This is a genomic window from Micromonospora sp. NPDC003241, from assembly GCF_053589795.1.
Genome location: NZ_JBSFSO010000052.1, coordinates 1 through 44,800, shown reverse-complemented (window position 1 = coordinate 44,800; position 44,800 = coordinate 1). Strand labels below are relative to the sequence as shown.

Annotated in this window: 37 protein-coding genes; 18 read left to right on the top strand and 19 right to left on the bottom strand. The window is 73.4% G+C overall.

From position 1 onward, the window contains the following. Positions 1-64: 64 nt before the first annotated feature. The 5 genes from ACWDVW_RS28455 to ACWDVW_RS28435 form a co-directional block, all read right to left on the bottom strand. Positions 65-997 carry an aromatase/cyclase gene (locus ACWDVW_RS28455; RefSeq protein ID WP_449954861.1) on the bottom strand — a complete coding sequence of 311 codons (933 nt, stop codon included), beginning with the start codon at positions 995-997 and terminating at the stop codon, positions 65-67. An 84-nt stretch (positions 998-1,081) separates the two neighbouring features. Beyond that, positions 1,082-2,245, bottom strand: coding sequence for an amidohydrolase family protein (locus ACWDVW_RS28450; protein WP_449954858.1), 1,164 nt, complete (start codon positions 2,243-2,245; stop codon positions 1,082-1,084). 42 nt (positions 2,246-2,287) lie between these two features. Then, on the bottom strand, positions 2,288-5,380 hold the full coding sequence (locus tag ACWDVW_RS28445) for an AfsR/SARP family transcriptional regulator (protein ID WP_449954856.1): 3,093 nt from the start codon (positions 5,378-5,380) through the stop codon (positions 2,288-2,290). A gap of 77 nt (positions 5,381-5,457) precedes the next feature. Next, the gene (locus tag ACWDVW_RS28440; protein WP_449954853.1) at positions 5,458-6,489 is read right to left on the bottom strand and encodes an LLM class flavin-dependent oxidoreductase; all 1,032 of its coding nucleotides are present in this window, start codon (positions 6,487-6,489) and stop codon (positions 5,458-5,460) included. A 16-nt stretch (positions 6,490-6,505) separates the two neighbouring features. Then, positions 6,506-6,964 (bottom strand): MarR family winged helix-turn-helix transcriptional regulator, encoded by a 459-nt coding sequence (locus ACWDVW_RS28435; RefSeq protein WP_396750823.1) that lies wholly within the window; start codon positions 6,962-6,964, stop codon positions 6,506-6,508. Between the two features lie 198 nt (positions 6,965-7,162). On the opposite strand from ACWDVW_RS28435, the gene ACWDVW_RS28430 reads away from it, so the two are divergent. From ACWDVW_RS28430 to ACWDVW_RS28420, 3 genes are all read left to right on the top strand, one after another. Further along, complete coding sequence (locus ACWDVW_RS28430) at positions 7,163-8,653, top strand: DHA2 family efflux MFS transporter permease subunit (RefSeq protein ID WP_449954849.1); 1,491 nt, start codon at positions 7,163-7,165, stop codon at positions 8,651-8,653. A gap of 94 nt (positions 8,654-8,747) precedes the next feature. Then, the gene (locus tag ACWDVW_RS28425) at positions 8,748-9,725 is read left to right on the top strand and encodes a quinone oxidoreductase family protein (RefSeq protein WP_449954846.1); all 978 of its coding nucleotides are present in this window, start codon (positions 8,748-8,750) and stop codon (positions 9,723-9,725) included. Further along, positions 9,722-11,335, top strand: coding sequence for an FAD-dependent oxidoreductase (locus ACWDVW_RS28420; RefSeq protein WP_449954843.1), 1,614 nt, complete (start codon positions 9,722-9,724; stop codon positions 11,333-11,335). The genes ACWDVW_RS28425 and ACWDVW_RS28420 overlap by 4 nt, the downstream gene beginning before the upstream one ends. Here ACWDVW_RS28420 and ACWDVW_RS28415 read toward each other — a convergent pair. Next, entirely contained in the window at positions 11,312-12,694 is a 1,383-nt protein-coding gene (locus ACWDVW_RS28415; RefSeq protein ID WP_449954841.1) for an AfsR/SARP family transcriptional regulator, read from the bottom strand. The two genes, ACWDVW_RS28420 and ACWDVW_RS28415, sit on opposite strands and share 24 nt — an antisense overlap. A 198-nt stretch (positions 12,695-12,892) precedes the next feature. Here ACWDVW_RS28415 and ACWDVW_RS28410 point away from each other — a divergent pair, with 198 nt between their 5' ends. Both ACWDVW_RS28410 and ACWDVW_RS28405 read left to right on the top strand, forming a co-directional pair. Beyond that, positions 12,893-13,813, top strand: a complete 921-nt coding sequence (locus ACWDVW_RS28410; protein WP_449954838.1) for a zinc-binding dehydrogenase — start codon at positions 12,893-12,895, stop codon at positions 13,811-13,813. Positions 13,814-13,838: 25 nt separating this feature from the next. Further along, complete coding sequence (locus tag ACWDVW_RS28405) at positions 13,839-14,627, top strand: SDR family NAD(P)-dependent oxidoreductase (RefSeq protein WP_449954835.1); 789 nt, start codon at positions 13,839-13,841, stop codon at positions 14,625-14,627. Positions 14,628-14,678: 51 nt separating this feature from the next. On the opposite strand, the gene ACWDVW_RS28400 is transcribed toward ACWDVW_RS28405, so the two are convergent. Then, positions 14,679-14,984: an antibiotic biosynthesis monooxygenase family protein gene (locus tag ACWDVW_RS28400; protein ID WP_131054866.1), complete on the bottom strand. Its 306-nt coding sequence runs from the start codon at positions 14,982-14,984 to the stop codon at positions 14,679-14,681. Next, a complete protein-coding gene (locus ACWDVW_RS28395; RefSeq protein ID WP_449954832.1) occupies positions 14,954-16,069 on the bottom strand; it encodes an alkene reductase in 1,116 nt (371 codons plus the stop codon). The genes ACWDVW_RS28400 and ACWDVW_RS28395 overlap by 31 nt, the downstream gene beginning before the upstream one ends. A 312-nt stretch (positions 16,070-16,381) precedes the next feature. On the opposite strand from ACWDVW_RS28395, the gene ACWDVW_RS28390 reads away from it, so the two are divergent. From ACWDVW_RS28390 to ACWDVW_RS28330, 13 genes are read left to right on the top strand one after another with little or no spacing between them, the layout of a single operon-like run. Beyond that, positions 16,382-18,037, top strand: a complete 1,656-nt coding sequence (locus ACWDVW_RS28390) for an ABC transporter substrate-binding protein (RefSeq protein WP_449954829.1) — start codon at positions 16,382-16,384, stop codon at positions 18,035-18,037. A gap of 18 nt (positions 18,038-18,055) precedes the next feature. Further along, positions 18,056-19,066, top strand: coding sequence for an ABC transporter permease (locus tag ACWDVW_RS28385; RefSeq protein ID WP_396696686.1), 1,011 nt, complete (start codon positions 18,056-18,058; stop codon positions 19,064-19,066). Then, positions 19,066-19,950: an ABC transporter permease gene (locus tag ACWDVW_RS28380; RefSeq protein ID WP_131054862.1), complete on the top strand. Its 885-nt coding sequence runs from the start codon at positions 19,066-19,068 to the stop codon at positions 19,948-19,950. Before ACWDVW_RS28385 ends, ACWDVW_RS28380 begins: the two co-directional genes overlap by 1 nt. A 2-nt stretch (positions 19,951-19,952) precedes the next feature. Beyond that, entirely contained in the window at positions 19,953-22,013 is a 2,061-nt protein-coding gene (locus tag ACWDVW_RS28375) for a dipeptide ABC transporter ATP-binding protein (protein ID WP_449954825.1), read from the top strand. Further along, on the top strand, positions 22,010-24,061 hold the full coding sequence (locus ACWDVW_RS28370; protein ID WP_449954822.1) for a hydantoinase/oxoprolinase family protein: 2,052 nt from the start codon (positions 22,010-22,012) through the stop codon (positions 24,059-24,061). The genes ACWDVW_RS28375 and ACWDVW_RS28370 overlap by 4 nt, the downstream gene beginning before the upstream one ends. Continuing rightward, complete coding sequence (locus ACWDVW_RS28365; RefSeq protein WP_449954819.1) at positions 24,058-25,746, top strand: hydantoinase B/oxoprolinase family protein; 1,689 nt, start codon at positions 24,058-24,060, stop codon at positions 25,744-25,746. Before ACWDVW_RS28370 ends, ACWDVW_RS28365 begins: the two co-directional genes overlap by 4 nt. Beyond that, a complete protein-coding gene (locus tag ACWDVW_RS28360; RefSeq protein ID WP_449954816.1) occupies positions 25,739-27,424 on the top strand; it encodes a hydantoinase B/oxoprolinase family protein in 1,686 nt (561 codons plus the stop codon). Before ACWDVW_RS28365 ends, ACWDVW_RS28360 begins: the two co-directional genes overlap by 8 nt. After that, complete coding sequence (locus tag ACWDVW_RS28355) at positions 27,421-28,668, top strand: amidohydrolase family protein (protein ID WP_449954813.1); 1,248 nt, start codon at positions 27,421-27,423, stop codon at positions 28,666-28,668. Before ACWDVW_RS28360 ends, ACWDVW_RS28355 begins: the two co-directional genes overlap by 4 nt. Next, a complete protein-coding gene (locus ACWDVW_RS28350; RefSeq protein ID WP_449954810.1) occupies positions 28,665-29,078 on the top strand; it encodes a nuclear transport factor 2 family protein in 414 nt (137 codons plus the stop codon). The genes ACWDVW_RS28355 and ACWDVW_RS28350 overlap by 4 nt, the downstream gene beginning before the upstream one ends. Continuing rightward, positions 29,075-30,079: a zinc-binding dehydrogenase gene (locus ACWDVW_RS28345; RefSeq protein WP_449954808.1), complete on the top strand. Its 1,005-nt coding sequence runs from the start codon at positions 29,075-29,077 to the stop codon at positions 30,077-30,079. Before ACWDVW_RS28350 ends, ACWDVW_RS28345 begins: the two co-directional genes overlap by 4 nt. Beyond that, positions 30,076-30,405, top strand: coding sequence for a TIGR04076 family protein (locus ACWDVW_RS28340; protein ID WP_449954805.1), 330 nt, complete (start codon positions 30,076-30,078; stop codon positions 30,403-30,405). Before ACWDVW_RS28345 ends, ACWDVW_RS28340 begins: the two co-directional genes overlap by 4 nt. Continuing rightward, positions 30,405-31,403: an LLM class flavin-dependent oxidoreductase gene (locus ACWDVW_RS28335; protein ID WP_449954802.1), complete on the top strand. Its 999-nt coding sequence runs from the start codon at positions 30,405-30,407 to the stop codon at positions 31,401-31,403. The genes ACWDVW_RS28340 and ACWDVW_RS28335 overlap by 1 nt, the downstream gene beginning before the upstream one ends. Before the next feature lie 11 nt (positions 31,404-31,414). Continuing rightward, positions 31,415-32,509, top strand: a complete 1,095-nt coding sequence (locus tag ACWDVW_RS28330) for an alpha/beta hydrolase family protein (protein ID WP_449954798.1) — start codon at positions 31,415-31,417, stop codon at positions 32,507-32,509. A 66-nt stretch (positions 32,510-32,575) separates the two neighbouring features. Here the strand turns inward: ACWDVW_RS28330 and ACWDVW_RS28325 are convergent, their stop codons facing one another. From ACWDVW_RS28325 to ACWDVW_RS28275, 11 genes are read right to left on the bottom strand one after another with little or no spacing between them, the layout of a single operon-like run. Further along, on the bottom strand, positions 32,576-33,220 hold the full coding sequence (locus ACWDVW_RS28325) for a helix-turn-helix domain-containing protein (RefSeq protein WP_131054526.1): 645 nt from the start codon (positions 33,218-33,220) through the stop codon (positions 32,576-32,578). A 50-nt stretch (positions 33,221-33,270) separates the two neighbouring features. After that, positions 33,271-33,894 carry a GNAT family N-acetyltransferase gene (locus ACWDVW_RS28320; protein WP_449954794.1) on the bottom strand — a complete coding sequence of 208 codons (624 nt, stop codon included), beginning with the start codon at positions 33,892-33,894 and terminating at the stop codon, positions 33,271-33,273. Then, entirely contained in the window at positions 33,891-35,432 is a 1,542-nt protein-coding gene (locus ACWDVW_RS28315; RefSeq protein ID WP_449954791.1) for an ABC transporter ATP-binding protein, read from the bottom strand. The genes ACWDVW_RS28320 and ACWDVW_RS28315 overlap by 4 nt, the downstream gene beginning before the upstream one ends. Further along, the gene (locus ACWDVW_RS28310) at positions 35,429-36,262 is read right to left on the bottom strand and encodes an ABC transporter permease (RefSeq protein WP_449954789.1); all 834 of its coding nucleotides are present in this window, start codon (positions 36,260-36,262) and stop codon (positions 35,429-35,431) included. The genes ACWDVW_RS28315 and ACWDVW_RS28310 overlap by 4 nt, the downstream gene beginning before the upstream one ends. Next, the gene (locus ACWDVW_RS28305) at positions 36,259-37,203 is read right to left on the bottom strand and encodes an ABC transporter permease (RefSeq protein WP_449954787.1); all 945 of its coding nucleotides are present in this window, start codon (positions 37,201-37,203) and stop codon (positions 36,259-36,261) included. The genes ACWDVW_RS28310 and ACWDVW_RS28305 overlap by 4 nt, the downstream gene beginning before the upstream one ends. Continuing rightward, the gene (locus tag ACWDVW_RS28300; RefSeq protein ID WP_449954785.1) at positions 37,200-38,747 is read right to left on the bottom strand and encodes an ABC transporter substrate-binding protein; all 1,548 of its coding nucleotides are present in this window, start codon (positions 38,745-38,747) and stop codon (positions 37,200-37,202) included. Before ACWDVW_RS28300 ends, ACWDVW_RS28305 begins: the two co-directional genes overlap by 4 nt. A gap of 29 nt (positions 38,748-38,776) precedes the next feature. Continuing rightward, a complete protein-coding gene (locus tag ACWDVW_RS28295; RefSeq protein WP_449954783.1) occupies positions 38,777-40,069 on the bottom strand; it encodes an MFS transporter in 1,293 nt (430 codons plus the stop codon). After that, positions 40,066-41,094 carry a dipeptide epimerase gene (locus ACWDVW_RS28290; RefSeq protein WP_449954780.1) on the bottom strand — a complete coding sequence of 343 codons (1,029 nt, stop codon included), beginning with the start codon at positions 41,092-41,094 and terminating at the stop codon, positions 40,066-40,068. Before ACWDVW_RS28290 ends, ACWDVW_RS28295 begins: the two co-directional genes overlap by 4 nt. Further along, the gene (locus ACWDVW_RS28285) at positions 41,091-42,146 is read right to left on the bottom strand and encodes a PLP-dependent cysteine synthase family protein (protein ID WP_449954777.1); all 1,056 of its coding nucleotides are present in this window, start codon (positions 42,144-42,146) and stop codon (positions 41,091-41,093) included. The genes ACWDVW_RS28290 and ACWDVW_RS28285 overlap by 4 nt, the downstream gene beginning before the upstream one ends. Next, entirely contained in the window at positions 42,143-42,970 is an 828-nt protein-coding gene (locus ACWDVW_RS28280) for a Rossmann-like domain-containing protein (RefSeq protein WP_449954775.1), read from the bottom strand. Before ACWDVW_RS28280 ends, ACWDVW_RS28285 begins: the two co-directional genes overlap by 4 nt. Continuing rightward, positions 42,967-44,265 (bottom strand): ATP-grasp domain-containing protein, encoded by a 1,299-nt coding sequence (locus ACWDVW_RS28275; RefSeq protein ID WP_449954772.1) that lies wholly within the window; start codon positions 44,263-44,265, stop codon positions 42,967-42,969. The genes ACWDVW_RS28280 and ACWDVW_RS28275 overlap by 4 nt, the downstream gene beginning before the upstream one ends. Between the last annotated feature and the right edge of the window lie 535 nt (positions 44,266-44,800).

Genomic DNA, 44,800 nt, shown 5'->3' with positions numbered 1-44,800 from the left:
GGGAGGCTTGCTCACGGCCCGCAAGACCCGGGGCGGCCCGCACAATCCCGATCGGCTCGCACGATCACGGGAGCCGCGCCTGCTCCAGCGTGCGACGGCTGTTGGTGCCCAGCGAGCGGCGGACCAGGTCCCGGGCGTCGGCGAGGGTCGCCGAGTCGCCGAGCAACGCGGTCACCCGGTCCGGGCGCAGCACCACCGTGTGGTGCGACGTGGCGACCACACCGTCGCGCTCGGGGCGCAGCGTCCAGGTGCCGGTGTGCGCCGCGAGCAGCGGCGGCAGCACGGTCTGCTTGTACACGATCCGGTCGGCGGGGAAGCAGACCCGGACCGACCTGGTGGTGTGCACGCTGTCGTCCGGCGCGACGGTGTCCATCTCCAGGATCTGTACGCCGGGCTCGTCCTCGGTCAGCTCCACCCGGGCCACGTGCGGCAGCCGTTCCCGCCACCGGTCGGCGTGGTAGAGGAAGTCGTACACGTCCTGCGCCGGGGCGGCCACGTACACCTCGTCGGCGAAGGAGAGCAGGGTGCCGTCCTCGGCGGACTCCGCCGCCGCGCGCAGCGCCGCCAGCTCGGCGGTGCTGTTGTGCTCGACGGCCCGCGCCACCCACTCGGCGGCCTCGGGGTCGTCGTCCACCACGGAGTAGTCGTGCAGCAGGACGACCCGGGTGCCGCCGTCGATCGGTTCGAGCCGCCATTCGCCGCCCATCGAGGCCACCGGCGCCGCCGACACCTCCTGCCGGAACGTGATCCGGCCCTGCGCCGGTGTCAGCGCGCGCCGGGAGACCCAGGAGCGCACCACGCCGTTGGCGGTGGCCCACAACCGTAGGCGTTCGCGGTGCTGCGGCCCGTCGGCCTCCCGCTCGATCAGGTCCACGTGGACGGTGGGGGCGAACGTGTACGGCCAGCGGGTGACGTCGGCGATGATCGGGTACACCGCGTCGACGGATGCGCTCACGTCGACGGTGTGGCGTGTGGTGTGGACGGTGGGTTCGGGCACGGGGGACCTCCTGCCGGCTCGGTCGGGATACCCGCCGAGCCTCCCGCGCGCCGATCGACGTCCGATCCAGCACCGTTGGAGGAGTCACCGCACCCGCTGTCCGGCGCGCAGGACGGCGGCGACGCGCCGCAGCGCACCGGGCTCGACGGTCGGGTCCCCGTGCACCGCGAGCAGGTCGGCGTCGTACCCCGGTGCGATCCGGCCGATCCGGTCGCCGAGTCCGCAGACCTGCGCGGCCCCGGAGGTCACCGCCCGCAGCGCGGCCGTGGGCGGGACGCCGAGACCCACCATCGCCTCGACCCCGTACGCGAGCGACCCGTGCGGCTTGCCCGGCCCGCAGCCGGCGTCGCTGGCGCACGCGACGGGGACACCGGAATCGGCCACCCGGCGCAGGGCCGAGTGCACCGCCGCCCGGCGCGGGTCACCGCCGCCATCGCCGCCACCGTGTCCGGCGGTGCCGAGGGTGAGCGTGATCCGGGTCCCGGCCGCCGCCATCCGGGCCAGCAGCGGCGGGTCCGCGCGTACGCCGTCGGCGGTGACGAAGGTGCAGTGTTCGATGCCGTCGAAGCCGGCCGTGACTGCGGCGGCGATGCCGTCGGCGGCGTGGCAGTGGCCGGTGACCGGCAGTCCGTACCGGTGTGCCTCCCGCACGACCGCGTCCAGCTCCACCGGCCCGAACTGCATCTCGTGCGGCAGCGAACCCGGGGTGAGCTGACCGCCGGTCACCACGACCTTCACCACGTCGACCCCGCGTTCGGCCCGCTGCCGCACCGCAGCGCGGATCGCGTCGACGCCGTCGACCTCGCCGCCGAGGAACCAGCAGTGTCCGCCGTACGACGTGATCGGTGGTCCGGCGACGAGCAGCCGGGGCCCACGGTGTGGCGTGTCGGCGGTCTCGGCCCGGACCCGGAGCCCCAGGTAACCCCGGTCGCCGAGGTCACGGGCGGTGGTGACACCGGCGTCGAGTGTCGCCGTGGCGGCGGTCCGCATCCGGGTCAGCAGGGTGTCGTCGTCGGCGACGGCGAGACTGCCCATGGTGTCCGGTGTCGCGTCGAAGGCCAGGTGGACGTGGGCGTCGACGAGCCCGGGCAGCAGCGTCGTGTCGCCCAGGTCGACCAGCTCGGCGTCGCGCGGCGGCGGACCGTCCAGGACCGCCTCGATCACGCCGCCGGAGAGGAGCACGGTGGGCCGCGCCATCGGCACCGGGCGGACCCCGTCGAACAGTCGCCGTGTCCGTAGCGCGAGCATGTGCCCCCTCCGCGTGCCGCCGGTCGTTGCCGGGGCAGCGTGTCAGCTCGCGCTAGAGGTTCGCCGGAGCCCGGCACCGATCTGCCGGACGTGCGCCTGGAGACGCACCGAGGCGGCGGCCCGGGCCGCACCGGCCGCCGCCCGGACGTGGTCGCGTGCCTCCCGGTGGTGGCCGCGTCGCTGCGCCAGCACGGCCAGCCCGATCAGCGCCTCGCATCGCGCCTGCGGGTGGCCGATACGCTCGGCATCGCGCAACGCCCGCCGGTACTCCGGCTCCGCCAGATCCGCCCGGCCCTCGTCCTGGTGCAACGCGGCCAGCAGGTTGCGGGCGTTGACCAGCAGCGCGACGTAGCCGCCCTCCTCGGCGAAGGCCATCGCCCGACCGACGTGCCGGTGCGCGCGGTCCCGGTGCCCGGTGGCCCGACCGACCCGGGCCAGGCCGTAGGAGGCGAGCGCCACGGAGTGCGCCGACCGGGCGCACCGCCCGAGCCGCAACGCCTCCCGCAGCCACCGGACCGCCTCCCGGTGCGCGCCCAGGTCGCCGCAGACCGTGCCGAGCCGGGCCAGGATCTCCGGCTGGGCCGAGCAGGAACCGAGGCGCTCGCCGATGCGCGCCGCCGTCATCAGGTGTCGGCGGGCCAGCCGCAGGTCGCCGCGCCCGTGGTGGGCCATCCCGAGGTGCAGCAGGCAGCGCGCCTGCGCCTGGCGCAGGCCGAGTCGCCGGCACAGCCGCAGGCCACGGTGCAGCAGGCGGATGGCCTCGTCGAACCGTTTCCGGGGGCGCTGGAGGCGGTGCATGGCCAGCGCGGTGACCGCGACCATCTCCAGCGGTGCCGGACCGTGCCGGTGCAACCGGTCGCGGGCGTGCCGCAGGTGCGGCTCGGCGGCGTCCAGGTCGTGCAGGCCCTGCAACGCCAGGCCGAGGTTGAGCCGGGCGATCGCGGCGTGCACCGGCTCGCGGGCCGGGTCGGTCGCGTCGACCGCCGCCTCGGCGGCCAGCCGCCAGTCGGCGTGGTGCCGGTCGGCTCCGCACGGACCGCGCAGCGCGTCGGTCAGCCGGACCGCCAGCGGCACCAGACCCGTGGACGCGGCGTGCACCGCGACCGCGACCAGGTTGCGCCGTTCCCGTGCCAGCCAACCACGGGCCGCCCGGCGCCCGCCGAACGTCGACGTCCGGTGGGTGGCGGGCACCCGCACCACGTCCGGGTGGCACAGCCGCACCGCCTCGTCGGCCGTGCGCAGATACCACTCGCCCAACCGGCGCAGCGCCGCCCGGCGGTACGCGGGTGTGTCCTCGGCGCGTCCCCGCTCGGCGGCGTAGCGCGCCATCAGGCTGTGCAGCCGTACCGCTCCGTCGCGGCCCTGCTCGACGAGTTGGGCGCGGACCAGCTCGTCCAGCCCCTGCGCCGCGGTGGCGACCGGCAGACCGGCCAGCTCCGCGACGGTCTCGGCGCGATGCGACACTCCCGGCACGAGCGCCAGCAGCCGGAAGATCCGCCGGGTACGCGCCGGCAGCGCGGTGTACGCGAGGTGGAACGCGGTCCGTACCGCCGCGCGCCGGCTGCCGGGCAGGCTCAGCGCGTCGAGCGGGTTGGCCCCGAGCAGCTCGACGAACTCGCCGATGCCCTGGGTCGGATGGGTGGCGAGGTGGGCACCGGCGATCCGCAGCGCCAGCGGCAGCCGGTCGCAGTGGGCGACGAGCGCGTCCAGCGCCGCGCGTTCCCGCTCGACCCGGTCCGGGCCGATCATGACGGTCAGCAGTGTCGCCGCCTCGGCGGGGGAGAGCACGTCGAGGGCGACGACCCGGACGCCGGGACACGCGACGAGCGCCTCCGGCCGGCCGCGATGCGTGACGAGGACCGCGCAGTCGGCGGCGAGCGGGAACAGGCCGCGCAGCGCCGAGGCGTCGTGCAGGTCGTCGATGACGATGAGGACCCGGCGGCCGGCGAGGCGGCGCTGCAACGCGCGGGCACCGGCGGCGGTGGTGGCCGGTGGACGGTCCTCCCCGGCGGCGGTCAGCAGTTCGGCGAGGAGCTGCGACCAGTCACGGCCGGCGCCGTCGGCCTCGCTGGCGTGCACGTACCACTGGCCGTCGGGGAACCGGTCCCGCAGGCGGTGTGCGGTGCGGACCGCCAGCGCCGACTTGCCGACGCCGGGTGCCCCGGTCAGGCAGACCACCGGTGGGCCGTCCGGCGTCGACCGCAGGGCCGCGTGCAGCTCCGCCAGGAGGTCGGCCCGACCGGTGAAGTCGGCGACGTCCGGCGGCAGTTGGCACTGTGCCCGCCAGCCGGTGCGGGCGGCCACCACGGGCGGGTCCGCCCGACCGTGCGGCGTGCGAGGTCGCGCGGTGTCGCCGGTCTCGGCGAGCAGCCGGCGGTACCGCTGCCGCAGCTCCAGGCCGGGCGTCGCGCCGAACTCCTCGCGCAGCCGGTCCCGGGCCCGGTGGTACGCGGCGAGCGCGGCGGCCCGGTCACCGCTGCCGGCGAGCGCCTCCATGAGTTGGGCCCACAGGCGTTCCCGCTGCGGGTGGGCGACGACGGCGGTGCGGAGTTCCCCGACGACCTCGGCGTGCCGGCCCAGGGCCAGTTCGAGTTCGAAGCGCCGTTCCGTCAGGTGCAGCAGGTCCGCCACCAGGCCGGTGACCACCTCCTGCCGGATGCGTACCGACGGCACCAGGGCGAGCGGTTCCCCGCGCCACTCGGCCAGCGCCTGCCGTACCCAGTGCACTTCGGCGTCCGGCCGTCCGGCCCGTCGTGCCTCCCGGGCCCGGGTCGCCGCCTCGCGGTAGCGGTGCAGGTCCAGTGATCCGGGCGGCACGACGATGCGGTACGCGCCGGGCCGGGTCTCGATCGGCGCGGGCACCTCGGGGCGGATCCCGGCGAACAGCGACCGCAGCCGGGAGAGGTGCACGTGGAGGGCGGCCCGGGGGTTCTCCGGCGGCCGGTCGTGCCACGCCGCGCCGACCAGTTCCGGTGCGCCGACCCAGGTGTTCGCCCGCAGCAGCAGCGCCGCGAGGAAGACGCGTTGCTTCGGAGCGGTGACCGGCACCGGGTGGCCGGAGAGCGTGGCGACCAGGGGTCCCAGGACCCGGTACTCGTCGTCGGCGGTCTGCCCGCTTCCGGCTGTCGCGCTCACGCGGCCTCCTGGACGGTGGGCCTCTTATCGTCGCGCCTCGATGTTTCCGGACGGGAAATGCGTGCCGGTCACATCCGTCATGTGGGTAGCAGGGTGGCGAGCGCCGACCGTTGCGGGACGTCGCGCGGGCGCAGGCCGCACGCCTCGGCCAGCAGCGCGTACGAGCGCACCCGCGCCTGGTGGTCGTGGATCGTGGAGAGGACGACGAACTCGTCCACGCCCACCGCCTCGCTCATCGCGGCGAGCTGCCGGGCCACCTCGCCGGGGGAGTCGACCAGGTAGCGCGGCCACTCGGTGCGCTCGGTCAGCAGGTCCTCGCCGAGACCGGGCAACTGGGCGAGCGCCACCTCGGCGGGCGGCACCGGCCGCAGGTCGCCACGGGACATCCGGTGCCGGAACAGGCGCTGGCTGGCGAAGACGTGCTCCGCCTCCTCGCGCGTCGGCGCACAGTAGACGCCGATGCCGACCATCACCCGAGGGGTGCCGCCGGTGCGCGGGTCGAAATGCCGCCGGTAGGTCTGCACCGCCTCGGTGACCAGCTCCGGGCGGCCGAAGTGCGCGAACGAGTACGGCAGTCCGAGTCGACCGGCCAGGGCTGCGCTCGGTGGACTGGCGCCGAGCAGCCACACCTGGGGTGTGCCGTCCACCGACGGCATGATGCCGCCCTGGTCGCCGGGGGCGCCGAGGAACGCGCGCACCGCGTCGACCTGCTCGCCGAACGCGTCGTCGGAGGAGGTGTAGAGGTGCGGGTTGAGCAGCCGGGCGTCGCGGGAACTGGCCCCGGCGCCACGACCGATGCCGAGGTCGACCCGGCCCGGCGCGAGAGCCTGGAGCACCCGGAAGGTCTCGGCGACCTTGAAGGGGCTGTAGTACGGCAGCAGCACGCCGCCGCTGCCGATGCGGATCCCGCTCGTCTCGCCGCTGAGCCGGGCCACCATGACCTCGGGGGAGGGGCTCGCGAACGACGGCGTGGCGTGGTGCTCGGCGAGCCAGTAGCGGTGATAGCCGAGCGCGTCGGCCGCGCGGGCCAGGTCGAGAGTGTGGTGCAGGGCCTGGGTCGGGGTGGACCCCTCGGGGATCATCGACTGGTCGAGGATCGACAGCTGCACGGGTGCTCCCTGCGGGTCAGGCGTCGGCGGGCAGGCCGACGGGGCGGGTGAGCCGCGCGACGACGGAGGCCAGGCGCTCGTCGAAGGCGGCGGCGTCCAGTGCGGTGGCCAGCTCCGCCCGGCATGCCTGTGCGGCCAGGGCGTGCCGTTCCACGCCGGGCTCGGTGATCTGGCAGTAGACCCCACGGCGGTCGTGTGCGCAGCTCACCCGGGCCGCGAGCTGCTTGGCGGTCAGGCGGGTGACCAGGCGGCTCATCGAGGACTGGTCGAGGGCGACCGCGTCGCTGAGGTCCTGGATGCGCATGCCACGGGGGTTGCCCCGGGTCAGTTCGTCGAGCACGAGCAGCTCGGTGAGGGTCAGGTCGAAGTCGCGGGTGAGTCGCCGGTCCAGCGTCTGCCCGAGTCGGCCGGTGAGGACGGTCAGCTGCCGCCACAGGGCGAGCAGGTCGGGCTGTCCGTCGCGTCGCTCCGCCATCGCGCCCCCTTCGTCTGCTGACGCCCTACCCTACATGTCGCTGCTCATTCAATGTAACAGCATCTTTTATTCGCGTCTGACCACAAGTTCGAGCAGGGAAACCCGCGCGCCGGACGCTCGTGTGCGACAAAATGTGTGTGCACATGCATGTAGTATCCCTGCGTCAATCCCCGATCACCCGGCTCGGAGGTCCACATCATGTCCAGCGACACGCCGTCCCTGGCGGCAACCGACGGGGCCGCATCGCGGCGGGCACCCGACGACGTGCCAGATCCCACCGGCCCGGCGGTCGACGACCGCCTCGATCCGGCGTTCCTCAAGATGGCCGGCGTCCTGCTGCTGGCCCTGCTCATGGCGCTCCTCGACGAGACGATCGTCAACGTCGCGGTGCCCCGCCTGACCGCCGTCTTCGACGCGCCCCTGTCGACCATCCAGTGGGTCACCGCCGTCTACCTGCTCGCCGTCGCGATGGCCACCCCGGTCGCCGGGTGGGGAGTGGACCGGTTCGGCGGCCGTCGAGTGTGGATCTTCGCCGTCGTGCTGTTCACTCTCGGCTCCCTGCTGTCCGGTCTGGCCTGGTCGGCCGAGAGCCTGATCGCGTTCCGCGTGGTCCAGGGGATCGGCGGAGGCATGATCTTCCCGGTCGTGCAGGCGCTGATCGCCCGAGCCGCCGGCCCCGCCCGGGTCACCAAGGCGATGGGCCTCATCTCGATCCCGCTCACCGTCGGCCCGGTGCTCGGCCCGATCCTCGGCGGCTTCTTCGTCGACGACATCAGCTGGCGGTGGATGTTCTTCATCAACCTGCCGGTCGGCGTGGTCGCGCTGGTGCTCGCCCTGCGCGTGCTGCCCGCCGACGGCCCCACCGGGGACGCCGCCGCACCGAAGCTGGACCTGCTCGGTCTGGCCCTGCTCTCGCCCGGGTTCGCCGCGCTGATCTACGGCCTCGTCACCGCCGCGCACCGTGGCGACTTCGGCGACGGGCGCGCCGTCACCGCGTTCGTGGTCGGCGCGGCCCTGCTCGTGGCGTACGTGCTGCACTCCCTGCGCACCGCCGCGCCGCTGATCGACATACGGCTGTTCTCGAAGCGCGGGTTCACCATGTCGGTGGTCACCATGCTGCTCGTCGGCGCGGTCGCCAACGCGCTGCTGTTCCTGACGCCGCTCTACTACCAGCAGGCACGCGGGTTCGGGGCACTGCACGCCGGCCTGCTGATGGTCCCCTCCGGCATCCTCGGCGCCGCTGGTGCCATCGCCGTCGGCAAGGCCGGTGCCCGCCTGACCGCGCGGGCCACCGCACCGATCGGCATGCTGCTCGCCGCCCTCGCCGCGGTGGTGCTCTCCGGCGTCGGCCCCGACACGTCGCAGACGGTGACCGCCGTCGCGTTCGGCGTCGGCGGGTTCGGCATCGGGTTCACGGTGCCGGGCGTGATGGCGTTCATGTACCTCGCCGTCGGTGACGCCGACGCACCCCGGGCCACCAGCGCGCTGTTCATCCTCAACCAGATCGGCGGTGCGCTGGGCATCGCCGTGGTGGCGGTGGCCCTCCAGGACCGTCTCGCGGCGGCCGGCACCTTCGCACCCGACGCGTACGGCCGGACGTACTGGTTCGTGGTCGGGTTCGCGCTCGTGGCCGGTCTGGCCGCCGCGTTCGTGCCCGGACCGCTGCGCGCGCCACGACAACCCGCGTGACGCTGGGGGCGTCCTCGACCCGGCCGCGAGTGCCTGCGGCTAGAACCGGCGGTGGCGGCACCGCGCCGCCGGTCGACGGAAGGGGAGCCCCCGCATGCGCGTCATCCGTTACTCCGAGCACGGCGGTCCCGAGGTGCTGACCGTCGACAAGGTGCCGGTGCCGGAGCCCGGCGAGGGTCAGGTGCGCGTCCGGGTCGAGGCCGTGGGCGTCAACTTCATCGAGACCCAGCTACGCTCCGGCACCGCGCCGTTCCCGTCGCCGGTGCCCAGTGCCCCGCGCGGGGACGTGGTGGGCCGGGTGGAGGCGGTCGGACCGGGCGACCACCGCTTCGCGGTCGGTGACCGGCTGGCCGCCTGGGGCGTGGCCGACGCGTACGCCGATCACGTCCTGGTCACCGACGGGCAGGCCGTCGCCGTACCCGACGACGTGTCGGCGCCGGTCGCCACCGCGCTCGCCTCGACCGCCCAGGTCGCCGCGAACGTGCTCAGCGTCGGTCGGCTCGCCCCCGGCGAGTCGGTGCTCGTGCACGCCGCCGCCGGGGCGATCGGGCACCTGGTGACCCAGTTGGCGAAGCTGCGTGGCGCCGGGACCGTGATCGGCACGGTCGGCTCGCCGGAGAAGGCGGCGTTCGTCCGTGAGCACGGTGCCGACGTCGTGGTCGACTACACCGCACCCGACTGGTCCGAGCAGGTGCGGGCGGCGACCGGCGGCGCCGGGGTGGACGTGGTCCTGGACAGCGTCGAAGGGCCGGTCTTCGCGCCCAGCCTCGCGCTGCTGAAGCCGCTCGGCCGACTGGTCTACTACGGATTCGCGGGCGCCGACGGCGACGTGGCGCGGGTCGCCCTGACCGACCTGCTGGGTCTCAAGAGCATCGTGGGCACCGCGTTCGACGCCTGGCTCGCCGCCGCGCCCGAGGAGGCGGAGCGCAATCAGCGGGAACTGACCGAACTCGTCCGCGACGGTCGGCTGCGGGTGGCGGTGCACGCGGTCCTGCCCCTGGAGGAGGCGGCACAGGCCCACCGACTCATCGAGGACCGTCGCCAGCTCGGCCGCGTGGTGCTGGTCCCGTGACCGCCGTCGAACACCGGCCGCTGCTGGTGGTCGGTGCCGGACCGGCGGGCCTGAGTACCGCCATCTTCGCCCGCCTGCACGGGGTGCGCCCACTGGTCGTGGAGCGCCGGCCTGGTACGTCGACCGGGGTCAAGGCCACCGGCCAGTATCCGCACACCATGGAGGCGTTGCGGGTGGCCGGTCTGGTGGACCGGATCCGTGACCTGAGCCGTCCGGACCGTACCGAGTTCTCCATGGTGCTCGCGCCCCGGCTGGGTGGGCCGGTCACCCGGACGCTGGTCAGCGGCCGGGAGCTGACCATGCGACACGTGTCGCCCGAGGACTGGGGGACGGCCAGCCAGTCCGGTGCGGAGGCGGCCCTCGCCGAGCGGGCCCGAGGGCTCGGCGCCGAGGTGCGCTTCGGCACCCGGCTGCTCGGGTTCGCGCAGGACGAGGACGGTGTCACCGCGTTCCTGGAGGAGACCGAGACCGGTACGCGCCATCGGGTGCGGGCGTCGTACCTGGTCGCGGCCGACGGGTGGCGCAGCCCGGTGCGGGAGTCGCTCGGCGTACCCCTGCGGGGTCGGGGTGTGGTGGGGCAGGTCCTGCGGGTGCTGTTCAAGGCCGACCTCAGCGAGCCGCTGGCGCACACGCCCGGTGCCGCCGACGGCTCCCGGTTCGCGGCCTTCCACGTCGGGAAGGCGGTGCTGTTCAACACCGAGATCCCCGGACTGTACGGCTACTTCCGCAACCTCACCCCGGAGCTGCCGGAGGGCTGGCACCGGTCCCGGGAGGCGATCGCCCGGCAGATCACCGTCGACCTGGGACTCGACCCGGACCTGCCGATGGACATCACCGAGTACGGCGAGACCTCGATCGCCTGCGCGGTCGCCGAACGGTTCCAGGTGGAGCGGGTGCTGCTGGCCGGCGACGCCGCCCACGTGATGCCGCCGACCGGCGGGCTCGGCGGTAACACGGCGATCATGGACGGGTGGTACCTGGGCTGGCGGCTCGCCGCCGTGATCCAGGGCTGGGCGGGGCCCGACCTGTTGTCGACGTACCAGGCCGAGCGGGGGCCGTACGCCCGGCTGCTCGTCGAGCAGCAGTTCGCCAACCTGGTCGAACGGATCGCGCCGGAGCTGCGCGACGACCAGGTGCCCGCCCCGCTGCCACCGGCCGTGCTCACCTTCGGCTACCGCTACCCGGCCGGTGCGGTCCTGCTCGAACCCGGCGACGACGGCGCGCTCGTGGAGGACCCGACCACGGCCACCGGCCGGCCCGGATCGCGGGCGCCCTACCTGCCGCTCACCGGCCCGGACGGCGCCGACACCTCCACCACGGCGTTGTTCGGCACGGGCTTCGTGCTGCTGACCGGGTCGGCGGGAACCGCCTGGGCGGAACCGGCCACGCGGGTCGCCGAGCGGCTCGGTGTGCCCCTGGTCGTGCACACGATCGGCCCGACGGGGGAGTACGTCGACCGGGACGGCCGGTTCGGCGCCCGCTACGGCATCGAGCCCGACGGCGCCACGCTGGTGCGGCCGGACCGGTTCGTGGCCTGGCGATCGGTCGGTCCGCTGCCCGATCCCGAGACCCGGCTGGAGCAGGTGCTACGGACCCTGTTGCGTCGATGAGACGCGCGCGGTGGTGGCCGGACGCTCCCCGGTCCCGTGATGTCGGGAGGCGTGCGGGTCGCCGCCCCACGCCTGCGGCGCGAACGGGCGGGCCCCGTGCAGCGCCACCAGCTCCGGCACCACCGCGTCGCCGACGGTCAGCACCGCGCAGCGGGAGGTGCCCGGCAGCAGGTCGTGCACCTGCTCGGCGTCGCGGACGTCGTCCAGCACCAGCAGCACCCGCCGGTCGGCGAGCCGGGCCCGGTACGCGGTGACCAGTTCCCGGCGACGCAGGGGCACCGCGTCGGCGGCCATACCGGAGCGTCGCAGCAGCTCGGCGAGCACCTCGGCCGGGTCACGCGGTCGACCGGTGGGGTCGGCCAGCCGCACGTACCACTGCCCGTCCGGGAACGCCGCGCGCAGCCGGCGGGCCAGCGCCACCACGTCTGCGGTGCGGTCCGGGCCGGGCGGACCGGCGAGACACACCAGGGGCAGCGCGGTGCCGGCCTCCCGACCGGCCAGCGCGGCGGCGACGGCCGGCCATCCGGGTCCGCGCGGCTGCCGGTCGACGTCGACCGGCGGCAGGTCGGTGTGCGTGTGCCAGCCGTCCCCGGCGATGCGTCGGTACACCGCCTCCAGCTCCGGCCCGGGCGTCAGACCGAGTCGGGTCCGCAGCGTCGCGCGGGCCCGTTCGTACGCGGCCAGGGCCGCCGTCCGGTCACCGGCGCGTTGCAGCGCGGTCACCAGCAGGCACCACAGCCGCTCGCACACCGGGTACGCGACGACCAGGGCCCGCAACTCGGTCACCAGCTCGCCGGGCGGGCGGGTGGCCAGCTCCAGTTCGTAGCGTCGTTCGAGCAGCCGTAACCGCTCCTCGACCAGCACCGGGGTGACCTCCTCGGCGAGCGAGGGCACCACCGCGAGGGACGCCACCGTGGCCGGTCGCGCCGCATCCGCGTGCCACTGCGCCAACGCCGCCCGGACGTGCGCGAGTTCCCCGGCCGGGTCGTCGCCACGTCGGGCCTGCTCCGCCCGACGGGCGGAGGTGCGGAACCGGTGCAGGTCCACGGTCTCCGGCGGGGTACGCAACGCGTACCCGCCGCCGAGGGAACGCACCCGGGGGCGGGGCGAGGTCGTCGGCGCACCGGGGCGGTCGCCGAGCACCGCGCGCAGCCGGGCCACGTGCACGTGCAGCGCGGCGGCGGGTCGGGCCGGTGGGCGGTCACCCCACAACCGGGGGTAGAGCTCGTCCAGCGGCACCTCCTCGTTGACCCGCACCAGCAGGGTCACCAGGAGGGCCTGTTGCTTCGGGGCACCGATCGGCACCGGTCGCCCGTCGATCGTGACCTGCAGCGGCCCGAGAATGCGAAAGTCGGTCACCGAGTCCCCCGTCGAGCGGCGGAATGCACGCACAGTGTCAGGGCGACTACCGTCACCCCGCCTCGGACATCGTGCTCGGGTCCGGCGGCACCGGCAACGCGTATCCCAGTGACGCCCATCTCACCGGCGACCCTCCACCAGGACTCCAGCACCCGTCGGTACGAAGGGCGGGAACCTGTCGTACCGGTGGAGGTCGATGTGAAAGCACTGGTCACGTCCGCGGACGAACCCGACGGACTCCGCCTGGAGTCCGTACCCGAGCCACGCCCGGCACCCGGCGAGGCGCTCGTCGAGGTGCACGCCGTCGCGGTGAACCGCGCGGACCTCCTGCTCGCCGCCCGGCAACCGCCCGGCGCCCGGCTCGGGCTGGACGTCGCCGGCACGGTGGTGCGCGCCGCCGACGACGGCACCGGGCCACCGATCGGCACACCCGTCGCGGGCGTGGCGGCGTCGACCGGATGGGCGCAGCTCGCGGCCGTGCGGACCGACCGGCTCGCGGCCATACCGTCCGGCGTGGAACCGGCCGTCGCGGCGGCGGTGCCGGTGGCCGGACTGACCGCCCTGTACGCGCTGCGGCGTGCCGGGTGGCTGTTGGGCCGCTCGGTGCTGGTGACCGGTGCCAGCGGTGGCGTCGGCGGTTTCGTGGCGGACCTGGCGGCGGCGGGCGGCGCCGCCGTCGTCGGTTGGGTGGGCACCCCGGAACGCGGCCGGCACCTGACCGAGCGGGGCCACCGCGTGCACGCCGGCTACGCGACACCGCCGCAGGAGCCGGTGGACGTCGTCGTGGACAGCGTCGGCGGGACGGTGTTCCGGGAGGCGTTCGTGCGGTTGCGCCGGGGCGGGGTGGCGGTGGTCTTCGGCAACACCGTGCGCGCCGAGCTGGTCCTGCCGCCGGACTGGGGCCACGCCCGCGCCGGGGTACGCCTGGAACACCTGTTCCTCCTCGACGAACTGGAACGGCACCGGGCCGACGAGGACCTGGCGACGCTGTTCGGGCTCGTGGTGGACGGGCGGCTGCGCCCGCACGTCGGGCTGCACGCGGACTGGACCGACGCCGCCACGGCGGTGCGGGCCCTGCTGGAGCGCCGGGTCACCGGCCGCGTCGTACTCACCCTGTGATCGACGATCGAGGAGGACAACGGAGATGACGACACCGAAACGTGCCGGCGCGGCGCTGGTGACCGGCGGTACGAGCGGGATCGGGCTGGCCGTCGTGGAGACGCTGGCCGAGCAGGGCTTCCCGGTCTACTTCTGTGCCCGCGACGCGGCACAGGTGGCCACCGTCGTCGACAAGCTGCGTGGGCGCGGCCTGGAGGTCGACGGGGTCGCGGCCGACGTGCGGTCCCCGGACGACGTGGTCCGGCTGGTCGCCGGGGCGGTGCAGCGGTTCGGCCCGGTGACGGTGCTGGTGAACAATGCCGGCCGGTCCGGCGGCGGAATCACCGCCGAGCTGGACGACGCGCTCTGGGAGGACGTGCTCGCCACCAACCTCACCTCGGTGTTCCGGGTGACCCGCGAGGTGCTGCGCGCCGGTGGCATGCGCGAAGCCGGGTGGGGCCGCATCGTCAACATCGCCTCGACCGCCGGCAAGCAGGGCGTCGCGCTCGCGGCGCCGTACACCGCCTCCAAGCACGGGGTGGTCGGCTTCACCAAGGCGGTCGGGTTCGAGCTGGCCGGCACCGGCGTCACCGTCAACGCGGTGTGCCCCGGGTACGTGGAGACGCCGATGGCGGTCCGGGTGCGCCAGGGGTACGCGGCACACTGGCAGACCACCGAGGACGCGGTGCGGCAGCGGTTCGAGGCGAAGATCCCGCTGGGCCGGTACTCGACGCCGGAGGAGGTCGCCGGGCTGGTCGGCTACCTGGTGACCGACACGGCCGCCTCGCTGACCGGGCAGGCGCTCAACGTCTGCGGCGGTCTGGGCAACTACTGACACAGGCGACGGCCGCCGGAGCGCGCTCCGGCGGCCGTCGGACTCGGTGGATCAACCGGTGACGCGGTCGGCCTCGTACTGGAAGACCGGCTCGGTCAGGTGTGGTTCGCCCTTGATGATGCCGGTCAACCGGTCCAGGCGGGTCCGGAACTCCGGCTCGTGCAGCGCGGTGCGGAAGGACTCCTCGTCGGTCCACTCGGCGATGTTGTAGTACGTCGACGGATCCTTCTGCGACCGGCTCAGCACGTACCGGATCAGCCCCGGTCGGGTCTGCATGTACTCGGCCACGCTGGCGTAGTGACGTTCGAGATCCTCGGCGGCGCCGATCAGCGTGAGCTTGTTGACGAATACGACCATGACGCGGTGTTCCCTTCCGTGTCGTCGATGCGGGGGTAGTCGAGATAGCCCCGGCGACCGCCCTGATAGAAGGTCGTCGGGTCCGGCGGGTTGAACGGGGTGCCGTCGGCCAGGCGGCGGGGCAGGTCGGGGTTGGCGAGGAACTGCTTGCCGAAGGCGAGCGCGTCGAACCCGGCGGCCAGCGCGTCCGTCACCGCGGCCCGGGTGGCCTCCGGCCCGAGGTGACCGGTGCCCGGGTTGAGCACCACCGCCCCGTCCCACCGGGCTCGGACGACCCGGGTCAGCTCCAGGTCGGAGCCGTGCACCAGGTGCAGGTACGCCAGGTCGAGCGGACGCAGCGCCTGGAGCAGGGCGGGGTACACCTCGGCGGCGTCCGGCTCGGTCATGTCGTTGAGCCCGAACCCGGGCGACAGCCGCAGCCCGACCCGGTCCGCGCCGACCGCCGCGCCGACCGCCTCCACCAACTCGACGGCGAAGCGCACCCGTCGGTGCGGTGCGCCGCCGTACTCGTCGGTGCGGCGGTTGGTGACCGCCGACAGGAACTGGTGGACCAGGTAGCCGTTGGCGCCGTGCAGCTCCACGCCGTCGAATCCGGCGGCGACGGCCGTCTCGGCGCACCGCACCACGTCCTCGATCGCGTCGGTGATGTCGGTCGGCGACATCTCCCGCGGCTCGGGGTGTTCCTTCGGCCCGTCGAACGTCCGGGCCAGCCCGGCCGCCGGCACCGGCGACGGCGCCAGCGGCTGGTGACCGTACAGGGCCGGGTGACCGATTCGTCCGGCGTGCATGATCTGGAGCACGATGCGGCCGCCGGCCTCGTGGACCGCCCGGGCCACCGCCGTCCACGCCTGGGTCTGCGCGGGGGTGTGCCACTGCACGCTGTACGCGTGGCCGACCGCCCGGGGTGCCGGGTTGGTCGCCTCGCTGACGATGAGCCCGGCGTCGGCCCGCTGGGCGTAGTAGTCGGCCACGTAGGGCAGGGGAGTCCCGTCCCGGGTGGCGCGTCCGCGGCCCATCGGGGCCATCACGATCCGGCTGGGCAGCCGCAGGCGACCCAGCCGGACCGGATCGAAGAGCGTCGGCATCGGGGCAACCTCCTCGCTGGGTGGTGCCTGATGCTCGCCCGGGATTCTCAAGGGCCCGTGGAGCCTGGCTACAGATCGGGCCCGACCTCCGGTGGGCGGGGGCCTGGTGAACAGCCGTACGTATCAGTTGTGTGAACTTGTGTGAACACTTGCGCCGCACTTCATCAGCCGTTCGGCCGGGTCAGGGTGACAATTTCGGGACTTCCGCGGTGAACAAGGGTTGGGGTCTTGTTCACCTCCACCTAATCCGATAGAACACGAGTGGGTCCGCTGCGCGGCCCGTCCGCCTCGTAGTTCTAGGAGGACTACTTCATGGCACGTACACCTGGTGTGGGCCCCTCCTCGCCCGCCATCTCCCGACGCGGGGTGCTGCAACTGGGCGGCAGTTTCGCGCTCCTGCTCACCACGGGCGCCTGCGCCGCGAACAGCGGCTCGAACTCGGACGACTCGACGTCCGGCGGCCCGACCGCCAGCACGCTGCGGATCGCGGTCTCGAGCTACCTGTCGAGCTGGGATCAGGACTTCGTCGGCTTCGACCTGACCGCGCTGATGCTGTTCAAGAACGTCTTCCCCTACATGATCGACTACGGCGTCACCACCGCCGGTGACAGCCAGATCCTCGACACCCAGAACATCACCCCGACCTTCGCCGAGTCTTTCGAGCCGGACGCCGAGCAGAAGGTGTGGACGTTGAAGCTGCGCCGGGGCGTCACGTTCGCCAGCGGCAACGAGATGACTGCGGCCGACGTGAAGTGGTCCAAGGACCGCGCCTTCGCCGCGCAGGCGAACGTGGCCGGCGTCTACCGCACCATCGGTCTGACCGAAGCCGACCAGGTCAAGGTCGTCGACGACTACACCGTCGAGTTCCACCAGGCGTTCCCGAGCGCGCTGACCCGGCAGATCCAGGCGATCTCGCTGTACGTCTTCGACTCGGAGGAGGCCAAGAAGCACGCCACCGCCGACGACCCGTGGGCCAAGGAGTGGTTCGCCAAGAACGCCCCCACCGGCGGCTACTACAACGTCGCCAAGGCCACCCAGGGGCAGGAGATCGAGCTGGCGGCGAACACCGGCTACCCGGGACCGGACGCGCCCAAGACGCCGACGATCCGGATCTCCGTGGTGCCCGCCGCCTCGAACCAGCGGCTGCAACTCCAGGCCGGTGACATCGACATCGCCCTCGGCGTCAGCCAGCGCGACATCGAGGACCTGCGCAGCACCGACGGGGTCAAGGTGATCTCGGCGGCCAGCAACCGTCAGGTCGCGATCCAGATGTCGGTCACCTCGGCGCCGTTCGACAACGTCGACGTCCGCAAGGCCCTGGCCTACGCGGTGCCGTACGAGCAGATCATCAACAACGTGTACGGCGGCGACGCCCGGGCCGCCAAGAGCCCGGTGCCGCTGGACATGCCCGGGTACGACGAGAGCGGCTACCCGTTCACCCACGACGTGGACCGGGCCCGCGCCGCCCTGAACGCCGCCGGCCGCGCCTCGGTCGAGTCGGAACTGGTCTTCGAGGCCGACAACGAGGAGCAGCAGCGCATCGCGGTGCAGGTGCAGAGCGAGGCGGCGAAGGCCGGTATCAACCTCAAGCTGACCCCGCTGGACCCGGCCACCCTCGGTGAGCGGCGGACCCGCAAGAACATCCCGCTCCAGCTCACCTCCGGGCAGCTCTGGGTCAACGACGTCGAGTACATGCTCGCGACGAGCTTCGTCAAGGGCGCGAACCTCAACTACTCGAACTACACCAACGCCGAGATCGAGCAGATCTACGAGCGGTCGCACACCACCGTCGAGGAGGCCGCCCGCACCGCGCTGTGGCAGCGGGTCCAGCAGATCCTCGCCGAGGACGTGCCGTGGGTGGTGATCTGCCAGCCGAACTTCAACCTCCCGGTCCGCGAGGCGGTGGCCGGCTGGGTGCAGCCGATGGACGGCCTCGCCCGGTTGCGCTACCTGACCAGGTCGGCCTAGGCGCGGCCGGCTCCCTTCATGCGAATCCTTCGTTTCGTCGTCAGGCGGCTGCTCCAGCTCATCCCGGTGTTGCTCGGGGTGGTCGTCCTGACCTTCCTCATCGTCCGGGTGCTGCCCGGCGACCCGGTCCGCAGCATCCTCGGCCAGAACGCCAGCGAGGCGGACGCCGAGGCGGCCCGCGCCCGGTTCGGGTTGGACCAGCCGCTGTGGCGGCAGTTCCTCGACTACCTCGGTGGGCTGGTCACCGGTGACTTCGGCACGTCCATCCAGAGCGGCGGTTCGGTCGGCGCGGAGATGGCGCTGCGGATCGGACCGACCCTGGAACTGGTGGTCATCGCGGTCTCCATCGCGCTGGTGGTGGCCACCGTGCTGGGCGTCTGGTCGGCCCGGCGCGCCAACAGCGTCGGCGACCACGGCGTCCGGATCTTCGCTCTGGTCGGCAACTCCATCCCGGAGTTCTGGCTCGGCCTGGTGCTCGTGCTGGTCGGCTACAGCATGCTGGGCTGGTTCCCGGCGCCCAGCGGACGGGTCGACCCGGACACGAACCTGACCCCGCTGACCGGCGCCGGCCTCGTCGACGCCGCGCTCACCGGGAACGGACCGGCGCTGGCCAGCGCCGCCGCGTACCTGGCGCTGCCGGTGCTCACCCTGGTCGTCGGCGTGATGGCACCGCTGCTGCGCAGCGTCCGGGCGTCGGCGCTGGAGGTGCTCAACTCCGAGGCGTACACCGCGGCGGCGGCACACGGCCTGCCGCAACGGACCCTGCTCTACGGCTACCTGCTGCGCTCCACGTTGCTGCGGCTGCCGGCCCTGGCCGCGTTGGTCTTCGGCACCGCCATCGGCTCGACCGTCCTGGTCGAGTACGTCTTCTCCTGGCAGGGCTTCGGCCAGTGGGCGCTGCGCGGCCTGCTGTACCGGGACTACCCGGTGGTGCAGGCGTCCGTTGTGGTGATCGCGCTCTGCTACGTGCTGGTGTTCCTCATCGCCGACGTGGTCCACGCGATCCTCGACCCGAGAGTGAGGATCTGATGGCAGACCTGCGCGGTGTCGGCCCCGGGGACGCCGGCGCCGACGCGGTGATCGTCACCGGCAGTCGGGACGACCGCTTCTCCCGCATCCTGATCATCACCGGCGCGACCATCCTGGCCGTGGTAGCGCTGGCCGCCCTGGCCGCGCCGCTGCTCTCCTCCTGGGGAGCGACCGAGGTCGACCCGAACGCCACCCTGGCCGCCCCGGGCGGGGCGCACCTGCTCGGCACCGACACCAACGGCATGGACATCTGGAGCCGGGTGCTGCACGCGGCCCGGCTTGACCTGGGCATCGCGGTCGCCGCGGTGGCCCTGGCGGTGGTGGTCGGCACGCTGCTCGGCCTGGTGGCCGGCTACCGGGGCGGCTGGATCGACGACGTCCTCATGCGGGTCGTCGACATCTTCCAGGCGTTCCCCACCTTCATCCTGGCCCTGGCGGTGGCGGCCCTGCTCGGCAACGGCACGGTCAACCTCATCATCACCATCGCGGCGGTGAACGCCCCCGCGTACGCCCGACTGGTCCGCGCCGAGGTACGCACTCAGCGGGAGTTGCCCTTCGTCGACGCGGCGGTGACCTCCGGGGCCTCGACGACCGGCATCCTCTGGCGGCACCTGCTGCCCAACAGTCTCACCCCGGTCCGGACGATCGCACCGCTGAACTGCGGCTGGGCGATGCTCACCCTGGCCGGGCTCTCCTTCCTCGGGCTGGGAGTCAGCATCCCGGAGGCCGAGTGGGGCGCCATGATCAGCCTCGGTGCACCGGACGTGGTCGGTGGTCGATGGTGGACCAGCGTGCCGCCCGGCCTGGCCCTGTTCGTCTCCGTGCTGGGGTTCAGCCTGCTCGGCGAGGGCCTGCAGGAACGCGCGAACGCGAAGCGGCGGTAACCATGCTCTCCATCGAGAACCTCTCCGTGGTCATCCACCGTGCCGGCCGGCAGGTGGCCGCTCTCAGCGACGTCAGCCTCACCGTCCGGCCCGGCGAGGTGGTCGGCCTGGTCGGCGAGAGCGGCGGCGGCAAGAGCATGGTGGCCCGCGCGGTGGTCGGCCTGCTGCCCACCGGCGCGCACGCCAGCGGGCGGGTCCGCTTCGACGACGCGGACGTGCTGCGGATGGACGAGACGGCCCTCTCCGCCCACCGGGGACGAGGGGCGGCGATCTGCTTCCAGAACCCGCGTGGGGCGCTCAGCCCCACCCGCACCGTGGGACGCCAGCTCACCGACCGGCTCGTCACCCATCAGGACATGTCCGCCGAACGGGCCCGCGAGGCCGCGCGGGAGCTGTTCGAGGCGGTCGGCATCCGCAACCCGCAACGCCGCCTGGAGGCGTACCCGCACGAGCTGTCCGGCGGCATGGCCCAGCGGGTGATGATCTCGCTGGCCACCGGCTGCGCGCCCGGTCTGCTGATCGCCGACGAGCCGACCACCGGCCTGGACGTGACGCTCACCCGGGAGATCCTGCGCCAGTTCCGGCACGCCGCCGACGTGGACGGCCGCAGCGTCCTGCTGATCTCGCACGACCTCGCCTCGATCGCCGAGGTCTGCGACCGGGTGGTGGTGCTCTACGCCGGCACCGTGGTCGAGAGCGGACCGGCCGACCAGGTCTTCCGGGAACCGGCGCACCCCTACACGCGGGCGTTGCTGCGCTCGGTGCCCGACGTCGGCGGCCGACCGGTGGTGGCCACCCCCGGCGCCATGCCGCTGCTGCGCGAGGCGCCGCACCAGTGCCCGTTCGCGGCCCGCTGCCCGCACGCCGACGACACCTGCACCACCAGCCGTCCGGCCACCACCCCGATGGACGCGCGCGCCGCCGAGTTGGCGGCGCCGGCCGGCGGGACGGACGCTCCTGCCGCCGACTGGTCGCTGGCCTGCTACCACCCGCAGACCGGCCCGATCGCCACCGACGAGGCGGCCCCCACGCCCACCGTCGCACCCGACGCGACGGAGTCCGGGTCCGCCGTGCTGGAGATCGAGGACGCGCACGTGGTCTACCGCAGCCGATTCGGTTCCGGCGGACACCACGCGCTGCGCGGCGTGAGCCTGCGCCTGGCACCCGGCGAGACGCTCGGCGTGGTCGGCGAGAGCGGCTGCGGCAAGAGCACCCTCGCCAAACTCATCATGGGGCTGGTCGCACCCTCCTCCGGCTCCGTCGCCGTCGCCGGGCAGCACCTGGTCCGGCAACCGGGCCGCCCCGCGCCCCGGGGCCGGAAACTGCGCCGGCTGCGGACCCGCGCCCAGCTCGTCTTCCAGGACCCGATCGGGTCGCTGAGCCCGAGGCGTACCGTCGGCGACTCCATCGCCGAGCCGCTGCGGGCCGCCGGCCTGCCCGCCGCCCAGCGGGAGGCCCGGGTCGCCGCCGTGCTGGACCGGATGGAACTCGACCGGTCCATCCTGCGGCGCTACCCGCACGAGCTCTCCGGCGGTCAGGCCCAGCGCATCGGCATCGCCCGCGCCCTGGTCGGCGAGCCCGACCTGATCGTCTTCGACGAGCCCACCTCGGCCCTCGACGTCACCGTGCAGGCCCAGATCCTCGACGTGATCGCCGACGTCACCGCCGACACCGACCGGGCCTCGGTCTTCATCTCGCACGACCTGGCCACCGTCCGGGGCTTCGCCGACCGGGTGGCGGTGCTCTATCTCGGTCGCGTGGTGGAGGAGGGGCCCGTCGACGTCGTGTTCGACGACCCCCGCCACCCCTACACCCGGGCACTACTGGCCAGCGCACCCCGCCTCGGCGCGCCGCCCGCGTCCGTCGCGGGGGTGGAGCTGGTCAAGGACCTGGAGGAGACCGACGCGGCCACCGGCTGCGCGCTCGCCGCCCGGTGCCCCTTCGTCACCGATACCTGTCGCTCCGAGCCGCAGGAACTTCAGTCGTACGGCGCGAGCCGGGCCGCCTGCTGGCGCGTACCGGAACTTCCCGCCCTGATCGGAAAGCAGGCCGACACGCCATGACCCGTCGCCCCATCCGGCTGGCCGTCGACATCGGCGGCACGTTCGTCGACGCGATGGAACTGGACACCCGCACCAACCGGGTGCGTTTCCGCAAGGCGTCCACCACGCCGGCCCGTCCGGCCGACGGGGTGCTCGCCGCCATCGAGGCGCTCGGCACTGACCTGTCCGAGGTGGAGCTGTTCACGCACGGCACCACGCTGGGACTCAACGCGGTGCTGGAGCGGCGCGGCGGCCGGACCGGGATCATCACCAACGAGGGCTTCCGCGACATCTTCCTGATCGGCCGGGGCAACGTGCCGTCGGACCACATGTACGACTTCCAGTACCAGCGCCCGCCGAGCCTGGTGCAGCGCCGTTTCACCGCCGGGGTACGCGGTCGCCTCGACCACCGGGGCCGGGTGGTGGAGGAGCTGGACCCGGCCAGCGTCCGCGCCGCCGCCCGCACGCTGGTGGTGGACCAGCAGGTGACCTCGATCGCCATCTGCTTCCTGCACTCGTTCCTGGACCCCACGCACGAACGCGAGGCGGCCCGGCTGATCCGCGAGGAGTTCCCCGAGGTCAGCCTCTCGCTCTCCACCGACATCGTGCGCGAGTACCGCGAGTACGAGCGGACCAGCACCACCGTGTTGGAGGCGTACATCCGGCCGATCTTCGAACGGTACGTCGACGAGTTGGAGTCCGGCCTGGCCGAGCGGGGCTTCGCCGGGCAGTTCCTGATCATGCGGTCCGGCGGTGGCTCGATGACCAGCGCGGTGGCGAAGACGTCACCGACGCACACTGTGCTGTCCGGCCCGGCCGGTGGCATCGTCGGTGCCGCGTACCTCGCCTCGGAGCTGGGCCGGGAGCGGCTGCTGACGTTCGACATCGGCGGCACCTCGCTGGACGCCTGTGTGATCGAGAACGGCACCGCCGTGGCCGCGTACGAGGCGCAGTTGGAGCACTTCCCGCTGCTGATCCCGACGTACGACATCCGGACCATCGGTGCCGGTGGCGGCTCGATCGCCTGGCTGGACCGGGGTCTGCTCAAGGTGGGGCCGCAGAGCGCCGGGGCCGACCCGGGGCCGGTCTGCTACGGCCGGGGCGGCACCCGACCGACCGTCACCGACGCGGCGGTGGTGCTCGGCTACATGGACCCGGACCGGTTCCTCGCCGGCACCATGGGCCTGCACGACACGGCCGCGCGGGCGGCGATCGACGAGCAACTGGCGCGGCCGCTCGGGCTGGACGCCACCTCCGCCGCCGCCGGAGTCTTCGACGTGCTGCTGGCCCGTACGGTCGGCGCGGTCCGCCAGATCACCGTGGAGCGGGGGCACGACCCCCGGCACTTCTCGCTGCTCGCCTTCGGCGGCGCCGGGCCGCTGCTGGCTCCGCTGCTGGCCCGCGAGATGGGCATCGGCGAGGTCGTCGTGCCGTTCGCGCCGTCCGGCTTCTCCGCCTGGGGCATGCTGTCGGCGGACATCGTGAACGACTTCAGCCGTACCGTGATGGCGGGCCTCGACGAGGTGGGGCTGGACGAGCTGGAGGAGCTGTTCAAGGCCGTCGAGGCGGAGGCGGTCGCCTCGCTGGTGGACCAGGGCGTACCGGCCGACCAGGCCGTGCTGGAGCGCCAGTTCGAGGTGCGCTACCTGGGCCAGGAACACAGCCTGATGGTGACCGTCGGGTCGACGCTGGATCGTGACGCGGTGCGCGGCGCCTTCGACGAGGTGCACCGGGCCCGCTACGGCCACACCATGGACAATCCGCTGCAACTGCTCAACCTGCGGGTCCGGGGCATCGGCCGGACCACCCGCCCGGAGCTGGGCACCCACCCGCGCGGCGACGGTGACCCGTCCCGGGCGCTGCTCACCCACCGCGACGCGTACGACTTCGGCTCGCGTGCGGTGGTCCCGTTCGCGGTGTACGACCGGGCCGCGCTGGAGCCGGGCGACACGTTCAGCGGTCCGGCCCTGGTCGACGAGGGCACCTCCACCACGGTCGTGCCGAGTGGCCAGCGGGTCACCGTCGACGAGCACCGCTACCTGCTGGTCACCCTGGAGGAGTCGGCATGACCACACTGGACGGAGCTCAGGTCGAGGTCGTCCGCAGCTATCTGCTGTCGGCGGCCGAGGAGATGCGGGCCACCCTGATCCGGACCTCGTTCAACCCGGTCATCTACGAGGTGCACGACTTCGGCCTGTCGATCTACGACGCCGACCTGCGTCTGGTCGCCGAGGCCACCGGGCTGACCTTCTTCCTCGGCGCGAACGACTTCTCGCTGGCCAAGGGCGTGGAGTACGTGGGTCGGGAGAACCTGCACCGGGGTGACGTGGTGCTGCTCAACTACCCCTACTGGAACGCCGCGCACGCGTACGACGCGACGCTGTTCGCGCCGGTGTTCCGGCCCGACCCGGCGGACGCCGACGCCGACGGCGACCTGGTCGGCTTCCTCTGTGTCCGGGCGCACTGGATGGACCTCGGGGCGAAGGACCCGGGGTACGTGTTGGACTCGACGGACATGCACCAGGAAGGGTTGATCTTTCCGGGGACGAAGGTGGTGTCCCGGGGAGAGCCGGTGCGCGAGATCCACGAGCTGATCCGGTTCAACTCGCGGATGCCGGACGCGGTGCTGGGTGATCTGCACGCGCAGATCGCGGCGCTGCGCACCGGCGAGCGCCGACTGCTGGAGATCATCGAGAAGTTCGGCCGGGACACCGTCTCCGCCGCCGTCGACCACATCATCGCCGACGGTGAGGCCCGCACCCGCGCCGCGCTGGCCACCCTGCCGCAGGGCACCTGGACGGCCGAGGACTGGGTCGACGACGACGGCATCACCGAGGACCCGGTCAAGATGCGGGTCACGGTCACCGTCAGCGACGAGCGTTTCGTGGTGGACTTCGCCGGCTCGGCACCGGCCACCCGGGGGCCGATCAACATGCCGTTCGGCGCCACCGAGGCGATCTGCAAGGTCGTCCTCAAGTCGTTGACCTCGCCGGACGAGCCGTCGAACGCCGGCACCGTGGCCCCGCTGGAGGTACGCGCCGAGCCGGGCACCCTGTTCCACGCGGTCTATCCGCAGCCGACCTTCACGCTCTGGACCGGCATCGTCGCCGTCGAGTTGATCCTCAAGGCGTTGGCGCAGGGGATGCCGGAGCGGCTGCCGGCGTCCAGCGGTGGTGACGTGCCCGGGTTCATGATGGTCGGCGCGCACCCGGAGACCGGTCAGATCTTCGCGGTCAGCAACAACGACCTGGTCGGCTGGGGCGGCACTCCCGAGCACGACGGCATGGAGGCCGCCACCCACGTCTCCGGCAGCACCGGGCGGGGCACGCCGATCGAGGTGATGGAGGCCCGCACCGGGATGTTCTTCGAGCGGGTGGAGATTCGGACGGATTCGGGTGGTGCGGGGCGGTTCCGGGGTGGGTGTGGGTTGCGGCGGGATATTCGTTTCGTGTCGTCGGGGGAGTTTCTTTCGGTGATCAAGAAGACGCGGAGTGCGCCGTGGGCGTTGGCGGGTGGGTTGTCGCCGGAGCCGAATCAGGTGGTGGTGTTTCCGGGTACGGATCGTGAGGCGCGGGTGAGTACGCGTCGGACTGCGGTGGTGGCGGGTGATCGGGTGTCGTTGTTGACCGCTGGTGGTGGTGGTCATGGTGATCCGGGTCTGCGGGATCCGGAGGCGGTACGCCGTGACGTGGCGGAGGGGTACGTCTCCGCCGACGCCGCCCGCGAGGTCTACGGGGTGGACGTCGATGGGTGAGCCCCCGGTCGACGGCGCGACGGTCGAGGTGATCGGCAGCTACCTCACCTCCGCCGCCGAGGAGATGCGGGTGACGCTGGTGCGTACCGCATTCAACCCGGTCATCTACGAGGTGCACGACTTCGGCATCTCCGTCTACGACCGCCACCTGCGGCTGGTCGCGGAGTCGACCGGGCTGTCCCGGTTCCTCGGCGCGAACGACTACTCGCTGGCCAGAGGCGTCGAGTACGTGGGTCGGGAGAACCTGCACCCGGGCGACGTGGTGCTGCTCAACTACCCGTACTGGAACGCCGCGCACAGCTACGACGCCACCCTGTTCGCCCCGGTCTTCCTGCCCGACCCGGCGGACGCCGACGGGGAGGAGCTGATCGGCTTCCTCTGCATCCGGGCGCACTGGATGGACCTCGGGGCGAAGGATCCGGGGTACGTACTGGACTCGACGGACATGCACCAGGAGGGGTTGATCTTCCCGGGGACGAAGGTGGTGTCCCGGGGAGAACCGGTGCGCGAGATCCACGAGTTGATCCGGTTCAACTCGCGGATGCCGGACGCGGTGCTGGGTGACCTGCACGCGCAGATCGCCGCGCTGCGCACCGGCGAGCGTCGCCTCACCGAGGTGTACCGCCGGCACGGCACGGCCACCGTGGACGCCGTGGTCGAGCGGCTCATCGCCACGGCCGCCGAGTCCGCCGCCGAGGCGGTCGCCGCCCTGCCGCAGGGCACCTGGACGGCCGAGGACTGGCTCGACGACGACGGCGTCACCGACGAGCCGATCCTGATGCGGGCCACGGTGACCGTCGCCGACGGCACGTTCACGGTGGACTTCGCCGGTTCCTCACCGGCGGTCCCCGGCCCGGTCAACCTGCCGCTGGGCGCCACCATCGCCACCTGCCGGGTCGCCTTCAAGGCGATCACCACCCCCACCGAGCAGAGCAACGCCGGGCACTTCGCCCCGCTGCGGGTACGCGCCGAGCCCGGCACGCTGTTCCACGCGGTCTACCCGGCGGCGACCTTCACCCAGTGGACCGGGACGGTCGCCCTGGAGTTGATCTACAAGGCGTTGGCGCAGGGGATGCCGGAGCGGTTGCCGGCGTCCAGTGGTGGTGACGTGCCCGGGTTCATGATGGTGGGCGCGCACCCGGAGACCGGTCAGATCTTCGCGGTCAGCAACAACGACCCGGTGGGCTGGGGCGGCACCGTCGACCACGACGGCATCGGCCCGGCGAACCACCTGTGCCAGACCCAGGCCCGCAACACCCCCGTCGAAGTCCTGGAAGCCAAGACCGGGATGTTCTTCGAGCGGGTGGAGATTCGGATGGATTCGGGTGGTGCGGGGCGGTTCCGGGGTGGGTGTGGGTTGCGGCGGGATATTCGTTTCGTGTCGTCGGGGGAGTTTCTTTCGGTGATCAAGAAGACGCGGAGTGCGCCGTGGGCGTTGGCGGGTGGGTTGTCGCCGGAGCCGAATCAGGTGGTGGTGTTTCCGGGTACGGATCGTGAGGCGCGGGTGAGTACGCGTCGGACTGCGGTGGTGGCGGGTGATCGGGTGTCGTTGTTGACCGCTGGTGGTGGTGGTCATGGTGATCCGGGTCTGCGGGATCCGGAGGCGGTACGCCGTGACGTGGCGGAGGGGTACGTCTCCGCCGACGCTGCCCGTGAGACCTATGGAGTGATCGCATGAGCGCCGTCGAGCCGAACCTGTTGCTGGCCCACTGCACCGTGCTGGACGCGCGCGTGGTGGACGGCGTGGACCCGGTGCCGGACGCCGCCGTCTGGGTACGCGGCGACCGGATCGCCGCCGTCGGCCCGTACGCCGAGGTGGCGAAGGAGGCCCGGGCCGCCGGTGCGGTCCGCGAGGTGGACCTGGACGGGGCGTACCTGACGCCCGGTCTGGCCAACATGCACACCCACTTCTCGCTGTCGCTGCCCGGTGCCGGCGGCGACGACGTGAAGACGATGGGTCCGCACGACCTGGCGTACTACATGGCCGACGGGGCCCGGCGCACGCTGCACTGCGGCGTGACCACGGTGCGTTGCGTCGCCGAGAAGGACCACGCCGACTTCGCGTTGCGCCGCGCCATCGCCGCCGGTCGGGCCCAGGGCCCCCGCATCCACACCGCCGGGCGGGCGCTGGTCTGCACCGGCGGGCACGGCCACGAGAGCAGCGACACCCTGGAGTGCGACGGACCGGTCGGGTTCCGCCACGGCGTGCGCAGCCAGATCAAGGCCGGCGCGGACCTGATCAAGGTGATGATCTCCGGCGGTATCGCCGGGGAGCACGAGCGCATCAACACGCCGCAGTTGTTCACCGACGAGCTGGCCGCGGTGCTGGAGACGGCACACGCCTGGGGCCGCAAGGTCACCGCGCACGCCGGACCGGCCGAGGTGATCGGCGCGGCGGTGGAGCTGGGACTGGACTGTGTGGAGCACGGCTACCAGCTCACCCCGCAGGTCGTGGCGCGGATGGCGGAGCAGGGCACCGCGTTGGTGCCGACGCTGCTGGTGACCCGCTGCAAGGAGTTCTTCGACGAGCTGGGCGTACCGGAGTGGATGCAGTGCCGGTCGCTCGGGGCCGGACCCCGGCACCTGGAGAGCTTCGCGATGGCGGTCGACGCCGGGGTGGAGGTGCTGCTCGGCAGCGACATGCCGCCGTTCTGGCACTTCGAGGGCACCAACGCCACGGTCCGGGAGCTGGAGTACATGGCCGAGCGGATCGGCCCGGCGCGGGCGTTGCACGCCGGCACCCGAGGGCCGGTGCGCTGGCTGGGCGTCGAGGACGACCGGGGCACGGTCGAGGTCGGCAAGCTGGCCGACCTGATCGCGATGGACGAGGACCCGCTCGCCGCCACCTCGGCGTTCCGGGGTGTGCGCTGGGTGATGAAGGGCGGGCGGATCGCCCGGGACGACCGGACGGAGACGACATGACGATCGTGGCAACCGACGCGGCACTGATCGCCGCGCTCATCGACGACCTGTACGCGGCCTTCCTCGCCGGGGACCGCCAGCGCTTCGACGGGCACCTGCACGCCGACGTGACCACCTGGGAGACCCACCTGCCGGGGCCGTTGCGGACCCGGGCGGAGCTGGACGCCTACCGCGACCAGCGCGACGCCGCCGGTGAGCGCCCGCAGTTGGCGGTGCTCGCGGCGCAGGACAAGCGCATCGACGTGTGGGGCGACGTGGGCCTGGCCCGCTATCTGCTGATCGCGCGGGCCGGGGCCGAGGAGCCGCCGTCGTCCGCCCGCGTCACCGACGTGCTGCGCCGCGTCGACGGCCGGTGGCAGATCGTGCACCACCACGCCGAGTCGCTCCGCGAGCCGGTGGCGGCGCGATGATCCGGCGGCTGGTCGCGTACGACACGGGTGAGCCCGGTCGGGTGCTGTCGATGGCCGACCGGCCCGACGACCCCGCGCCCGGCCCCGGTGAGGTCCAGCTCGCGGTCCGCACCGTGGGGCTGAACTACCTCGACGTCTCGCTCTGCCGGGGCGAGTACCCGGTGCGGCCGGAGCCCCCGATGACCCCGGGTGTCGAGGCGGCCGGTCGCGTGGTGGCGGCCGGTGCCGGTGCCGAGCACCTGCTGGGCCAGGAGGTCATCGCCTGCCCGGCGCTGCCGCGCGGTGCCCTCGGCGACACCGTCACGGTCGACGCGACCGTGGTGGTGCCCCGTCCCTCCACGGTGGACCCTACGGTCGCGGCGGCCCTGCCGGTCACCTACCAGACCGCCTGGTTCGCGCTGGAACGCGCCGGGGTCACCGCCGGGAAGACGGTGCTGGTGCACGCCGGTGCCGGTGGGGTCGGCATCGCCGTCACCCAACTCGCCGTCGCCCGGGGCGCGCGGGTCGTCGCGACCGCCGGTGGCCCGGCGAAGACCGAGGTCTGCCGGGCCCAGGGTGCCTCCGTGGCGATCGACTACACCGGCGAGGACTTCGTGGCGGCGGTCCGCGAGGCCACCGACGGCCAGGGCGTGGACGTGGTCGTCGACCCGGTCGGCGGCGACCTGCTCGCCCGCTCGCTGGACTGTCTCGCGTTCGAGGGCCGCCTGGTCAGCGTCGGCGCGGCCGGTGGACCGCCACCGCCGGTCGACCCGGCCCGACTGATCGCGGCGAACGCCGACCTGATCGGACTCTCCTGGGGCTCGCAGTACCCGTGGCGTCGCCCCGAGGCGGTCGCCGCCGCCTACCGGGCGCTGTTCGACCTCTGCGACTCCGGCGCGGTCCGGCCCCCGGTCAGCCGGGTGGTGTCGCTGGCGCAGACCCCGGCGGCCCTGGACGACCTGGCCGCCCGACGGAGCACCGGCAAGATCATCGTACGACTCGACGAGGAGGAGCGAGGATGACCGACAGCCCGGACGGCGACATGGAGATCTACGACCTGCGGGTGACCGTGGACCGCATCGAGGGACGCTCGGTCTGCGGCATGGCCGTCGGGGACTCGTTCGACCTGGTCAACAGCGCCCACCTGAAGCTGCCCGAGGGCAAGCACTTCTGCGTCTACGCCCTCGCCGCCGTGCTGCCCTTCCTCGCCGCCAAGCAGCGGGACCTGGCCGCCGGGGACTGGCTCGACCAGGACTCGCACTTCGCCTGCCCGGACCCGGAGGAGCGGCTGATCATGAAGGTGGAACGCACCTGCCGCCGCCGGATGAACTCGGCGGACCTCACCTGATGACGGTCGAGATCGGACTCGGCCTACAGAGCGACAAGCCTGCCGGCGCGTACGCCCGGCTGGCCCGTGCCGCCGAGTCGCACGGATTCGACGTGCTGACCGTCTTCGGCGACCTGATGTACCAGCCACCGATCTTCCCGCTGCTGGAGATGGCCCAGGCCACCAGCCGGGTACGCCTCGGCCCGGCCTGCCTGAACCCGTACAGCCTGGCGCCGTACGAGATCGCCGGTCAGCTCGCCGCGCTCGACCTGGCCTCGGCCGGACGGGCCTATCTGGGGTTGGCGCGCGGCACCTGGCTCGGCGCGGTCGGTCTGCCCCAACCGAAGCCGCTGGCCACCATCGAGGAGGCGGCGGCGGTCGTCTATCGCCTGCTGCGCGGTGACCGGGAGGGCTACCGGGGGCAGGTCTTCACGCTGGCCCCGGAGACCGCGCTGCGCTACGCCGTGCAGCGCCCCGATCCGCCGCTGCTGATCGGGGCGTGGGGACCGAAGGGCGCGGCCCTGGCCGGTCGGATCGCCGACGAGATCAAGGTGGGCGGCAGCGCGAACCCCGACATGGTGCCGGTCGTCCGGGACCGGCTCCGGGTCGGCGCCCTCGCCGCCGGACGTGACGTGGACGAGGTCGGCATCGTCCTGGGTGCGGTGACGGTGGTGGACACCGACGGCGAGGCGGCGCGGGCCAAGGCCCGGACCGAGGTCGCCATGTACCTCGCGGTGGTCGCCGACCTGGACCCGACGGTCACCCTGCCGGACGGCCTGGTGGCGCGCGTCGGGGAACTGGTCGACGCGGGCGCGCACGACGCCGCCGGTCGGCTGATCCCGGACGAGGTGCTCGACCGCTTCGCCTTCTCCGGTACCCCCGAGCAGGTCGCCGCCCAGGCCCAGCAGCTCATCGATGCCGGGGTCCGGCGGGTGGAGTTCGGCACTCCGCACGGGTTGACCGACGACCGGGGGGTCGACCTGCTCGGCACCGCCGTCCTGCCCCTGCTGCGTCGCTGAAGGAGAGCCGCATGGACGTCACCGTGCTGGTCGGCCCGGACCTCACCGCCGACCTGGCCCTGCTGGAGTCGCTCACCACGGCTACCGCCGCCGACCTCGGCGGCACCGGTCGCCTGGTGGCCGTCGACTCGGCCGCCGCGCTGGAGTCGGCGCTGGCGGCCACCGCCGCGCCGGTGGTGGTGCTGCCCGGTCCGACGGCGTCCGCGCGGGCCCTGATGACCGGGGCCGCCCCGCACGTCGTCTGGTACGACCTCACCGTGGCCACCGCCGTCACCGGTGCCCGCCACCTCTCCGGCCGGGGCGTGTGGGGGTTGGCCTGGGCGATCCGCCACGCGGTGTACCAGCACTGGTCCCCGGCGGTGCGGGTTCCCTACGGCGCGCACGCCGACCAGTGGGGTGAGCTGCGACTGCCCACCACGGACCCGGCGCGTCCGGTGCCGGTCGCGGTGCTGCTGCACGGCGGCTTCTGGCGGTCGTACTGGGGCGCCGACCTGATGGACGCGCTCGCCGTGGACCTGGCCGCGCGTGGCTACGCGGCGTGGAACGTGGAGTACCGGCGGCCGGACCGGCACGGCTGGGACGCCACCACCGCCGACGTGGCGGCGGCACTTGCGGTGCTGCCCGACCTGCCCGACGCCGGTGTGCTGGACCTGGACCGGATCGCCGTGCTCGGCCACTCGGCCGGTGGGCAACTGGCGCTGCGGGCGGCGGCGGACCTGGTGGCCGACGACGGCCCGGGGCCACGGGTCGCCCTGGCGGTGTCGTTGGCCGGTGTGCTGGACCTGGCCGAGGCCGACGGCCGTCAGCTCGGTGACGGTGCGGTCAGCGCCGCTCTCGGTGGTACCCCGACGACCGTCCCCGAGCGGTATGCGGCCGGTGACCCGATGGCGCGGCTGCCGATCGGGGTGCCCACGCTGCTGGTGCAGGGGGCGGGCGACAGCCCGGACCTGGTCGACATCAACCGCCGGTACGCGGTGGCCGCTCGGGCGGCCGGTGACCAGCTGACCCACCTCGAACTCCCCGGCGACCACTTCGACGTGATCGGTCCCGGCTCGGCGATCTGGCAGGCCACCATGGATCAGGTGGGGCGCAGTCTCGGGCGGTGAGCCCGCCCGCCGGACCTCCCGGAGTTGCCGGCTTGTTTCATCACAGTGAACAAGCCGGGGCCGCCGTCAGAACAGCCGGGGCGTGACGACCGAGACCACGGTGGTCACCGCGTCGGTGTCGTTGTACATCGTGTGCGGCACCGTGGAGCGCAGGTGCACGCTGTCGCCCGGGTGCAGCCGGTGCTCGACGCCGTTGACCTCGTAGAGCAGCTCGCCGGAGATGACGTAGGCGAACTCCTCGCCCGCGTGGCCGTACGCGTTCTCCCGCCGACCGCCGGGGGCGATGTGCACCAGCATCGGTTCGAGCAGCAGGTCGGGTCCGCGTTCGGAGAGCATCCGGTAGGTCTGCTGACCCGAGACGTACTGCGTGGCGGTGGTCTCCGCCCTGGTCAGCGAGAAGTGGTGGGGCAGCGTGGTGACGGTGCCTCCGACCGGCGCGGTGCTGGCGTCGAAGAAGTCGCCGACCGTCCGGTCCAGCGCCTTGGCCACGCTGCCGAGCGCGGTCAGCCCGATGGACGAGATGCCGCGCTCGACCTGGGACAGGAAGCCGATCGACAGCCCGGAGCGGGACGCGAGGCCGCGCAGGGTCAGCCCGCGCTCCTTGCGGTACTGGCGGATCCGGGCTCCGACCAGGTCGGCCGGGGTGTGGCCGTTGCTCCCGTCGTCGGGGCGGGCCTGCTCCGGGACCGGATGACTGCCCGTGGACCGCATGGGGACCTCCTGTCGCGCTGGCCGGAACCCGTCCGGACCCGTGTTCGATGCTATCGAACGGAGGTGGCCCTTGGGGAAGCCCCCGACCGTGCCGAATCGGCGGCGATCTGGTCCCCGTGTGCCGGTCTGCGGCCGGGGAGCGGGATCTCGAAGTGGACGGTGGGGGAGGCGTGTGGATCACCGTCGCGCGGGTCGTGCACCAGGTCGGCCACCCCGCGCCAGAACGCCTCCGCACCGGGCACCCGGGTGTCGGTGTGCAGATAGACCACCCGGTAGTCGGGTTGCCCGGCGGCGAACGCGACGGCACGCCGCACGAGGGCGCGGGCGAGCCCGTTGCGCCGGTGCTCCGGACGGACGTACACCCGGAAGAGTTGCGCCGTGCTCGCCGCCGGGTAGCGCTCCACCAGCCAGCGCGGGTGCGGCGGGCTGTTCGGCGCGGCGGCGCGTACGGCGGTGGTGGCGACCACCTCGTCACCCTTGGTGGCGACGAACAGGGCGTGCCGCTCCGGGCGCAGGTAGGTGCCGGCCAGGTCGATGACGTCGGCGTGCCAACGAGGCTGGTAGCCGTAGCCGAAGACCTGGTAGAAGGTGTCCAGCATGACGCTGCGGGCACCGTCGAGGTGTTGCGGCCCGGCGGTGCGGAGGTCGTACGGTCCGGTCGTCTCGTCGGTCATGTCCTGCTCATCTCCTCGGTGTCGGGTGTGGTTGCGGGTAGCGCGATCGTCGGGTCCAGCAGCGCGCGGGTCAGCGGCGACCGGGCACGGGTGGGCAGGTCGTCGGCGCGACCGTGCTCGACCACCCGACCGTGGTCGAGCACGACCACGTGGTCGGCGAGCCGGACGACGACCTCCGTGTCGTGTGTGATGACCAGCAGCGCCAGGCGGTGCGCCTGCCGCAGCTCGTCCAGCAGGGTGAGGATCCGGTCCCGGTTGACGCCGTCCAGCCCGGAGGTGATCTCGTCGCAGACGAGCAGGCGCGGCCGGGTCAGCAGGGCCCGGACCAGGGCGGCGCGTTGCAGTTCGCCCCCGGAGAGCCGGTCCGGCCGACGGGTGACCAGGTCCCGGTCGAGGCCGACCTGATCCAGCAGGGCACGTGCCGCCGCCAGCACGTCGGCGGGTTCCTGTCGCCGCAGCCGTACGGCGGGCCGCGCGACCTGCGCCAGCACCGGCGCGTACGGGTGGAAGCTCGCCCGGGGGTCCTGGAAGACGTACTGCACGGCGGCGAGGTCGGCCGGGTCCCGTCGGTCGAGGGAGGCGGCCAGGCGTCGGCCGTCGAGGGTGACGGTGCCGGTGTCCGGCCGGTGCAGCCCGGCCAGACAGCGGGCGAGGGTGGTCTTCCCGCTGCCGGAGCGGCCGATCAGCGCGAGGCACTGCGCGTCGCCCTGCGTCACGTCGACGCCGTGCAGGACGGTGCCGCCCCGGTGCGCTGCGGTCAGTGCCTCGGCCCGCAGCAGCGCCTCGACCGGCGGGGACCCGGCGGTGGGACGGGCCGCCGGAGCGGACCGGGCGGGCTCCCCGACGACCGTGTGCGCCGGACCGGCGGCGACCACCACGCCCCGGTCCAGGACGATCGCGTCGTCGGCGATCGCCCGGACCAGGTGCAGGTCGTGGCTGAGCAGGACGACGGTGACCCCGGTGGCGGCCAGGCGGCGCAGTTCGGCGGCCACGTCGCGGCGGTGCAGGCCGTCCTGCCCGGTAGTGGGCTCGTCGGCGACCAGGACCCGGGCCCCGGCCAGCAGGGCGTGCGCGATCACCAGTCGTTGCTGCTGCCCGCCGGAGAGCTGGTGCGGGTAGCGCCGCAGGATGTCGGCGGGCAGCCCCACCCGGGTCAGCACCGCCCGGACCGCCTCCCGGACGGCGGCGCGGCGGGCCCGACGGCCGGAGACCGGGCGGTGTCGGCGGGCGATCTCGTGCAGCACGGGACCGATGCGGCGTACCGGGGTGAGCGCGGCCGAGGGCTGCTGCGGGACGTACCCGACGAGTCCACCGGGCGCCGGGTTCCCGGGATCGACCACCCGACCGTCGATCTCGACCCGGCCGGTGAGGCGTACGCCGGGACCGACCTCGCCGAGCAGCGCCCGCCCGAGGGTGGACTTGCCGCTGCCGGACGGACCGACGACGGCGAGCACCCCACCGGACGGCACCGTGAACGACACGTCCCGCAGCAACCGGTGTCCGTCGGCGACGGCACCCAGCCCGTCGACCCGGATCATCGGACCTCCTCCCGGGTACGCGCGCTGTCCGGTTCCGCCACCGGCTCCCGGCCGGTCAACAGCGCGTCGGTGACCAGGTTGACGCCGACGGCGAGCGCGACGAGCAGCGCGGCGGGCACGACGACCGCCCACGGTTGCAGGAAGATCCCGCCCCGGTTGCGGTCGACCATGACCGCCCAGTCGGCGGCGTCCGGGGCGACCCCGATGCCGAGGAAGCTGGCCGTCGCGACGAGATAGACCGCGCCGATGAACCGCACCCCGGCGTCGGCGAGCAGGACCCGGCGGATGCCCCGCACGACGTAGCCCATCGCCCGCCGCCACCAGGTCTCCCGGTAGAGCCGCATCGCCTCCATCACGGTGCCGTGCGCCAGCGGCAACGCGGCGGCGCGGGTGATCCGCGCGACCTCCGGCAGGGTGACCACCGCGACGATCACCACCAGCGTCAACGGCCCGCGTGGCGCGGTGGCGGCCAGCAGGATGAGCAGCAGCAACGACGGGATGGCGAGCAGCAGGTCCAGCGGGCGCATCAGCGCCTCGTCGAGCCGACGGTGCCGGGTCAGCGCGGCGACCAGGCCGAGCGGCACACCCAGCAGATAGGCCAGCGCGGTGGCGGCGACCGCGACCGCGACGACGGACCACCCGCCGAGCAGCACCTGCGCCACGACGTCCCGGCCGACGAAGTCGGTGCCGAGCAGACCCGCGCCGTCGAACGGTCGGGTCCGCGCGTCGGATTCGGTGACCAGCACCGGTCCGGCGACCGCGAGCAGCAGCGGCACGGCGAGCAGCACGATCCCGACGACCGCCCGGGGCATTCGCCGTCGGGCCGTCACCGGACACCGACCGTACGCGGGGCGAGCCGGAACGCCACCAGGTCCGCGACCAGGTTGACCAGCACGGTGGTGACCGCCACGACCACGCAGAGCCCCTGGACGGTGGGTACGTCCCGGGCGGCGACCGCGTCGACCAGGGCGGTGCCCAGCCCGGGGATGACGAAGACCGCCTCGACCACGATGACGCCGCCGAGCAGCCAGTCGGTGGTGCGGGCGACCTGCTGCACGACCGGCGCGGCGGCGGTCGGCAGCGCGTGCGCCAGCCACCGCCGCCGGGTGGAGAGACCGAGACGGCGGGCGTGCTGGACGTACTCCGCGCGCAGGGCGTCCACCATGCCGGCGCGGGTCAGCCGACTGATCGAGCAGATCGGTCGGGCCAGCAGCACCAGCAGCGGCAGCACCAGCACCCCCGGCTGGGCGAGCAGGTCGGAGCCGACGGCGGTGGGCGGGAACCATCCCAGCCGGACGCCGAAGACCGCCACCAGCAGGATGGCCAGGGCGAACTCGGGCACCGCGTACAGTCCGACCGCGAGGGTGGTGAGTGTCCGGTCGAGTCGGCCCCCCTCGCGGCGGGCGGCGAGCATGCCGAGCCCGACGGCGAGCGGCACCAGCAGGACCAGCGTGGCGACCGCGAGCAGCAGCGTCGCGGCGGCCCCGCCGACGATCAGGTCCAGCACCGGCCGCTGCGAGATCAGCGAGGCACCGAGGTCGCCGTGCAGCAGCCCGACCAACCAGTCCAGGAAGCGTCGCCAGGCCGGTTGGTCGAGGTCGAGCTGCGCCCGGATCAGCGCGATCCGCTCCGGGTCGGGATGGTCACCGGCGATCACCACGGCCGCGTCCCCGGGCAGCGCCTCGGTGAGGACGAACACGACGGTGGTGATGCCGGCGACCTGCCCGACGCCGAGCAGCAGCCGCTGCACGGTGTAGCGGGTCAGACTCAAGCCAGCCACACCTTGTCGAAGCGGGCCCAGTCCAGGGTGTTCGCGGGCGCCTCGGCGGAGACTCCGCGCACCTTCGGGGCGGTGGCCACCAGGAAGTCGGCGAACCCCCACACCAGCAGCCCGCCCTCGGCGTGCAGCATCCGCTGCATGTCCCCGTACGCGCGGCGGCGACCCGCCTCGTCGGGGGTGGAGACGGCGGTGCCGTAGAGCGCGTCGAACTCGGGCCGCGTCCAGCGGGTGGCGTTCGTGGTGGAGGTGGTCAGCAGCCGCTGCGAGATGTGCGTCTCGATCGGCATGGCGCCGCTGCGGAAGGTGGCCAGCACGCCGCCGTCGAGCACGTCCCGCCAGTAGGTGTCCTTGTTGCGTTGCACCGGCTCGACGGTGAGCCCGACCTGACGGGCCTGGTCGGCGAAGACGCTGGCGGCCTCGACGAAACCGGCGGCGACCGGTGCGGTGTCCAACGGGATGCGCAGTCCGCGCGCACCGGCCCGGTCCACCAGCGCGCGGGCCCGGTCGAGGTCGCGGGTGCGCTGCGGGATGTCGTCGGCGTAGTACTGGAAGCCCTTGCCGAACAGGTCGTTGCCGACCTGCCCGGTGCCGGAGAGCACCGTCTCGACGAGCTGCTCCCGGTCGGTGAGCAGGAACATCGCCTCGCGCAGGTCCCGGTTGTCGAACGGGGGACGGTCCACCTTCATCGTGAAGCCGAGCAGGTTGCTGTTCGGCATCCGGGTGATGGCGACCCGGTCGTTGCCGGTGTGCGTCCGCGCGGTGGTCGGGCTGACGTCGTGCGCGTAGTCGACCTGCCCGCCGAGCAGTGCGTTGATCCGGGCCGACTCCTCGTTGGCGATCACGTACTCCAGCTCGTCGAGGTGCGCGGCACCCTCCCAGTAGTCCGGGTAGCGGGCCAGCAGCAGCGACCGGCCGGGGGAGAAGCTGCGCACGGTGAACGGGCCGGAACCGATCGGCCGGTCGAACGTCTCGGCACCCTCCGGCACGATGTACGCGCCGAACGCGGCCAGGACGTTGCCGAACTCGGCGAACGGCCGGTGCAGGGCGAACTCGACGGTGCGGTCGTCCACCGCCCGGCTGGCCCGCAGGTCGATCAGGGCGAGGCTGGCGCGGGCCCGGAACGCCCGGTCCGGGTCGACGATGCGGGCGTAGCTGGCCAGCACGTCGGCGGCGCGGACCGGCCGACCGTCGTGGAAGGTGGCCTCGCGCAACGCCACCCGCCAGCGGGTCAGGTCCGCGTTCGGTTCCCAGCTCAGCGCCAGCCGGGGCTGGATCGACACGTCGGGGCCGTAGTCGGCCAGCTTGTCGAAGACGGCCTTGGCGCGGGACGCCTCGTTGAACAGATTCGCCAGGTGCGGGTCGAGCGTCTCGGTGGCACCGCCACCGGCGAACGCGACCCGCAACCGGCCGCCCCGCCTCGGGGTGTCACCGGCACCGGGGCCGCTGGTGGAGTCGCCGCCGCAGCCGGTGAGCAGGGCGGTGGCGAGGGCGGCGCCGCCGCCGAGCAGCGTGCGGCGGGACAGGTGGATCGACATGGGGTTTCCTCTCGAAGGTGTTGCGGTGTTCAGGCCGCGCCGGGGCGGCGAGGGGTGACGGCGGGCAGCCGCGCGTCGCCCGGTGCGGTGTCGGCGGCCGGTCGGGGGCTGAGCAGGTTCCGGCGGTGCAGCACCCGCACCGCCGCGGCCGAGGCCAGTCCGAGGGCGGCGCAGAGCAGCCACGCCCCGGCCGGGACCCGCTCGGCCGCGCCGTCCGATCCGGTCTGCATGAGCCCGCCGACGGCGGTGGTGGCGAGCGCCGCCACCACGCCCGAGGCGAGATAGAAGACGCCGAAGTAGGTGCCGGTGAGCCCGGTGCGGGCGAATCCGGGCAGCAGTTCCAGCACGAACGGCTGCGCCACCATCACCCCCACCGCCAGCGCCAGCGTGGTGACGAGCACCGGCAGGACGCGTACCGCCGGGGGACCGCCCAGCGGCAGCAGCGGCACCAGGAACCCGGCACCGGTCACCGCCATCCCGGCGGCGATCGCGGTGCCCCGGTCGACGTGGCGACGCAGCCGCGCGGTGATGCGGACCTGCCCCGCCACGGTGACCACGGTGGAGACGACGAAGAGTGCGGCGACCGCCAGCGGCGTGCCGGTGACCGCCTCCGCCTGCACCGGCAGCACCAGATAGAGCTGGGTCTGCAACGCGAAGAGCGCGCTCAACGCCACCGTGAACGCCAGGAACCGGCCGTCGGTCAGCGACTCCCGCCAGTCCCGGCCGACGCTCTGCCCGCTGGCCGTCACCGGCTGGGCCGGCAGCACCAGCGCCTGCGCCACGGTCAACGCGGCGAACACCAGCGCGGCCCCGGTCGCCGCCGCCCGGAAGTCGACCAGCAGCAGCGCGCTGCCGACCAGCGGCCCGATCAGCGCGCCCGCGCTGGCGAACACGTTGAACAGGGCGAACGCCTCGGCCCGCCGGTCCGGGGCGGCCTGGGCCAGATAGGCGCGCACGGCCGGGTTGAACAGGGCACCGGCCAGACCGGTCAGCACCGAGGCGACCAGCAGTGCCGCCAGCGACCCGCCGACCGCGAAGACCGCGAAGCCGACCGCCCGCAGCCCACACCCGGCGATGATCACCCCGCGCGCGCCGAGCCGGTCCGCCGCCGAGCCGCCGAGCAGGAACAGTCCCTGCTGGCTCAGGTTGCGTACCCCGAGGACCAGGCCGACCAGGGCGGCCGAGAGCCCGATCTGGTCGGTGAGATACCCGGCCAGGAAGGGCAGCAGCATGTAGAACCCGACGTTGACGCCGAGCTGGTTGACCACCAGCAGCCGGATCGGCACCGGGAAGCCGCGCCACGACGCCCAGGTGGCCCTCACCGGGGTGCCTCCGCCGCCGGTGCCACCCCGAGCCCGGCCGCCCCCGACAGGCGCAGCACACCGTCCCGGCCGCCGATGCCGGTCCACGGGTCGTCGGCGAGCAGCAGGTGGCCGTCCAGGTCCACCCAGCGGGCCAGACCGGCCAGGTGCACCGCCGGGGCGATGCCGAGCGAGCTGGCGACCAGGCAGCCGAGCATCACGTCCAGGTCCCGTTGCCGGGCCGCCTCGATCATGTCCCCGGCGGCGGTGATGCCGCCGCACCGCGCCAGCTTCACGTTCACCCCGGCGACCGCGCCCGCCAGCCGGTCCAGGTCGGCCGGACCGGCGGCGTCCTCGTCGGCGATCACGGGCGTGCCGCTGCGGGCACCCACCCAGGCCAGCAGGTCGGGGCGGCCCGGCGGGATGGGCTGTTCCACCGCGTCCAGCCGTTGCGGCGCGAGCGCGTCGAGCTGACGCACGGCCTGCTCGGCGGACCAGCCGCCGTTGGGGTCGAGCAGCAGCCGGGCGTGCGGCGCGGCGGCCCGGACCGCCGCCACCCGGGCCAGGTCGTCCGCGTCGCCGGCCTTCACCTTGAGCACCGAGAACCCGGCGGCGACCAGCCGTCGGGCGGTCGCCGCCGCCTCCGGCACCGGCACCAGCCCGATGGTGTACGCGGTGGCCACCGGCGTCGGCTGCGGCGCCCCCACCAGCCGGTGCACCGGTACGCCCCGGGCGTGCCCGAGCAGGTCGTGCACGGCCGCGTCGAGCGCCCCACGCACCCCCGGCGGCCCCGGATACGCGCCCAGCTCGCCCCGGAGCGTCTCCGGGTCCGGGCAGCCGGCCACCCGCTCCGCCCAGCCAGCGCAGCACGCCTCGATCGCCGCCCGGTCAAGTCCGAGGTAGTTGCTGGTGACGACCTCGCCGTGCCCGGTGAGACCGTCGTGCGTCACGGTCAGCCGCACCGCCTCCCGGCGGGCCATCACCGACCGCGAGATGCGCAGCGGCTCCCGCAGCACCAGCGGGTACGCCTGCCAGGTCAGCCTCATGCCGGCACCCGCCCCCGGTCAGCAACCGGATCGGCCACCGTCCGGCACCGGCTCCACCGGGTGACCTCCACCGCGCCGGGGTGCGGGATCTCCACCGGGTGTCCGTGTCCCGAACCGAGCAGCCCGTGCCGGGCGCACCAGCCGTCGTCGAAGATGCTGTCGAGATAGCGGTGCGGGCCGTCCGGGAAGACCGTCACCACCCGCGCGTCCGGCCGGGTCCGGGCGGCCCAGGCGGCGACCCGGGCCACCGCCCCGGTGCTCCACCCACCGGTGACGAAGCCGGTACGCGCCAACCGCCGGCAGGTGTCCACCGCCTCCGCCGGACCGACCCAGTGCACCTCGTCGAAAGCCGGATAGTCCACGTTGTCCGGATGGATGCTGCTGCCCAGGCCGCGCATCAGCCGGGGACGGGCCGGCTGACCGAAGATCCTCGACCCGACCGTGTCCACGCCGATCAGCCGCAGGTGGGGCCAGGACCGCCGCAACGCCCGCGCCAGCCCGGCGCTGTGCCCACCGGTGCCCACACTGCACACCAGCACGTCCACCGCGTCGACCTGGGTGGCGATCTCGTCACCGAGGCTCGCGTACCCGGCCACGTTGTCGGGGTTGTGGTATTGATCCGGCCAGTACGCCCCCGGCAGCGCCGCGAGTAGCTCGGTCAACCGGTCCCGGCGGGCCTGCTGCCACCCGCCGGTCGGATGCGGCCGGTCGACCACCTCCAGCCGGGCCCCGTACGCGCGCAGCAGCGCCCGCATCGACGGCTCCAGCTCCCGGTCCACCACCAGCACCACCGGGTGCCCGAAGGCGTGCCCGGCGAACGCCAGCCCGATCCCCAACGTGCCGCTCGTCGACTCCACCACCGGCGCGCCGTCGCGCAACTCGCCCCGACGCCGCGCCCCGGCCAGCATGGTGACCGCCGCGCGGGCCTTCATGCCACCCGGCGCGGCACACTCGACCTTCGCCCAGAAGCCGCCGTGCGGGTGCGGCAGCGGCGCGTCGACGTAGACCAGCGGGGTGTGTCCGACCAGGTTCAACAGTTGCGGCGCGCTCATCCGGACACCCCGTAGCGGTAGAGGGTCGTCGGCCCACCGTCGAGCCAGAAGAACGGGTACGGCTCGGCCGACACGGCGGTCAGCCCGGCGCCCAGGAACCACGGCAACACCGCGCTGCCGGTCTGCGCGAACGCCACGAACGGTTTCCGCTCGGCGGCGGCGTGCGCCAGCAGCGGCGCGAACGTGTCGTTGCCGAGGGTCATGCCGGAGGCCAGAATCGCGTCGCAGCGGTCCAGCACCGCCGTCGCGTCGGGCAGGTGCGGCTCGCCCCACTCGGTGCGGCCTCCGGTTAGGTCGCACGGCAGATACCGGCGACCGGTCGCCCGCAGCCGCTCCAACAGGGAGTTGACCACCCCGACGACCAGCACCGTGCGGCTGCTCGCGGGCAGCAGCTCCACCACCGCCTCGGCGCGCGCCCGTGACTTGGCCAGCGACCCGCCGCCCGGCACGCTGACCGTCGCGTCCGCCGCCTCGGCGTGCGGGCGCACCGCCATCAGGTACGCGTCCAGCGCGGCCACCCGCACCGGCAGCAGCGGGTGAGCGAGCAGGTCTGCCACGGACGCGCCGACGCAGTCGTACGCGGTCTCGTCGGGCAGCTCGCCCGGCTCGATCGCGCACGATCCGACCGCCGCGTCGACCCGCAGACTCAGCACGTGGTTGCGGTAGCCGTGCGCCCGCGAGGCGTGCCGCACGCCCTGCCGGGTGACGAACCCGACGCTGACCGTGGCCCGCGCCGGATCGGCCCCGAGCCGTCCCGCGCGCACGGCCTCCACCAGCGCCGACATCGACCGGTACGCCGGTCGGGCCGGCGAGGTGGCGGTCACGCCCCGACCCCGACCCGGGCGTCGGCACCAGCCGGAACGCTCTCGTCGAGGTACCCGACCCGGGCCTGCCCGGCCAGCCGGTCGGCGACCGTCCGCGCACCGGCACCGGCGGTGTCGACCACCATCACGTGACCGAGGTAGTCGTTGTTGCTGCTGGCGTCCCCGGCCCGGTGGCCGTCCGGCTTCACCGACCAGTCGACCACCCGAGGGTCCGACGACCAGGTCCCGGTGCCGTCGATCCGCGCCACGACACCGGGTCGCGGCGGCAGCACGAACGCGATCGCGGCACTGCGTACGCCGGTGTCGGCCGGGGTGAGGTCCGGGTGTTCGCCGAGCGCGAGCTGCGCGTACACCATCGGCAGATCCACGCCGGTGACCCGGCGCACCAGCTCGGTGATCTGGTTGCCGGCGGGCCGGGGGTTGACCTCCACCACGCGCGGCCCGGTCGGCGTCAGCCGCAGCTCGGTGTGCCCGACCGCGCGATCCAGCCCGACCGCCTCCAGAGCGGCCACGGCCACCTCGCCGATCCGCTCACGGGTCGCCGGGTCCAGCACCGCCGGGAACATGTGGCCGGTCTCGACGAACCCGGAGGCACCGCCGAGACTCTTGTCGGTGATCCCGACGACCGTGGTCACGCCGTCGACGGTGACCGTCTCCACGCTCACCTCGGGACCGGTCAGCAGCTCCTCCAGCAGTACCACCGGCACCCTCGGCTGCCGCCGAGCATTGACCGGGAACGCGGCGAGGGCGTCGAACGCGGCGCGCAGCTCGGTCGGGTCCGCCACCTGCCGCACGTACATGCCGGCGCACAGGTCCACCGGCTTCAGCACCAGCGGATACCCCAGCTCGCGGGCGGCCTGCGCGGTGGCCGCCCAGCCGTCGGCGAGCGCGAAGCGAGGTTGCGGCACCCCAGCGCGGGCCATCGCCGTGCGGGCCAGATCCTTGCGGTACGCCCGCCGCACCGCCGCCGGATCCGCACCGGGCAGCCCGAGGTGCGCGGCCACCTGGGCGACCGTGTCCAGGTAGTAGTCGCACGAGGTGAGGACCCCGTCGAAGCGCAGCGCCGCGTGCAGCCGCCCGGCCTGCTCCACCAGCGCGGGTACGTCGTTGGTGTCGACGGTCAACACGTTCTGCGCGGCCAGCAGCGGATGCGTGCCGCCGGGCGGCGCGCCGCGCAGGTAGTGGTGCAGGTCCCGGGTCAGGAAAGAGAACCGGTGCCCGGTCTCCAACACTGCTCGCGGCAGGAGGTGGCTCATCGCCCCGACCCAGCTCTCCACCAACAACACGTGCGCCATCGGCGCCTCCCCACTCGGCAACAGGCGATGGCAATGGTAACGGTTTTCATTTGCGGGAGGAAGGAGGGGGTGCGGCGTGGCGTGTCGGAGGGTGACGCCGTGACGACAGTCGTGCGCCGGGATCGAGGGTGGCCTGGCGGAGCTGCGGGCCCTCTACGCCGAACTACATCCAGACGATCGGGTGCTTTACGCCGGAGACGTCACGGGTTCGATCCGAAGATCGCCCACCATGGTTAGCAGTGCGCGAACCGCATGAGTGGTCTTTGATCAAGGGTTTGGCCTTCAAGCCCAGGGTTGTTCACTTCCACACCCATCTGGGGACGGCGTAGGCGAACTTCTCGTCCTCAGCCGTGGCGTCCATGCATCAGTTCTGCCGTCACTGAACTGTCTTCACCGTCCGTCAAGCGTGGCCGAGTAGGCGTCGGCGTCCCAGACCTCAACCGCTACAGATCTTGAATGGTCAGGTTCGTCCGATGTGGTCTGTGTGACGGCTTGGGGCTGGGGTAGATCCGTGGGATGAGGTATCCCGATGGAG

Coding starts and splice junctions, on each gene's coding strand:
- ACWDVW_RS28450 (WP_449954858.1), bottom strand. CDS start 2,245: ATGCTCGCGCTACGGACACGGCGACTGTTCGACGGGGTCCGCCCGGTG.
- ACWDVW_RS28435 (WP_396750823.1), bottom strand. CDS start 6,964: ATGGCGGAGCGACGCGACGGACAGCCCGACCTGCTCGCCCTGTGGCGG.
- ACWDVW_RS28430 (WP_449954849.1), top strand. CDS start 7,163: ATGTCCAGCGACACGCCGTCCCTGGCGGCAACCGACGGGGCCGCATCG.
- ACWDVW_RS28425 (WP_449954846.1), top strand. CDS start 8,748: ATGCGCGTCATCCGTTACTCCGAGCACGGCGGTCCCGAGGTGCTGACC.
- ACWDVW_RS28405 (WP_449954835.1), top strand. CDS start 13,839: ATGACGACACCGAAACGTGCCGGCGCGGCGCTGGTGACCGGCGGTACG.
- ACWDVW_RS28400 (WP_131054866.1), bottom strand. CDS start 14,984: ATGGTCGTATTCGTCAACAAGCTCACGCTGATCGGCGCCGCCGAGGAT.
- ACWDVW_RS28395 (WP_449954832.1), bottom strand. CDS start 16,069: ATGCCGACGCTCTTCGATCCGGTCCGGCTGGGTCGCCTGCGGCTGCCC.
- ACWDVW_RS28390 (WP_449954829.1), top strand. CDS start 16,382: ATGGCACGTACACCTGGTGTGGGCCCCTCCTCGCCCGCCATCTCCCGA.
- ACWDVW_RS28385 (WP_396696686.1), top strand. CDS start 18,056: ATGCGAATCCTTCGTTTCGTCGTCAGGCGGCTGCTCCAGCTCATCCCG.
- ACWDVW_RS28380 (WP_131054862.1), top strand. CDS start 19,066: ATGGCAGACCTGCGCGGTGTCGGCCCCGGGGACGCCGGCGCCGACGCG.
- ACWDVW_RS28375 (WP_449954825.1), top strand. CDS start 19,953: ATGCTCTCCATCGAGAACCTCTCCGTGGTCATCCACCGTGCCGGCCGG.
- ACWDVW_RS28370 (WP_449954822.1), top strand. CDS start 22,010: ATGACCCGTCGCCCCATCCGGCTGGCCGTCGACATCGGCGGCACGTTC.
- ACWDVW_RS28365 (WP_449954819.1), top strand. CDS start 24,058: ATGACCACACTGGACGGAGCTCAGGTCGAGGTCGTCCGCAGCTATCTG.
- ACWDVW_RS28360 (WP_449954816.1), top strand. CDS start 25,739: ATGGGTGAGCCCCCGGTCGACGGCGCGACGGTCGAGGTGATCGGCAGC.
- ACWDVW_RS28355 (WP_449954813.1), top strand. CDS start 27,421: ATGAGCGCCGTCGAGCCGAACCTGTTGCTGGCCCACTGCACCGTGCTG.
- ACWDVW_RS28350 (WP_449954810.1), top strand. CDS start 28,665: ATGACGATCGTGGCAACCGACGCGGCACTGATCGCCGCGCTCATCGAC.
- ACWDVW_RS28345 (WP_449954808.1), top strand. CDS start 29,075: ATGATCCGGCGGCTGGTCGCGTACGACACGGGTGAGCCCGGTCGGGTG.
- ACWDVW_RS28340 (WP_449954805.1), top strand. CDS start 30,076: ATGACCGACAGCCCGGACGGCGACATGGAGATCTACGACCTGCGGGTG.
- ACWDVW_RS28335 (WP_449954802.1), top strand. CDS start 30,405: ATGACGGTCGAGATCGGACTCGGCCTACAGAGCGACAAGCCTGCCGGC.
- ACWDVW_RS28330 (WP_449954798.1), top strand. CDS start 31,415: ATGGACGTCACCGTGCTGGTCGGCCCGGACCTCACCGCCGACCTGGCC.
- ACWDVW_RS28325 (WP_131054526.1), bottom strand. CDS start 33,220: ATGCGGTCCACGGGCAGTCATCCGGTCCCGGAGCAGGCCCGCCCCGAC.
- ACWDVW_RS28320 (WP_449954794.1), bottom strand. CDS start 33,894: ATGACCGACGAGACGACCGGACCGTACGACCTCCGCACCGCCGGGCCG.
- ACWDVW_RS28315 (WP_449954791.1), bottom strand. CDS start 35,432: ATGATCCGGGTCGACGGGCTGGGTGCCGTCGCCGACGGACACCGGTTG.
- ACWDVW_RS28300 (WP_449954785.1), bottom strand. CDS start 38,747: ATGTCGATCCACCTGTCCCGCCGCACGCTGCTCGGCGGCGGCGCCGCC.
- ACWDVW_RS28290 (WP_449954780.1), bottom strand. CDS start 41,094: ATGAGGCTGACCTGGCAGGCGTACCCGCTGGTGCTGCGGGAGCCGCTG.
- ACWDVW_RS28285 (WP_449954777.1), bottom strand. CDS start 42,146: ATGAGCGCGCCGCAACTGTTGAACCTGGTCGGACACACCCCGCTGGTC.
- ACWDVW_RS28275 (WP_449954772.1), bottom strand. CDS start 44,265: ATGGCGCACGTGTTGTTGGTGGAGAGCTGGGTCGGGGCGATGAGCCAC.